The sequence below is a fragment of the Streptomyces sp. genome, from assembly GCF_035645055.1.
Taxonomy (GTDB): Bacteria; Actinomycetota; Actinomycetes; order Streptomycetales; family Streptomycetaceae; genus Streptomyces.
Genome location: NZ_DASQNH010000086.1, coordinates 55,828 through 113,498 on the forward strand (window position 1 = coordinate 55,828; position 57,671 = coordinate 113,498).

The following is a 57,671-nucleotide window of genomic DNA, read 5'->3' on the forward strand; positions in this document are numbered from 1 at the left end:
GAAGCGCGCCGCCTTCAGATACTGCGGGTTCGGGTCCAGCGCGGCCGCCAGCCGGAAGTGGCGTTTGGCCTGGTCGGGGCGGCCCTGGCGCTCATAGGTGCGGGCGAGCGCGAAGTGCGCGAACGCGTTGTCCGGTTCACGCTCCAGCACGATGGTGAACTCCAGCTCCGCCGGGCGCAGTTGCGCGGCCGCGAAGAAGGCGCGGGCGCGCAGCAGGCGGGCGGCGGTGTTCTCGGGATGCGCGGCGATGACTCCGTCGAGCAGCTTCACCGCACCCCGCGGGTCCCGCGCGGCGAGCAACTGCTCGGCGGCGCGGAAATCGATGACGTGCGTCTCCGGAGTACGTCCGGTCGAACCGCTGGTCTCGGGCACGGCACATTCCTTCCCTGGCTGCACCCTTTCAACGCGGCGGCGCGGTGCGGCTATTCCCGGGCCGGGTCCTTCGGCGCGCGGGCGCGGCGGACCAATTCGGCCCACACGTCCTTCACCCGCCGTTCCAGCTCCGCCAGCGGTACGTCGTTGTCGATCACGATGTCCGCGATCTCCCGGCGCTTCTCCCGGGTCGCCTGCGCCGCCATACGGGCACGGGCGTCCTCCTCGGTCATGCCGCGCAGCCGGACCAGCCGGTCGAGCTGGGTCTCCGGGGCGGCGTCGACGACGATCACCACGTCGTACAGCGGCGCCAGGCCGTTCTCCGTGAGCAGCGGCACGTCGTGGACCACGACGGCGTCCTCCGCCGCGGCGGCCTCCAGCTCGCGGGAGCGGGCTCCGACCAGGGGGTGCACGATCGAGTTCAGGACGGCCAGCTTCCCGGGGTCGGCGAAGACGATCGAGCCGAGCCCGGGCCGGTCCAGGCTGCCGTCCGGGGCCAGCACCTCCTCGCCGAAGGCCTCGACGACCGCGGCGAGCCCGGGGGTCCCCGGCGCCACGACCTCGCGCGCGATGCGATCGGCGTCGATCAGCACCGCTCCGCACTCCACGAGCAGCCGCGACACCTCGCTCTTGCCGGCGCCGATCCCGCCGGTCAGGCCCACAGTCAGCATGAGCGGAAGCTTAGGCCCTGCCGGTGACGGGACGCCCCGGCGGGGGCCGCCCGGCGCACGGCGCGAGCCCACTCAGCCCTGGATCGCCCGCGGCGCGGACCAGCCGGAACGCACGCCGCGCCGCTTCCCCGCGTCAGCCGTCCCCCTCCCGCTCCGCCAGGAACCGCTCGAACTCCTGCCCGATCTCGTCCGCCGACGGAATCTCCACGGGCTCGGCGAGCATGTTGCCGCGCGTCTCCGCGCCGGCCACCGCGTCGTACTGGTGCTCCAGTCCCTGGACGAGCGCCGTCAGTTCCTCGTCCCCCTCCCGGATCTGCCGCTCGATCTCCGTCTGCGTGCGGTACGCGTCCGTGCGCAGCGCGTGGGCGATGCCCGGCAGGACCAGTCCGGTGGCCGCGGTGATGGCCTCCAGGACGGTCAGGGCGGCGTCGGGGTACGGCGAGCGGGCGATGTAGTGCGGGACGTGCGCGGCGACGCCCAGGACGTCGTGCCCCGCCTCCATCAGGCGGTACTCGACCAGCGACTCGGCGCTGCCGGGCACCTGCGCCTCCTCGAAGGGGCTGCGGTGTCCGGGGACCAGCTCGGTCCGGTTGCCGTGCGGGGTGAGGCCCACGGGGCGGGTGTGCGGGACGCCCATGGGGATGCCGTGGAAGTTCACCGCGAGGCGTACGCCCAGGCGCTCCACGATCTGCTCGACGGCCGCCGCGAAGCGCTCCCACTCCACGTCCGGCTCCGGGCCCGAAAGCAGCAGGAAGGGCGCGCCAGTGGCGTCCTGGACGATACGGACGGCGAGCGTGGGCTCCTCGTACCCGGTCCACCGGTCGCGCCGGAAGGTCAGCAGCGGACGGCGGGCGCGGTAGTCCACGAGCCGGTCGTGGTCGAAGCGGGCCACGACCTGGTGGGGCAGCGAGTCGAGGAGCCGGTCGACGATCTGGTCGCCGGTCTCGCCCGCGTCGATGTATCCGTCGAAGTGGTAGAGCATGACAAGACCGGCCGACTCCTGGGCGAGCGCCATGTCGACGACGGCCAGGCCCTTCGGCTCCCACGTGTACAAACCCTGCGGATCAAGCACTGTCACCGCTCCTCCTCGTGTTCGTACAGGACAACGCGGCACAGGTGGGGGGCATTCCCGAACTCGCCTTGTTCCGTGACGTCTTGTCGCACGGTGTGACAGGGCCGCGAGGGGGGGAGGAGCCCGCGCGTGAGGGAGGAGCGCGCGCCCGGAGCGGCCGGGGAGCCGGACAGGCCGAGGGCCCGCACCCCTGGTGGGGTGCGGGCCCTCGGACCGTTATCGGCTAACCCTCAGCGGGCTGCGCTCAGCTCTGGCCGCCGGCCAGCTTCTCGCGCAGCGCGGCCAGCGCCTCGTCCGACGCCAGGGCGCCGGAGTTGTCGCCGCCCTCGGACGAGTACGAACCGCCACCGGAAGCGGCCGGAGCGGCGGCCTCGCCACCCTCGGCAGCGGCCTGGGCGTCCGCCTCGCGGGACTTGATGACCTGCTGCTGGTGCTGCTCGAAGCGGGACTGCGCCTCGGCGTACTGGCGCTCCCACTCCTCGCGCTGCTTCTCGTAGCCCTCGAGCCAGTCGTTGGTCTCGGGGTCGAAGCCCTCGGGGTAGATGTAGTTGCCCTGGTCGTCGTAGGACACGGCCATGCCGTACAGGGTCGGGTCGAACTCGACCGCGGACGGGTCGGCACCGAAGGACTCGTTGGCCTGCTTCAGCGAGAGGCTGATGCGACGGCGCTCGAGGTCGATGTCGATGACCTTGACGAAGATCTCGTCGTTGACCTGGACGACCTGCTCCGGGATCTCCACGTGGCGCTCGGCCAGCTCGGAGATGTGGACCAGACCCTCGATGCCCTCGTCCACGCGGACGAACGCACCGAACGGAACCAGCTTCGTGACCTTGCCGGGCACGACCTGGCCGATCTGGTGGGTGCGGGCGAACTGCTGCCACGGGTCTTCCTGGGTCGCCTTCAGCGACAGGGAGACGCGCTCGCGGTCCATGTCCACGTCGAGGACCTCGACGGTGACTTCCTGGCCGACCTCGACAACCTCGGACGGGTGGTCGATGTGCTTCCAGGACAGCTCGGAGACGTGGACCAGACCGTCGACGCCACCCAGGTCCACGAAGGCACCGAAGTTGACGATCGAGGAGACGACGCCGGAACGGACCTGACCCTTCTGGAGGGTGGTGAGGAACGTCTGGCGGACCTCGGACTGGGTCTGCTCCAGCCAGGCACGGCGGGACAGGACCACGTTGTTGCGGTTCTTGTCCAGCTCGATGATCTTGGCCTCGAGCTCCTTGCCCACGTAGGGCTGGAGGTCGCGAACGCGGCGCATCTCGACCAGGGAGGCCGGGAGGAAGCCACGGAGGCCGATGTCGAGGATGAGACCACCCTTGACGACCTCGATGACGGTACCGGTGACGATCCCGTCCTCTTCCTTGATCTTCTCGATGGTGCCCCAGGCACGCTCGTACTGGGCGCGCTTCTTCGAGAGGATCAGGCGGCCTTCCTTGTCCTCCTTCTGGAGAACAAGGGCTTCGATCTCGTCACCGACGGCGACGACCTCGTTCGGGTCGACGTCGTGCTTGATCGAGAGCTCGCGGCTCGGGATAACGCCTTCGGTCTTGTAACCGATGTCGAGCAGGACCTCGTCCCGGTCGACCTTCACGATGACGCCGTCGACGATGTCGCCGTCGTTGAAGTACTTGATCGTCTCGTCGATCGCGGCGAGGAAGGCTTCCTCGTTACCGATGTCGTTGACCGCTACCTGCGGGGTGGTGGCGGTGGTCTCGGTGCTGCTCGTCATGTGGGAAAGGGCTCCGGTACGGACATTGAAGTCGTAGGTACTGCTACGCCGGGAGCCCGTTTCGCTCTGCAGAAGCCGGACAGCCAAGGAAGCGCCTCACCAGCGAAAACCGATGTTGGCGCCTCGACAACCGAGGGGACATACAACAGATGCGAGCGCAGCCTGCTAGGTCTGAGGTGCGCAGGCCCGCAGCGCAACTTGTAGCATACGGGGGCAGCCGGGCAGGGTCAATGCGCGAAGGCGCACACCCGGGGCGGATCGCCGCATTCCCGGCAGAATCCCGTGCGGCGGCAGCCGCAAACCGGACACGCCCTGAGGCCACGCGGGCCCGAGGCGCCCCTTTGACGACACCGCCGGGACGGGCTGGACGGAAGAGTACGACGAGGGAGCCGATCATCCAAGAGCCCGAATCCGCCGAGACCACGGCCGAGCCGGAGGCCACCCGGCGTGACGCCGGGACCGCCGAGAGCGCCCGGGCCAACCGGGGCTGGTGGGACCGCAACGCGGACGAGTACCAGATCGAGCACGGCACGTTCCTCGGTGACGACCGGTTCGTGTGGGGCCCCGAGGGCCTGGACGAGGTGGAGGCCGAGCTGCTCGGGCCGTCGGCGGGGCTGAACGGCAAGGACGTCCTGGAGATCGGCGCGGGCGCCGCGCAGTGCGCGCGCTGGCTGGCCGGCCAGGGGGCCCGCCCGGTCGCCCTCGACGTCTCCCACCGCCAGCTCCAGCACGCCCTGCGCATCGGCGGCTCCTTCCCGCTGGTGTGCGCCGACGCGAGCGCGCTGCCGTTCGCGGACGGTTCCTTCGACCTGGCCTGCTCGGCGTACGGGGCGCTGCCGTTCGTGGCGGACCCGCGGCTGGTGCTGCGCGAGGTGCGCCGGGTGCTGCGGCCGGGCGGCCGTTTCGTCTTCTCGGTGACCCATCCGATCCGCTGGGCCTTCCCGGACGAGCCGGGCCCGGAGGGGCTGTCCGTCTCCGGCTCCTACTTCGACCGCACGCCGTACGTCGAGCAGGACGAGGAGGGCCGCGCGGTCTACGTCGAGCACCACCGGACGCTCGGCGACCGCGTCCGGGACATCGTGGCCTCGGGCTTCCGGCTGGTGGACCTGGTCGAGCCGGAGTGGCCCGTGTGGAACACCTCCGAGTGGGGCGGCTGGTCGCCGCTGCGCGGGAACCTCATCCCGGGGACGGCGATCTTCGTCTGCGAGCGGGACTGAGCCGTGCCCCCGAAGCCGCACCTGCCGCAGCGGCGGCACAGGTGAGGAGCACGCGCGCGTGGGACCGTTCTCCCCGTCGTACGACACTGGGGGCGTGATCCGTTACGACGCTCTGGACGCCCTGCCCGTACGCGGTGCCCTGCCCGCGCTGCGCGACGCCCTGGAGGGGCCCGGCGCCGCCGTGCTGGTGGCGCCGCCGGGCACCGGCAAGACGACGCTGGTGCCGCTCGCGCTGGCGGGGCTGCTGGGCGACGGGCCCGAGCGGCGGGTGGTGGTCGCCGAGCCGCGGCGGATCGCCGCGCGGGCGGCGGCCCGGCGGATGGCCTGGCTGCTCGGCGAGAAGGCCGGCGGCAGCGTCGGCTACACCGTGCGCGGGGAGCGGGTGGCCGGGCGGCACACGCGCGTGGAGGTCGTCACGACCGGTGTGCTGCTCCAGCGGCTCCAGCGCGACCAGGAGCTGACCGGGATCGACGTGGTGGTGCTCGACGAGTGCCACGAGCGGCATCTGGACGCGGACACGACGGCGGCGTTCCTGTGGGACGTGCGCGAGGCGCTGCGGCCGGAGCTGCGGCTGGTCGCCGCCTCCGCGACGACGGACGCCGAGGGGTGGGCGCGGCTGCTGGGCGGGGCGCCGGTGGTCGAGGCCCGGGGCGTCTCCCATCCGGTGGAGATCGTCTGGGCCCCGCCGTCCCGTCCGGTGCGGCCGCCGCACGGGTTGCGGGTGGATCCGGCGCTGCTGGCGCATGTGGCGTCGGTGGTGCGCCGGGCGCTGGCCGAGCGGCCGGGGGACGTGCTGTGCTTCCTGCCCGGTGTCGGGGAGATCGCCCGGGTCGCCGGGCAGCTGGGGGATCTCGGGGACGTCGAGGTGCTCCAGGTCCACGGGCGGGCGCCGGCGGCGGTGCAGGACGCGGTGCTGGTGCCGGGGGCGCGCCGCCGGGTGGTCCTGGCGACGTCGGTGGCGGAGTCCTCGCTGACCGTCCCGGGGGTGCGGGTGGTCGTCGACTCGGGGCTGGCCCGGGAGCCGCGCGTGGACCACGCGCGCGGGCTGAGCGCGCTGACGACGGTACGGGCCTCGCAGGCGGCGGGGCGGCAGCGGGCGGGCCGTGCCGGGCGGGAGGCCCCGGGCGCGGTGTACCGCTGCTGGGCGGAGGCCGAGGAGGCGCGGCTGCCGCGTTTCCCGGCGCCGGAGATCCAGGTGGCCGACCTGACGGCGTTCGCCCTCCAGGCCGCCTGCTGGGGCGATCCGGAGGCGAGCGGGCTGGCACTGCTGGATCCGCCGCCGGGCGGCGCGATGGCGGCGGCGCGGCGCGTGCTGTCGGCGATCGGCGCGGTGGACTCCGCCGGCCGGGCCACGGAGCGGGGCGTCCGGCTGTCCCGGCTCGGTCTGCACCCGCGGCTGGGGCGCGCCCTGCTGGACGCCGCCCCGCTCGTGGGCGCGGGCCGTGCCGCCGAGGTGGTGGCCCTGCTGAGCGAGGAGCCTCCGCGCGAGTACGGCGACGACCTGGCGGGGGCGCTGCGCGCCGCCCGGCGCGGCGGCGACGCCTACGCCGGACGGTGGCGGACGGAGGTACGGCGCTTGCGCGCCCTGGTGGACGAGACCGGCTCGGACCTGCCGGGCGGTGTCGACCGGCAGGTCGCGCGGGGAGCGGCGGACGATCGGACGGCCGTGCGAGGCACCACGAACGAGCGGACGAGCACAGCCCCGTCCCCCGGTGATCGACCGAACGCGGGAGAGGACCGGCTCGTCGGGCTCGTCGCCGCGTTCGCCTACCCGGAGCGGGTCGCCCGGGTGGACGGCGGGTCGTATCTGATGGTGTCCGGGACGCGGGCCGAGGCCGGCGAGGGCACAGCCCTGCGCGGGGCGCCGTGGATCGCCGTCGCGGTGGCCGACCGGCCCGTCGGCCGGGGGCACGCGCGGGTGCGGCTCGCGGCGGTCGTCGACGAGGACATCGCGCGGCGTGCGGCGGGGGCGCTGCTGGCCGAGGCGGACGAGATCCGCTGGGCGGACGGGGACGTCGTCGCGCGCCGCGTGGAGCGGCTCGGGGCGGTCGAGCTGGCCGTACGGCCGCTTCGGGAGCCCGCGCCCGGCCTCGTGCGGGAGGCCCTGCTCGACGGGCTGCGGCGGGAGGGATTCGGTCTGCTGCGCTGGTCCCGGGAGGCGGAGGCGCTGCGGCGGCGGCTGGCGTTTCTGCGGCTGCGGCTGGGCGAGCCGTGGCCGGACGTGTCCGACGAAGCGCTGCACGCGCGCGTGGCGGAGTGGCTGGAGCCGGAGCTGGGCCGGGCCCGGCGGCGGGCGGATCTGGCGCGGATCGACGCCGGGCAGTGTCTGACCCGGCTCCTGCCGTGGGCGTCCGGGGAAGCCTCGCGGCTGGACGAGCTGGCCCCGGAGCGGATCACCGTGCCGAGCGGGTCGGCCGTACGGGTCGACTACACGGATCCCGAGCGGCCGGTGCTGGCGGTGAAGCTGCAGGAGATGTTCGGGCTCCGGGAGTCGCCGCGGGTCGCCGGTGTGCCGCTGCTGGTGCACCTCCTCTCCCCCGCCGGCCGCCCGGCCGCCGTCACCGCCGATCTCGCCTCCTTCTGGAAGGACGGCTACCGGGGTGTCCGCGCGGAGCTGCGCGGCCGGTATCCGAAGCATCCGTGGCCGGAGGACCCGGCCGCCGCGGAGCCGACCCGGCACACCAACGCGCGGCTCAGACGCTGACCGGGCCTCCAGCCAGAGCGCGCGAGGGCGCCCGTCCGCCGTGGCGGAGGGGCGCCCTCGGGCGAGGCGTGGTGCGGTTACGTTCCGGCCGGGGCCGACTCGCTCACCGACGGGCTCGGCGAGGCCGCCGGCGCCGTCACCGTCAGCTCCACGGTGAGCGTGGCGCCGCCGGTGGTGGTCAGGCGCAGCAGGAACGTGCCGGTGGTGTCGTCCGCGTACAGCTCCGGCAGGGTCAGCAGGCCGCCGGCGCCGGTCGTCAGGCCCGTGAGGGTGCGTACGGCCTTGCCGTCGGCGTCCTTGAAGTAGGGGCCCTTGTCGTTGACCGCCGGGTCGTCCGCCGACGTGACGAGCGTCGCGGTGGCCGCGACGCCGTCCGCGACATCGCCCTGGTACGTCGCCCTCACCTGCACCCGCTCGGCGAACTCGCCGCCCGCGACACAGGTCAGCTCGGTGCTGGTGGTGCGGACGAGGGTGTCGGCGGCCCGCGCGGTGACCGTCGCGGAGTAGCCGACGCCGGGGAGGGAACGGCCGACGACGGTGGCGCGCACGGTGAACGAGCCGGTCTTCTCCCCCGCTTGGAGCGCGGGCGCGACGGCCACACCTGCACTGCCGGTGACGACCGTGGCCACGGTCTCCCCGCCGGTGAAGGTGGTGTCCGTGGCGCCGACGATGGTGAAGCGGACCCGGACCCTGCCCACGCCCTCGCCGGACTTGGTCTCCGCACGGGTGCTGATCCGCTCGGTGAACACGTCGCCCGCCATGGCGGTGAGTTTCGCGGTGCCCGCGTCCTCCAGGTGGTGCACCGTGTCCGTCGGGGTCTGCGGCGCGGTGGGCGGCGTGGTGGGCGGCGGAGTGGTGGGGGGCGTGGTGGGCGGCGGGGTCGTGTCCGGCGGGGTGGCCGGCGGGCTGGTCGGCTTCTGGGAGCCGCCGGAGGCCGGCGGCGTGGGATTCGGCTTCACCGGCGGCCTGGACGTCGCGGGCGGCGTCGGCGTCGGGCTCGCCCCGGCGGGGGTGTCGCTGCGGCCGGAGGGCAGCTGGCCGGTGCCGTCCGGGACCTCGTGGGTGCCCTTGCGGTAGTACTCCAGCCACGACAGGACCGTGTTCAGGTAGTCCGTCGAGTTGTTGTAGCTGAGGATCGCGCTGCGCAGATCGCTCGCGGTGGACAGGTCCCAGCCGAAGCGGCACAGGTAGTGCCCGGCCGCCAGGGCGGCGTCGTAGATGTTGTTGGGGTTCTTCACGCCGTCGCCGTTGCCGTCCCGGCCCGCCCACGCCCAGGTGGACGGGATGAACTGCATGGGGCCCACGGCACGGTCGTAGGAGGCGTCCCCGTCGTAGGCGCCGCCGTCCGTGTCGCTGATGTTGGCGAAGCCGACGCCGTTGAGCTGCGGGCCGAGGATCGGGCTGGTCGTGGTGCCGTCGGCGGACACCTGGCCGCCGCGCGCCTGACCCGACTCCACCTTGCCGATGGCGGCGAGGAGTTCCCACGGCAGATTGCAGCCGGGCTTCTTCTCGCGCAGCGTGGCCTCGGCCTTCTTGTAGGCGTCGAGCACGGTCGCCGGTATGCCCGCCGAGGCGTCGCCGGTGACGACCGGGGTGCCGGTGGAGCCGCTGGAGGGCGACGGGGTGGGGCTGTTCAGCGGCGGCAGGTCCGTGTAGTACGGCGAGTTGCCGGTCGCGCTGTCGCCGGCGGGCGCGTCGGGCGAGGGGGTCCCGGAAGAGGTCTGTCCGCCGGCGCCGTCGGTCGTCACATCCGGAGCCTGGGACGCGGCCAGGGCCGCGACCGCGACCGCGGCCACGGCGGTGTTCGCCGCCCCCTTGCGCAGCCTCCTGCCGAATTGCGCCGCCATGAAGTGAACCCCTCCCAACGGACGTCTCAGCGTCCGCGTCTGCCCGGTCTGTTGGCGTTGTTCTGCTTTTGTGGTTTTGTTGATCGGTTCGGCGCGCTCCCCGCGCGTCGGCCCTCGCGACCCTACGACAACTTCTTGTGCCCGGGCACCGGTTGGGGCCCGATTTTCCCTACTTGGCACGCGTCGGCCACCCGGACGGTTCCCCAGGTCACACGATCGGAACGCATACTGGGCGTCATTGTCCGTCCCAGGGGGCTCCGTTGCCGTTCACACTCAGCCACGCCGCGGCGGTGCTGCCCGCCGTGCGCGCCGACGGAACCGGGCGGGCGGGCCTGGCACCGGCCGTGCTCGTCGCGGGGTCGTTCGCGCCCGACATGACGTACTACGCGGCGAGTGTCCTGCCCGAGGCGATGGAGTTCGGCGAGGTCACCCATTCCTTCCCGGGCGTGCTCACGGTCGATGTGGCGGTGGCGTGGGCACTGGCCGGGCTCTGGCTGCTGATCCGGGAGCCGCTGGTGGCGCTGCTGCCCCGCGCCCGGCAGCACCGCGCGGCCTCGTTGCTGCGGTGCGGGGCGCCACGCGCGCGCGTGACGGCCGGCCTGGCCCTGCGCTGGTACGCCTCCGCGGCGCTCGGGGCGCTGACGCATGTGGTGTGGGACGCGTTCACCCACCTGGACCGGTGGGGCATGCGGCTGTTCCCGGTGCTCGGCCGGGAGATCGCGGGCTCGCCGCTGTACTGGTATCTCCAGTACGGCGGTTCCGCGGTCGCCGCGGCCGTGATCGCCGTGTTCGCCGCCCGGGCGCTCCGGCGCGCCCCCGCGGCCGAGCCGTCGGGGGTGCCGGTGCTGTCGTCACGGGACCGCTGGTGGGCCGTGGCCCTGATCGGCGGCTGTGCCGTGGTCGCGGCGGTATCGCGGGCGGTGCGGTGGTGGGAGTACTGGGGGGCCGCCGCCAAGCCCTACGAGCTGATCCCCACGGTGTGTTTCGGCGCGGGGGCCGGTCTGGTGCCGGGCGTGCTGCTGTACACCGCGGGCGTCAGGGTGTGGCGCCCGGCTTCGGTGTCCGGCGGCGGCGCGGACGACGCGGGCGACCGGGACGACGGGGGCGGCGGGCGTGACGGGGAGCGGCCCCGGAGCCGTTCGGCGGTGCGCTGAGGTCGCGCACCGTCGCGGTGAACACGGTGACGGTGTACGCCGGCCGGGGCCGTGGCATCACGGCGAGGCAGAGCGCCAGATAGCCGCGGGCCAGATCGACCCACGGTCGCCAGGCCTCGAAGGTGTCGTACAGGCGTACGAAGGATGGCGTACGGCGGCCGATCCGGTGCCGGAGGTCCACGGCGGTGTGCCGCAGGGCCGTCGCGGGGCCGGCGAGGACACGGGCGGTGCTTGCGCCGGCCGAGAGGGCCGGGACCGACCGGAGCGGGGAGGCCGCCAGGCGGTGGTTGAGCATGCGTATACCCATGGCGGCATCTTGACGGGAGCGGGGCGGGGTGTGCGTTTTCGCGGGGGCCACGCGAGTGAAGCGGCCCTCCCGAAGTGCGTGGGGCTGGTTTCCTGAGCGTCTGCCGGTCGGGGTCGTCCTGGGGCCGCGGGTTGGGGGCGCCCGGCCGGGCCGGTCCCCTCGCCCCTGCGAGGCGCGCGCATGCGCGCGCCTCGGTGCCGGGGCGGTCGGGGCCCGGCCCGGCACCGGGGTGGGCTTTCCGGTGGGGCTAGTGAGCCGCCGACTCCCAGTCCGGGCCGACGCCCACCGAGACGTCCAGGGGGGCCCTGAGCTGGACCGCGCCCGCCATTTCGCGGCGGACGATCCGCTCCACGGCCTCCCGCTCGCCCGGGGCGATCTCCAGCACGATCTCGTCGTGGACCTGGAGCAGCATGCGGGAGGTCAGGCCGGCCTCCCGGAGGGCGCGGTCGACGTTCAGCATGGCGATCTTGACGATGTCCGCCGCGGTGCCCTGGATCGGCGCGTTCAGCGCCATGCGCTCGGCCATCTCGCGGCGCTGACGGTTGTCGCTGTTGAGGTCGGGGAGGTACCGGCGGCGGCCGAACAGGGTTTCGGTGTAGCCGGTCGCCCGGGCCTCGTCGACCACCCGGCGCAGATAGTCACGCACCCCGCCGAAGCGTTCGAAGTACGTGTCCATCAGGGCACGGGCCTCCGCCGCCTCGATGTTCAGCTGCTGGGAGAGGCCGAACGCGGACAGGCCGTACGCCAGGCCGTAGGACATCGCCTTGATCTTGCGGCGCATCTCCGCGTCCACGGCGTCCCGCTCGACCGAGAACACCTGCGAGGCGACCGTGGTGTGCAGGTCCTCTCCGGAGGTGAAGGCCTGGAGCAGGCCCTCGTCCTCGGACAGGTGGGCCATCACGCGCAGCTCGATCTGGCTGTAGTCCGCGGTCATCAGGGACTCGAAGCCCTCGCCGACCACGAAGCCGCGCCGGATCGCCCGGCCCTCGTCGGTGCGGACCGGGATGTTCTGCAGGTTCGGGTCCGTGGAGGACAGGCGGCCGGTGGCGGCGACGGTCTGGTTGAACGTCGTGTGGATCCGGCCGTCCGTCGCGATCGTCTTGATCAGACCCTCGACCGTGACCCGGAGCTTGGCCTGCTCGCGGTGGCGGAGCATGATCACCGGCAGCTCGTTGTCGGTCTGGCCGGCGAGCCAGGCCAGGGCGTCGGCGTCGGTGGTGTAGCCGGTCTTGGTCTTCTTGGTCTTCGGCAGGCCCAGCTCGCCGAAGAGGACCTCCTGGAGCTGCTTGGGCGAGCCCAGGTTGAACTCGTGCCCGACCGCCGCGTGGGCCTCCTTCACGGCCTGCTGGACCGCTCCGGCGAACATCTGCTCCATGGCTTCCAGGTGCGCCCGGTCCGCCGCGATGCCGTGCCGCTCCATCCGGGCCAGCAGCGCGGAGGTGGGCAGCTCCATGTCCCGGAGCAGGTCGGCCGAGCCGACCTCCTTCAGCCGCTCCTCGAAGGCCTCGCCGAGGTCGAGGACGGCACGGGCCTGGATCATCAGCGCCTCGGCCTCGGCGCCGTCGTCCGTACCGAAGGCCAGCTGGCCGTCGGCCGCGGCGGCGGGGGCCAGCTCGCGGTGCAGGTACTCCAGGGACAGCGCGTCCAGGTCGAAGGAGCGACGGCCCGGCTTGACCAGGTAGGCGGCGAGCGCGGTGTCCATGGTGACCCCGGCGACGGTCCAGCCGTGCTCGGCGAACACCCGCATGGCGCCCTTGGCGTTGTGCAGCACCTTGGGCCGGTCCGCGTCGGCCAGCCAGGCGGCGAACGCCGTCTCGTCGGCCTCGTCGAGCTGGGTGGGGTCGAACCAGGCGGCCGGTCCGGCGGCGGTGGCCAGGGCGATCTCGGCCACCGAGCCGGTGCCGAGCGCCCAGGTGTCGACGGTGGCGACGCCGAGCGGGCCGGTGCCGTGCCCGGCGAGCCAGCCGGCCAGCTCGCCGGTGCCGAGGATCGTGCCGTCCAGCTCCACGCCGTCCGCGACGACCGGGGTGGTCTCGGCCTCCTGGGCGCCGGGATCGACGGCGAGCAGCCGCTCGCGCAGCGACGGGTTGCGGATCTCCAGGGTGTCCAGCACCATCGCGACGCCCTTGCGGTCGTACGGGGCGCGCTCGAGGTCGGTGACCGTCCTGTCGAGCGGCACCTGCCGCTCCAGCTCGGTCAGCCGGCGGTTGAGCTTGACGGCCTCCAGGTGGTCGCGCAGGTTCTGCCCGGCCTTGCCCTTGACCTCCTCGACGCGCTCGACCAGCTCCGCGAAGGACCCGAACTGGTTGATCCACTTCGCCGCGGTCTTCTCGCCGACGCCCGGGATGCCCGGGAGGTTGTCGGACGGGTCGCCGCGCAGGGCGGCGAAGTCGGGATACTGCGCGGGCGTCAGCCCGTACTTCTCGAAGACCTTCTCCGGGGTGAAGCGGGTCAGCTCCGAGACGCCCTTCGTCGGGTAGAGCACCGTGGTGTGGTCGCTCACCAGCTGGAAGGAGTCGCGGTCGCCGGTGACGATCAGCACCTCGAAGCCCTCGGCCTCGGCCTGGGTGGCGAGGGTGGCGATTACGTCGTCCGCCTCGAACCCGTCGACCGCGAAACGGGAGACGTGCATCGCGTCGAGCAGTTCGCCGATCAGCTCGACCTGGCCCTTGAACTCGTCGGGGGTCTTGGAGCGGTTAGCCTTGTACTCGGTGAACTCCGCCGAGCGCCACGTCTTGCGGGAGACGTCGAAGGCCACCGCGAAGTGCGTGGGCTCCTCGTCACGCAGGGTGTTGGCCAGCATCGACGCGAAGCCGTAGATCGCGTTGGTCGGCTGGCCGGTCGCGGTCGTGAAGTTCTCCGCGGGCAGCGCGAAGAACGCGCGGTAGGCCAGGGAGTGCCCGTCCATGAGCATCAGCCGGGGACGGCTCCCGCCGGAGGGGTTGTCGGTCTTCTTCGATGCTGTCTCTGCCACGTCCCCGATCCTGCCACGCCCCACTGACAGTCGGCCCCCACGCCGAGGCGGCGCCGTGCCGGGGCGGCGGGCGCGAACCGGGAAGGCGCGCTCAAGCATCGCCTCCGCCGCCCGTCCGCCCGGGGGCCGTCGCTGTCGGTGCCACGTGCGAGGATCGGAGACGTACCTCACACAAGCGAGGCGGAGCGCGAGCCCCCGCGGCCGGCGCCCAGCCCGCGCCCGCGGTCGAAGGAGAGCGTGCGATGGCAAGGAAGCCGCCCAAGGCTGATCCGGTTCAGGACGCGCCGCAGGTCGCCGAGCCGAAGCACGCGGCGGCGGGGCTGCCCGCCATCGGGCACACCCTGCGCGTCGCCCAGCGGCAGATGGGTCTCAAGCGCACCGCGCTGACCCTGCTCAGCGTCAATCAGAAGGACGGCTTCGACTGCCCGGGCTGCGCCTGGCCCGAGCCGGACCACCGGCACGCCGCGGAGTTCTGCGAGAACGGCGCGAAGGCGGTGGCGGAGGAGGCGACGCTGCGCCGGGTCACCCCCGAGTTCTTCGCCGCCCACCCGGTCGCCGGCCTGGCCCGCCGCAGCGGCTACTGGCTCGGCCAGCAGGGCCGCCTCACACACCCCATGTACCTGCCGGAGGGCGGCGAGCACTACGAGCCGGTGACCTGGGAACGCGCCTTCGACATCGTCGCGGAGGAGATCGCCGCCCTCTCGTCGCCGGACGAGGCGGTCTTCTACACCTCGGGCCGCACCAGCAACGAGGCCGCGTTCCTCTACCAGCTCTTCGCCCGCGAGCTGGGCACGAACAACCTGCCGGACTGCTCCAACATGTGCCACGAGTCGTCGGGCTCGGCGCTGACCGAGACCATCGGCATCGGCAAGGGCAGCGTCCTGCTGGACGACCTGCACAAGGCGGACCTGATCATCGTCGCGGGCCAGAACCCGGGCACGAACCATCCGCGCATGCTCTCCGCCCTGGAGAAGGCGAAGGCGGGCGGCGCGCGGATCATCAGTGTGAACCCGCTGCCCGAGGCGGGCCTGGAGCGCTTCAAGAACCCGCAGACCCGGCAGGGCATGCTCAAGGGCGCCGCCCTCACCGATCTCTTCCTCCAGATCCGCATCGGCGGCGACCAGGCCCTCTTCCGCCTGCTCAACAAGCTGATCATCGAAACCGAGGGCGCGGTGGACGAGGAGTTCGTCCGCGAGCACACCCATGGCTACGCGGAGTTCGCCGGGGCCGCCCGCGCGGCCGACTGGGACGAGACGCTCGCCGCGACCGGCCTGACCCGGGAGGAGATCGAGCGGGCCCTCGACATGGTCCTCGCCTCGCGGCGCACCATCGTCTGCTGGGCGATGGGCCTGACCCAGCACAAGCACTCGGTGCCGACCATCCGCGAGGTGGTCAACTTCCTGCTGCTGCGCGGGAACATCGGCCGCCCGGGCGCGGGTGTGTGCCCGGTGCGCGGTCACTCGAATGTGCAGGGCGACCGCACCATGGGCATCTTCGAGCGCCCCGCGCCCGCCTTCCTGGACGCCCTGGAGAAGGAGTTCGGCTTCGCTCCCCCGCGCGAGCACGGCTATGACGTGGTCCGGGCCATCCGCGCGCTGCGCGACGGTGCGGCGAAGGTCTTCTTCGCCATGGGCGGCAACTTCGTCTCCGCGTCTCCGGACACGGAGGTGACGGAGGCGGCGATGCGGCGGGCCCGGCTCACCGTGCACGTGTCGACGAAGCTGAACCGCTCGCACGCCGTCACGGGCGCGCGTGCGCTCATCCTGCCGACCCTCGGCCGCACCGAGCGCGATGTGCAGGGGGGCGGCGAGCAGTTCGTGACGGTCGAGGACTCCATGGGCATGGTGCACGCCTCGCGCGGCCGCCTGGAGCCGGCGAGCCCGCAGCTGCTGTCGGAGCCGGCCATCGTGTGCCGTCTCGCCCGCCGGGTGCTCGGCGAGGACAGCAAGGTGCCGTGGGAGGAGTTCGAGAAGGACTACGCGACGATCCGCGACCGCATCGCGCGGGTCATCCCCGGCTTCGAGGACTTCAACGCGCGCGTGGCCCGCCCCGGCGGCTTCGCCCTGCCGCACGCCCCGCGCGACGAGCGCCGCTTCCCCACGGCGACCGGCAAGGCCAACTTCACGGCCGCGCCGGTGGAGTATCCCGCACTGCCCGAGGGCCGCCTGCTGTTGCAGACGCTGCGCTCGCACGACCAGTACAACACCACGATCTACGGCCTGGACGACCGCTACCGGGGGATCCGCAACGGTCGCCGGGTGGTGCTGGTCAACCCCGAGGACGCCGCCGCCCTCCGGCTCGCGGACGGGGCGTACGTCGATCTGGTGAGCGAGTGGAAGGACGGCGTGGAGCGGCGGGCGCCGGGCTTCCGGGTGGTGCACTACCCGACCGCGCGGGGCTGCGCCGCCGCCTACTACCCGGAGACCAACGTCCTGGTGCCGCTGGACGCCACCGCGGACACCAGCAACACCCCGGCCAGCAAGTCCGTCGTCGTCCGTCTGGAACAATCGGCGGCCGACTGAGCGTTTGCTCAGCCAGCACGACGACGGATGAACGGAGCCGGGCCGATGGGTGAGCAGCACACCGTGAAGTTCCCACAAGAGGTCATCGACGAGTACGCCTCGCTCGGTGTCGACCTGCCCGCCCTGTTCTCGGCCGGGCACCTCGGCACGCGGATGGGCGTGCAGATCCTGGAGGCCTCGCCGGACCGCGTCGTCGGCACCATGCCGGTCGAGGGCAACACCCAGCCGTACGGGCTGCTGCACGGCGGCGCCTCGGCGGTGCTGGCGGAGACGCTGGGCTCGGTGGGCTCGATGCTGCACGGCGGCGCCTCGAGGATCGCCGTCGGCGTGGACCTGAACTGCACGCACCACCGCGGGGTGCGCTCCGGCCTGGTCACCGGCGTGGCCACGCCGCTGCACCGGGGGCGGTCGACGGCGACGTACGAGATCGCGATCAGCGACGAGCAGGGCCGTCGGGTGTGCAGCGCGCGGCTGACCTGTGTGCTGCGCGAGGTGACTCCGGACGAAGGGAAGCGGATGGCCTCCCTGGGCTGACCCTGCGTCACCCGCGCCAACAGCCGCCGCGCTGCGGTCCGTTGCTCCGGACCGGCACGCGGCGGCTTTTTGGTGCAACGCCCACGCATTTCCGTAACGGCTATTTCACCCCTCTTTCCGGACGAAGAGCGAGCGAAGAGCGGATTTCGCCGCAGGATCGCCACCCTCGGGAAATGATCGATCAGGCGAAAGTGCCACGGAACCCCGGGCTCCCTTTTTCGGGCGTAACTCTTCGTAATGCGCGCGCAATACCGGAGGCGGCTTTACGTGCGCGCCGGGACCCCGCCCACCCAGTCTCCCCGGCCCCACCAGTGGCCCGGAGCAACGATTCCGCGACATCAGCAAAATGCAAGAACACTGCTGATAAGAGCCAGTCGGGGCCTGCGAGTCTCACGATATGGACCGGGCGAATCGGCCAGAATTCCGCGCTTCCACCCGGCAAGTACCGCTCTGCATTACGTCGTGTCATAACAAGAGCGTCACAGCCTTGGACAGACTCTCCTCCACGTATCCCACACACGCTTAGAGTCACGCCCAGTCACCGCGCCAACGGATTCGAAGTCCCTTCGGTCCCGCGCTCGACTCGACGTGCTCCACCGGGAGCCGCCGTGCCAGGGAAAGGACCTGATTCGTGCGTCAACGTTCGCTCCTCGCCATCACCGCCGCTTTGGCGGCGGGATCGCTCACCCTCACCGCATGCGGGTCGCGCGACGACAGCAGCAACGGCAGCGGTGGGGGCGACAAGACCACCGTTGTGATCGGCGTCGACGCCCCCTTCACGGGTGACCTCTCCGCTCTCGGTCTCGGTATCCGCAACTCCGCCGAGCTGGCTGTGAAGACGGCCAACAAGGAGGAGTACGTCAAGGGCATCGAGTTCAAGCTGGAGCCGCTGGACGACCAGGCCCAGCCCTCCGTCGGCCAGCAGAACGCCCAGAAGTACATCAGCAACAAGGACGTCCTCGGCGTCGTCGGCCCGCTGAACTCCAGCGTGTCGCAGCAGATGCAGAAGCCGTTCAACGACGCCGGCCTGGTGCAGGTCTCCCCGGCCAACACCGGTACGGAGCTGACCCAGGGCGACGGCTGGAAGACCGGCAACTCGGTCCGCCAGTTCAAGACGTTCTTCCGTACGGCCACCACGGACGAGGTGCAGGGCGCCTTCGCCGCCGAGTACCTCTACAACAAGGCCGGCATCAAGAAGGTCTACCTGATCGACGACCAGAAGACCTACGGCGCGGGTCTCGCGGCCTCCTTCAAGACGAACTTCACCAAGCTCGGTGGCAAGATCGTCGGCAGCGACCACGTGAACCCCGACGACCGTGACTTCAACTCCGTCGTCGCCAAGATCAAGAAGACCGGCGCCCAGGCCCTCTACTACGGCGGCGAGTACCCGGCCGCCGCGCCCCTGAGCCAGCAGCTCAAGGACAGCGGCCAGAAGATCCCGCTGATGGGCGGCGACGGCATCGTCTCCGGCGACTACCCGAAGCTGAACAAGAAGGCCGAAGGCGACCTCGGCACCTCGGTCGGCAAGCCCGTCGAGCAGCTGGACTCCGCCAAGAAGTTCATCGCGGACTACAAGGCCGCGGGCTACGAGGACCCGTACGAGGTCTACGGCGGTCTCACCTACGACGCCACCTGGTCGATCATCGAGGCCGTCAAGCTGGCGGTCGAGGGCAACGACGGCGAGCTGCCGTCGGACGGCCGCAAGGCCGTGCTGGACGCCATGAGCAAGGTCAAGTTCGACGGCGTCACCGGCACCATCTCCTTCGACGAGTTCGGTGACACCACCAACACGCTGATGACCGCCTACAAGATCAAGAACAGCGCGTGGGCGCCCGAGTTCAGCGGCTCCCCCAAGCTGGACTGAGCAGAGGACGAGTAACCGGCTCCACAGCGACACACATTGATCCAGGCCGCGCGGGCGCGCCCACCAGCGCACCCGCGCGGCGCCATATCCGAACCCATCCCACGGAGGCCCTGCGGTGAACGAACTGCCGCAACAGCTGGCCAATGGACTCATCCTCGGCGCGATGTACGGACTCATCGCGATCGGCTACACGATGGTCTACGGCATCGTCCAGCTCATCAACTTCGCCCACGGCGAGATCTTCATGGTCGGGGGCTTCGGAGCCCTGACCATCTGGCTCATACTTCCCGACGGCTTCGCCCTCGGCGCGGCCGTCCCGCTGATGATCATCGGCGGCATCATCGTCTCGGTGGCGGTCGCCACCGCGGCGGAACGGTTCGCCTACCGGCCGCTGCGCACCGCGCCACGGCTGGCCCCCCTGATCACCGCGATCGGTCTGTCCATCGTCCTCCAGCAGGTCGTGTGGATGTGGTACCCGGACGCGAAGAAGGACCACCCCTTCCCGCAGTTCGACGGCGAGGCCATCGACATCCTCGGCGCGAGCATCCAGCGCGGTGACCTCTTCGTGCTGATCGCCGCCCCGCTGTGCATGCTCGCCCTCGGCCTCTTCGTGACGAAGACGCGCTCCGGCCGCGGTATGCAGGCCACCGCCCAGGACCCGGACACGGCCAAGCTGATGGGCATCAACACCGACCGCATCATCGTGATGGCCTTCGCCATCGGTGCCGCGTTCGCCGCCATCGCCGCGGTCGCCTACGGCCTGAAGAACGGCCAGGTCGGCTTCCGCATGGGCTTCCTGATGGGCCTGAAGGCCTTCACCGCGGCCGTGCTCGGCGGCATCGGCAACATCTACGGCGCCATGCTCGGCGGACTCGTGCTCGGCGTCGCCGAGTCCCTGGCCACCGGCTACGTCGGCGACATCCCCGGTATGGAACTGTTCGGCGGCGGCGCCTGGAAGGACGTGTGGGCGTTCTCGCTGCTCATCCTCGTCCTGCTCCTCAGGCCACAGGGCCTGCTCGGCGAACGCGTCGCGGATCGGGCGTGATACCCATGACGAAGACCACCGCCACCCCCGTCGACACCACCAAGGTGTCCACCGCCCCGGCCACCCCGATCGTCCCGCTGCCACAGGCCGCGGCCCGCGCGATCACCGTCGCCGGCTCCGCCGTCGCCCTCGTCGGCACCTTCCTCGCCTGGACCTGGACCGAGGAGTTCCCCGGCAACCTGACGGTCACCGGCTACCCCGGCGGCCTCCAGGTGCTCACCCTCGTGGGCTCCCTGCTCACCCTGCTGTTCGCCGTCTCCGGCTACGGCGTCAGGGGCCTGCGCTGGCTCACCCCCGGCGGCACCAACAGCCCGGTCCTGCTGAGCGCCCTCGGCGTCCTCGGCACCACCGGCTACGCCCTCGGCGCGATCTCCTACGAGCTGGGCGGCCTGGTCAACCTGGAGCCCGGCGTCTATGTCTCCGGCGCCGGCGCGCTGCTCGCGGTGATCGGCGCCCTCGGCCTCCCGGTCGACCAGCCGTACGACCCGAGCGACCCGAACCCCCGCCTGTGGGGCCGGCTCCGGCACGCGCTGACCGCTCCCGAGCCCGCCCAGGCCAAGGAGCTGCCCTCCTGGGCCGAGATCCTGATCATCGCCGCGGGCTTCGGCGTCGGCCTGTACGTCTTCGCGTACGGCATCGGCACCGAGTACTCCGAGCTGTTCGTCGGCTTCCTGATCGTCACCGGGTTCGGTTTCACCGCCGTCACCCGCGCCGGTCTGCTGAAGCGTCTGTCGGCGCTGACCGCCAAGCACCGCAACGTCGCCATGGCGGCGGCGTTCGTCGCGGCGATCTGCTTCCCGTTCACCCAGTCGAACGACCAGTACGCGCTGATCGGCGCGAACATCCTGATCTTCGCCACGGTCGCCCTGGGCCTGAACGTGGTCGTCGGCCTCGCCGGTCTGCTCGACCTCGGTTACGTCGCCTTCCTCGGCGTCGGCGCCTACGCCGCCGCCCTGGTCTCCGGCTCCCCGCAGTCCACCATCGGCGTGGAGTTCCCGTTCTGGGCGGCCGTCCTCACCGGTGCCCTCGCCTCGCTGGTCTTCGGCGTGGTGATCGGCGCTCCGACCCTGCGGCTGCGCGGCGACTACCTCGCCATCGTGACGCTCGGCTTCGGTGAGATCTTCCGCATCACCATGAACAACCTGAACGGCAACAGCGGCCCGGACGTCACCAACGGCTCCAACGGCATCCCGAACATCCCCGACCTGGAGCTCTTCGGGTTCAACCTGGGCCTGCCGCACGACGTGCTGGGCCACGAGCTGACCCGTTCGGGCAACTACTACCTGCTGATGCTGGTGTTCACGGCCGTCGTGGTGCTGGTCTTCCGCCGTTCCGCGGAGTCCCGCATCGGCCGCGCCTGGGTCGCCATCCGCGAGGACGAGACCGCCGCCACCGCGATGGGCATCAACGGCTTCCGGCTCAAGCTCCTCGCGTTCGCGCTCGGCGCGTGCCTCGCCGGTCTGGCCGGCACCGTCCAGGCGCACGTGTCGTACAGCGTCACCCCCGAGCAGTACCAGTTCGCCGGTTCCGTGCCGCCGAACTCGGCCTTCCTGCTCGCCGCCGTCATCCTCGGCGGCATGGGCACCATCAGCGGCCCGCTGATCGGCGCCGCGCTGCTCTACCTGATTCCGGCCAAGCTCCAGTTCATGGCCGAGTACCAGCTGCTGCTCTTCGGTGTCGCGCTGATGCTGCTGATGCGCTTCCGCCCGGAGGGCCTGGTCGCCGACCGCAGGAAGCAGCTCGAATTCCACGAGACCGGACAGCTCGACGTACCGGAGGACAAGTCGCTGCCCGACGGCGCGACCGGCGTCGCCAAGGCAGGGGCGTGACCGCCATGACCACCACCACGACCGCACCCACCAGCACCGCGGTGCTCGACGCCAGCGGCGTCACCATGCGCTTCGGCGGCCTGACCGCCGTCCGCGGCGTCGACCTCACCGTGAACACCGGGGAGATCGTCGGCCTCATCGGCCCCAACGGCGCCGGGAAGACGACCTTCTTCAACTGCCTCACCGGCCTGTACGTGCCGACCGAGGGCAAGGTCGCCTACAAGGGCACCGTCCTGCCGCCCAAGCCGCACCTGGTCACCCAGGCCGGCATCGCCCGTACGTTCCAGAACATCCGGCTCTTCGCCAACATGACCGTTCTGGAGAACGTGCTGGTCGGACGGCACACCCGCACCAAGGAAGGGCTCTGGTCGGCCCTGCTGCGGCTGCCCGGCTTCAAGAAGGCCGAGCAGAAGTCGCGCGAACGGGCCATGGAACTCCTGGAGTTCACCGGCCTCGCCGCCAAGGCCGACCACCTCGCCCGCAATCTGCCCTACGGCGAGCAGCGCAAGCTGGAGATCGCCCGGGCGCTGGCGAGCGAGCCGGGTCTGCTCCTGCTCGACGAGCCGACCGCCGGCATGAACCCGCAGGAGACCCGGGCCGCCGAGGAGCTGATCTTCGCGATCCGGGACCAGGGCATCGCCGTCCTCGTCATCGAGCACGACATCCGGTTCATCATGAACCTCTGCGACCGGGTCGCCGTGCTGGTCCAGGGCGAGAAGATCGTCGAAGGCCCCGCCGAGGTCGTCCAGGCCGACGAGCGCGTCATCGCCGCCTACCTCGGTGAGCCCTTCGAGGGCGCGCCGGGCAGGGAGGAGGCCGCCGAGGTCGAAGCCGCGGAGGCCGAGGCGCACAGCACCACGGAAGGGGACGACAAGTGACCGCTCTGCTGGAGGTCGAGGACCTCAGGGTCGCCTACGGCAAGATCGAGGCCGTCAAGGGCATCTCGTTCAAGGTGGACGCGGGCGAGGTCGTCACCCTCATCGGCACCAACGGCGCCGGCAAGACCACCACGCTGCGGACGCTGTCCGGGCTGCTGACGCCGGTGTCCGGCGACATCCGGTTCGACGGCAAGTCGCTGAAGAAGGTCCCCGCGCACAAGGTCGTCTCGCTGGGCCTCGCCCACTCCCCCGAGGGGCGGCACATCTTCCCCCGGATGACGATCGAGGACAACCTCCGGCTCGGCGCGTTCCTGCGCAGCGACAAGGAGGGCATCGAGAAGGACATCCAGCGCGCCTACGACCTGTTCCCCATCCTCGGGGAGCGGCGCAAGCAGGCCGCGGGCACCCTCTCCGGCGGTGAGCAGCAGATGCTCGCCATGGGCAGGGCGCTGATGTCCCGGCCGAAGCTGCTCATGCTCGACGAGCCCTCCATGGGTCTGTCGCCGATCATGATGCAGAAGATCATGGCGACCATTCGGGAGCTGAAGTCCCAGGGCACCACGATTCTGCTGATCGAGCAGAACGCCCAGGCCGCGCTCTCGCTGGCCGACCACGGCCACGTCATGGAGGTCGGCAAGATCGTGCTCTCCGGGTCCGGCCAGGACCTGCTGCACGACGAGTCGGTGCGCAAGGCGTACCTGGGCGAGGACTAGGTCCCCGCCCACTCGACCGACCGCCGCTTCCCCCGGGGGAAGCGGCGGTCTTTTCTCCTGCCCGTGCGCCTGGCCTGCTCGAGTTCCCCGGCATGTCCTCGGTGAGGACCTCGCTCAGCATCGAGTGGATCTCGTCGGCGTTCGCGAACGTGAGCTTCTCGGCGAACTCCCGGACGGCGTCCCGGTCCTGCCGGCTCGACGGGTGGTCAGCTGAGCCGGTAGGTGGGGAGCCGGCAGTCCCCGCGGCACCGAGGCGTACTCCACGCGCTGCCCGGCGCTCGGCCATCCGCTCGGCGAGTGCCGTCCGTGACTCGGCGCGCGGTGACGTCGGGCGTGGGCGCGGGGAACTCAGCCCTTGGCGGCCTTCTTCTCCTCGGCGTCCTGGATGACGGCCTCGGCGACCTGCTGCATGGACATGCGGCGGTCCATGGAGGTCTTCTGGATCCACCGGAAGGCGGCGGGCTCGGTCAGGCCGTACTCCGTCTGGAGGATCGACTTGGCGCGGTCGACCAGCTTGCGGGTCTCCAGCCGCTGGGAGAGGTCGGCGACCTCCTTCTCCAGCTCCTTGAGCTGCGTGTACCGCGAGACGGCCATCTCGATCGCCGGGACGACGTCGCTCTTGCTGAAGGGCTTCACCAGGTACGCCATGGCGCCGGCGTCGCGGGCCCGCTCGACCAGGTCGCGCTGGGAGAAGGCGGTGAGCATCAGCACCGGGGCGATGGACTCCTCGGTGATCTTCTCGGCCGCGGAGATACCGTCCAGCTTGGGCATCTTCACATCGAGGATCACCAGGTCGGGCCGGTGCTCGCGGGCCAGCTCCACGGCCTGCTCGCCGTCACCGGCCTCGCCGACGACCGCGTAGCCCTCTTCCTCCAGCATTTCTTTGAGGTCGAGCCGGATCAGGGCCTCGTCCTCGGCGATGACGACTCGGGTCGTCAGCGGAGGCACGTGCGACTTGTCGTCGTCGGGCGCGTCTACGGGCTGGGGCGACTCGGCGGTCACGAAGGGCTCCTTGTTCAAGGCAGGGGTACTGCTGACAAGAGCCTACCCAGCTACGGTAAGGTGGGGACACGGCGGGTAGCCGCCGACCTTCTTTTCGAAGGGCGCCCCGGTAGCCCAGCGGTAGAGGCAATGGTCTCAAACACCATCCAGCGTCGGTTCGAATCCGACCCGGGGTACTTTTCCTTAGACTTCAAGGTCACGCAAAAGCGGATGTTCACACTCTGGGTGAACATCCGCTTTCTCTATTCCCTGGTGCTCTCAGGTGCTCTTATCGCCTGCCGCGCTCCTCGCCGATGTGGTGCACATGCACGAGATTGGTCGTGCCGGAGACGCCGGGAGGCGAGCCGGCCGTGATCACGACGGTGTCGCCCTTTTCGCAGCGGCCGTACTGGGTGAGCAGTTCGTCGACCTGGTCGACCATGGCGTCGGTGGACTCCACGCGCGGACCGAGGAAGGTCTCCACCCCCCAGGTCAGGCTGAGCTGGGAGCGGGTGGCCGGGTCGGGGGTGAAGGCGAGCAGCGGGATCGGGGAGCGGTAGCGGGACAGCCGGCGCGCGGTGTCGCCGGACTGGGTGAACGCGACGAGGAATCGCGCGCCCAGGAAGTCGCCCATCTCCGCCGCCGCGCGGGCCACGGCTCCGCCCTGGGTGCGCGGCTTGCTGCGTTCGGTCAGCGGCGGCAGCCCCTTGGCGAGGATGTCCTCCTCGGCCGCCTCGACGATCCGGGCCATCGTCCGGACCGTCTCCACCGGGTACTTGCCCACGCTGGTCTCGCCGGACAGCATCACCGCGTCCGTGCCGTCGATCACCGCGTTGGCGACGTCGCTCGCCTCGGCCCGGGTGGGCCGGGAGTTCTCGATCATCGAGTCCAGCATCTGGGTGGCGACGATGACCGGCTTGGCGTTGCGCCTGGCCAGCTTGATCGCGCGCTTCTGGACGATCGGCACCTGCTCCAGCGGCATCTCCACACCGAGGTCGCCCCGGGCGACCATGATGCCGTCGAAGGCGGCCACGATGTCGTCGATGTTCTCCACCGCCTGCGGCTTCTCGACCTTGGCGATCACCGGGAGGCGGCGGCCCTCCTCGTCCATGATGCGGTGCACGTCCTCGACGTCCCGGCCGCTGCGCACGAACGACAGTGCGATGACGTCGAAGCCGGCGTGCAGGGCCCAGCGCAGGTCCGCCTCGTCCTTCTCGGAGAGGGCGGGGACCGAGACGGCGACGCCGGGGAGGTTCAGGCCCTTGTGGTCGGAGACCATGCCGCCCTCGACGACCCTGGTGCGGACGCGGGGCCCGTCGACCCCGGTGACCTCCAGGGTGACCTTGCCGTCGTCGACGAGGATGCGCTCGCCGGGGGTGACGTCGCCGGGGAGCCCCTTGTACGTCGTCCCGCAGGACTGCCGGTCGCCCTCGGCGCCGTCCTCGGCGGTGATGATGAAGGTGTCGCCGCGTTCAAGGAGTACGGGCCCTTCGGCGAAACGGCCGAGCCGGATCTTCGGGCCCTGAAGGTCGGCGAGGATCCCGACGCTGCGGCCGGTCTCGTCGGCGGCCTTGCGGACCCGCCGGTAACGCTCCTCGTGCTCGGCGTGGCCGCCGTGGCTGAGGTTGAATCGGGCCACGTCCATTCCCGCGTCGACCAGGGCTTTGATCTGGTCGTACGAGTCGGTGGCGGGCCCAAGGGTACAGACGATCTTTGCTCGGCGCATGAGGCGAGCCTAGGGCTTACCGGCGGGTAGACAATTGGCCGGGCGTGACGACGCAACAACCTTTGCATGAAGGGGTGTTGACAAGCGCCGAATTGTGCGGGGGGCCGCTCTGATGAGCAATTCCACAACTCCTTTCCCGGGCGGCCCTTTTCCGAGCGGAATTTCCTACAGGCGGGGCGGCGCCATCGTAAAGCGAGCGTTGACCGCGGCGAACACCTGCTGGCGCTGCGGCTCCAGGTCGAGCGCCGGGGCCGCCTCCGCCGCGCCCGCCAGGGCCGGGGCCGCTCCCCGGGTCCGCCCCGGAGCCGCCGGATAGGCCGGGACCGCGGGCCCTTCCGCGCCGATGTCGGCGAGTTCGACGAGGGCCGCGAGGGTGGTGTCCAGCGCCTCGGCGTACTCGCGGGCACGCCGCACCGCCTCCCGGACCGCCTGCCGGCGGGCCTCGCGGTGGGCGGGCGAGTTCCGGCGCAGGGACCACCAGGGGCCGTCGACCCGGGTCAGCTCCAGGTCGGCCAGCCGGGTGGTGAGTTCGCCGAGCGCGGTGAAGTCGGACAGCTCGGCGGTGACCCGGACGCCCCCGTGGTAGGTGCGGACGCGTTCGCCCTTGCCGTGCTTGCTGAGTTCCGGCGTGAGGGAGAAGGCGCCGGTCTCCAGCCGCTCCACCGCGTCCCCGTAGGACTTCACCAGTTCCAGGACGGCCGCGTTGCGGCGGGTGAGGTCCTCCAGGGCGGTGCGCCGGTCACGGCCGCGGGCGCTGACGGTGATCCCGATCCGGGCGATCTCCGGGTCGACTTCGAGTCGGGCCTCGCCGCGCACGGCGATCCGCGGCGCCTCGGGGGTCCCGTAGGGGACGGCGGGCTGGGATCCGGCTGCGGCAGGGGTGCTCATACACCTCACTCTGTCACCCCTGCCCGGGGCCGTCCCGGGAATTGACCGGGCGGGGTCACCAGATCGCAACCTCGCGGACCTGTTGCCGTCGGTCATGCCCGGGTCAGAATCTACGCGCGTCCGTCTACGCGCGTCATCGGACGGCGTCATCGACCGTGGCACCGAGGAGAGCACGACATGCCGTTGAACCGCCGGAAGTTCCTGAAGAAGTCCGCCGTGACCGGTGCCGGGGTGGCCGTCGCCGGCGCGGCGACGCCGTCGGCGACGGCCGCGGAGACGGCGAAGGGTGCCGGGCCGGCCAAGCGGTACTCGCTCACCGTGATGGGCACCACCGACCTGCACGGCAACATCTTCAACTGGGACTACTTCAAGGACGCCGAGTACACCGACGCCAAGGGCAACGCCAAGGGCCTGGCCCGGATCGCCACGCTGGTGGAGCAGGTCCGCGAGGAGAAGGGCCGCCGCAACACCCTGCTCCTCGACGCCGGTGACACCATCCAGGGCACCCCGCTGACCTACTACTACGCCAAGGTCGACCCCATCACCGCCGAGGGCGGCCCGGTGCACCCGATGGCGCAGGCGATGAACGCCATCGGCTACGACGCCGTGGCGCTCGGCAACCACGAGTTCAACTACGGCATCGAGACCCTGCGCAAGTTCGAGGAGCAGTGCGACTTCCCGCTGCTCGGCGCGAACGCGGTGGACGCGAAGACGCTGCGGCCGGCCTTCCCGCCGTACTTCATGAAGACGTTCAAGGTGCCGGGCCTGCCGCCGGTCAAGGTCGCCGTGCTCGGTCTGACCAACCCCGGGATCGCGATCTGGGACAAGGCGTACGTCCAGGGCAAGCTGGCCTTCCCCGGTCTGGAGGAGCAGGCCGCGAAGTGGGTGCCGAAACTGCGCTCGATGGGCGCGGACGTGGTCGTCGTCTCCGCGCACAGCGGCTCCTCCGGCACCTCCTCCTACGGCGACCAGCTGCCGTACGTGGAGAACGCCGCGGCCAACGTGGCGAAGCAGGTGCCCGGCATCGACGCGATCCTCGTCGGCCACGCGCACGTGGAGATCGAGGAGCTGCTGGTCACCAACGAGAAGACCGGCAGGACCGTCGTGCTGTCCGAGCCGCTGTGCTACGCCGAGCGGCTCACCCTGTTCGACTTCGAGCTGGTCTTCCGCAAGGGCCGCTGGCACGTCGAGTCGGTCAAGGCCTCGCTGCGCAACTCCAACACGGTCGAGGACCACCCGTACATCGGCAAGCTGCTCGACGACGAGCACGCCAAGGTCGTGGCGTACGTCAACCAGGTCGTCGGCACCGCCACCGAGGCCCTGACGACGGTCGACGCCCGCTACCGGGACGCCCCGATCATCGACCTGATCACCAAGGTCCAGGAGGACGTGGTCAAGGCGGCCCTGGCGGGCACCGAGCACGCCGCGCTGCCCGTGCTCGCGCAGGCCTCGCCGTTCTCGCGGACCAGTGAGATCCCGGCGGGCGACGTCACCATCCGGGACCTGTCCAGCCTCTACGTCTACGACAACACGCTGGTCGCCAAGCTGATGACGGGCGCGCAGCTGCGGGCGTACCTGGAGTACTCGGCGGAGTACTTCGTCCAGACCGCGGCCGACGCGCCGGTCGACGTGAACAAGCTGACCAACGCCAACGGCCGCCCGGACTACAACTACGACTATGTCTCCGGCCTGACGTACGACATCGACATCGCCCAGCCGGCCGGTTCCCGGATCAGGAACCTCGGCTACGCCGGCGCCCCGCTGGACGACGCCCAGCGGTTCGTGCTCGCGGTGAACAACTACCGGGCCAACGGCGGCGGCGCCTTCCCGCACGTCGCCTCGGCCCCCGAGCTGTGGGCGGAGTCGACGGAGATCCGCACCCGGATCGCCGAGTGGGTGACGGCCAAGGGCGTGCTGGACCCGAAGGACTTCGCCTCGGTCGGCTGGAAGCTGACCCGGAACGGCACGCCGGTGTTCTAGAACCCGTCCATGAGTGAACGGCCTCGGATCCCGTCCGCGAGGGGGGTCAGCGCCTTCGGGCGCCGCGCGGACGGGATCCGGGGCTGTCGCTGTTCCAGGCCGAACGTGGTGAACGCGGTGCGGTCCGGCAGCGGGTACGGCTGCTTGCCGGTGAGCGAGTTCAGGATGGAGGCGCTGCGCCAGGCGGCGAGGCCGAGGTCCGGGGCACCGACGCCGTGCGCGTACAGCCCGGCGTTCTGCACGTACACCGAGCCCGTGACCGACGGGTCGAGGACGAGCCGGAACTCCTCGTCCACCCTCGGGCGTTCCCGGCTGTCGCGGCGCACGTAGGGGTCGAGTCCGGCGAGGAGCCGGTTCAGGGGGCGCTCCCGGTAACCGGTGGCGACCATCACGGCGTCGGTGGTGAGGCGGGAACGGGTGCCCTGCTGGATGTGCTCCAGGTGCAGCTCCACCTGGGTGGTGGCGATCCGGCCGGCGGTGCGGACACGGACGCCCGGGGTGAGCACGGCGTCGGGCCAGCCGCCGTGCAGGGTGCGGCGGTACAGCTCGTCGTGGATGGCCGCGATGGTGCCGGCGTCGATGCCCTTGTGGAGCTGCCACTGGGCGGTGACGAGTCCGTCGCGGACGGGCTCGGCGAGGGCGTGGAAGTAGCGGGCGTAGTCGGGGGTGAAGTGCTCCAGGCCGAGCTTGGAGTACTCCATCGGAGCGAACGCCTCGCTGCGGCCGAGCCAGTGCAGCTTCTCCCGGCCGGCCGGGCGGTTGCGGAGCAGGTCGAGGAAGATCTCGGCGCCGGACTGCCCGGCTCCGATGACGGTGACGTGCCCGGCGGCGAGGAAGGCCTCGCGGTGGTCGAGGTAGTCGGCGGCGTGCACGACGGGCACGCCGGGCAGGTCGACGAGGGGCCGCAGCGGGTCGGGGACGTACGGCTCGCTGCCGATGCCGAGGACGACGTTGCGGGTGTACGTCCGGCCCAGGGCCTCCGCCTCGCCGTCCGCGTCGAGCTGGGTGAAGTCGACCTCGAAGACATCGCGTTCCGGGTTCCAGCGCACGGCGTCGACCTGGTGGCGGAAGCGCAGCCCGGGCAGGCTCCCGGAGACCCAGCGGCAGTAGGCGTCGTACTCGGCGCGGCGGATGTGGAAGCGCTCGGCGAAGTAGAAGGGGAAGAGCCGGTCGCGGGTCTTGAGGTAGTTGAGGAAGGACCAGGGGCTGGCGGGGTCGGCGAGGGTCACCAGATCGGCCAGGAACGGCACCTGGATGGTGGCGTCGTCGATGAGCAGGCCCGGGTGCCAGCCGAAGGCGGGCCGCTGCTCGTAGAAGACGGCGTCGAGTTCGGCGAGCGGGTGGGCGAGGGCGGCGAGGGAGAGGTTGAACGGTCCGATGCCGATGCCGACGATGTCGCGCGGTGCTTCGGTGTGCTCGGTCCGGGAATCGTGGGGAGTGGGGGCCGGGGTCATCGGGGGGTGTGTCCTTCCACCAGTTCCAGGAGCGCGGCCAGGTCGGCGGGCCGGGCGTGCGGGTTGAGCAGGGTGGCCTTCAGCCAGAGGCGGCCGTCGGGGCGGGCGCGGCCGAGGACGGCCCGGCCGTCGGCGAGCAGGGTGCGGCGTACGGCGGCCACGGCGTCGTCGGGGGCGCCGGCGGGCCGGAACAGGACCGTGCTGATCGCGGGCCGGTCGTACAGCTCGAATCCGGGGTGCGCGGCGATCAGGCCGGCGAACTCCCGGGCGTGGTCGCAGACCTGGTCGACGAGGGTGCCGAGCCCTGTGCGACCGAGGGTCTTGAGGGTGACGGCGATCTTCAGGACGTCGGGGCGGCGGGTGGTGCGCGGGGAACGCCCGAGCAGGTCGGGCAGGCCGGCCTCGGTGTCGTCGTCGGCGTTGAGGTAGTCGGCGCGCTGGTGCAGGGCGGTGACATCGCGGGCGTCGCGCACCGCGAGCAGTCCGGCGGCGACCGGCTGCCAGCCGAGTTTGTGCAGGTCCAGGGTGACGGTGTCGGCGGCGTCGAGTCCGGCGAGCCGGGTCCGGTGCCGGTCGCTGAAGAGGAGCCCGCCGCCGTAGGCGGCGTCGATGTGCAGCCGGGCGCCGTGGGCCCGGCAGCGGGCGGCGATCTCGGGCAGCGGGTCGATCCGCCCGGTGTCGGTGGTCCCGGCGGTGGCGGCGACGAGCAGCGGGCCGGACAGCCCGGACAGGGCGGCGTCGAGGGCGGCCGGGTCGAGGACCCCGGCGGGCGTCGGGACGACGACGGGTCCGGGCAGGCCGAGCAGCCAGGCGGCGCGGCCGAGCGAGTGGTGCGCGTGGGCGCCCGCCACCAGCCGCACCCGCCCGCCGCGCGCCTCCCGGGCGAGCAGCAGGGCGAGCTGGTTGGACTCGGTGCCGCCGGTGGTGACCAGGCAGTCGGGGGCGGGCTGGCGTGGGTAGACCTCGGTGGCCAGCGCGCCGGTCACCAGCGCCTCCAGCTCGGACGCCGACGGCGCCTGGTCCCAGGAGTCCAGGGACGGGTTGAGCGCGCTCGCGGCGAGGTCGGCGGCGGTGGCGACGGCGAGCGGCGGGCAGTGCAGGTGGGCGGCGCAGAGCGGGTCGGCGGGATCGGCGGCGCCCTCGGCGAGGGCCTGGACGAGCCGCCGCAGGGCGTCCGGGTCGCCCTCCTCCGGGAGGACGTCCCCCACCGCGGTCCGCATCCGCGCGGCCACCGCCGCGGGCCCGCCGCCGGGCAGCGGGCCGCCCCTCGTCCGGCCGCCGGCCTCCAGCGCGTCGAGGACCGTGCCGAGCAACGGCCGTAGCGCGCCGGGGCCTTCGGGGCCGGAGGCGAGAGACGGCATGTTCATGCGGTCAGCTTGGCGGCGGGTGCGGCGCCGCGCCCGAAAAGCGGGGCATCAGCACCCGAAAGGGGGTACCGCCGGTTTCAGCCCCGGAAGTCCGCCGCGTGGTCCTCGGCCCACTCGGTGAACGTGCGGGCGGGGCTGCCGGTGATCTTCTCCACGGTCGGAGTGATCTCGGGTTCGGTGCCGGCCGGGTCCCCGATCGTCTTCGGGAAGCGCTCCAGCATGCCCTGCGGGACGTGCGGGAAGAGGTCCGGGCCCGCCTCGTGCGGCGGGACCTCGACGAAGCGCAGGTCGCGGCCGAGGGCCCGGCCGATCGCGGCGACCTGCTCCGCGTGGGTGACCGCCTCGGGGCCGGTGAGCCGGTGCACGGCGCCGTCGTGGCCGTCGTGGAGCAGGGTCCGTTCGGCGACGGCGACGATGTCGTCCTCGTGGATCGGCGCGGTGGACGCGTCCGCGAAGACGCCGCGCACCGTGTCGCCGGAGCGGATCTGCGGGAGCCACTGGAAGGCGTTGGTGGCGAAGGCGTTGGGGCGCAGGAAGGTCCAGCCGAGACCGCTGTCGCGGACCTGCTGTTCGACGGTGGCGTGCATGACGTGGATCGGGTGGGTCTCGTCGGCGCCCTCCTGGATGATCCCGGAGGAGAGCAGCACGACGTGCCGGACCCCGGCCTCCGCGCGGCGGCGAGGAAGGCGCCGGTGCGCTCCCCGGCGCCCTGGGCGTACAGGAACAGTCGGGTGGCCCCCGTGAACAGCGCGGCCGGGTCGTCGAGAGCCAGCCGCACCACCTCGGCTCCCTCCGGCAGTCCCGCCCGCGCCGGGTCCCGGGTCAGGGCCCGGACGGGGTGCTGCCGTGCGACGAGTCGTCCGACGAGGGCGCGGCCGACGTTGCCGGTGGCTCCGGTCACCACGATCACGGGTTGCCTCCTGGGGCTCGGGCTGATCGGTCCCGGCCCCATCGAGCCCGGGAAGACCGGTCAGCCTCCCGCGTCGGCCGCCGGAACCACCCGCGCCTCCGTCCCCGGTCCTAGGCCTCGGCCGCTTCCCGGACCCGCAACGCGCGGGCGAGGTCGTCGAGTTGGTCGACGAGCTTGCGGCGCAGGGCGGGGATGGGGCCGGCGTCGCGCAGGCACTGCTCGCCGAGGGCCAGGGTCTCGGTGTCGACGGCGTGCGCGGGGAACGCCCAGCGGCCGGCGGCCTCGGCGATGGCGGGGCCGCGCCGGGCGGCGACGGCGACGGCGTCGGCGTAGAAACGCGGCACGTACTGCCGTACGAGGCCGGCCTGTTCCGGTTGCCAGAAGCCCTGGGCGGTAGCGGTGAAGAGGTAGTTGGAGAGGTCGTCGCCGGTGAACATGGCCTCCCAGGCGCGCTGCTTGGCCTCCGGGTCGGGCAGCGCGGCGCGGCAGCGGGCGGCGCCCTCCTGGCCGGTGGCGCTGGGGTCGCGGTCCAGTTCGGCGGCGATGGCGGCCTCGTCGGTGGCGCCGAGGACGGCGAGCCGGCCGAGGATGCGCCAGCGCAGTTCGGGATCGAGTTCGGGGCCGCCGGGCACGGTGCCGTCGGCGAGCCAGGCGGCGATGGCGTGCGGGTGGGCGGCGACGTCGATGAAGTGCCGTACGGCGATCAGCCGCAGGCCGGGGTGGTCGCCGTCCTCGGTGCGGCGCAGCAGGTCGCGGCAGAGGTCGGCGAGGGTGGCGAGGGCCCGCGGGCGGGCCTCGGGGGCCAGATAGCGGTCGGCGATCTGGCCGGTCGCGAAGCCGAGGACGCCTTGGACGAGGGCGAGGTCGGTCTCGTGCGGGAGATGGGTGCGGGCGGCCTCCAGATAGGCGGCGGCCGGGAGTTCGCCGTCGCGGACGGCGTCCCGCAGCGCGTTCCACACCACCGCGCGGGAGAGCGGCTCGGGCAGCCCGGACAGGTGGGAGCGGACCGCGTCGAACGATTCGGGGTCGAAGCGGACCTTGGCGTAGGTGAGGTCGCCGTCGTTGGGCAGCAGCAGGGTGGGCCGCTTGCCGATGGGCTGCGGGGAGGTCTGCGGGACGTCGAGTTCGAGGCGTTCGCGCAGGGTGAGACGGCCCTCGTCGGTGAGGTCCAGGTCGTACAGGCCGACGGCGACGCGGTGCGGGCGGCTGCCCGCGTGGTCGACGGTGAGGGCGCAGGTGCCGTCGGCGGCGGGGGTGAGGCGCGGGATGAGGGTGTCGACTCCGGTGGTGCGCAGCCAGGCGTCCGCCCAGGCGGGCACGTCGCGCTCGGTGGCGGAGGCCAGGGAGTCGATGAAGTCGGCGAGGGTGGCGTTGGCGAACCGGTGCCGGGCGAAGTGGGTGTTGATACCGGCGAGGAAGTCCTTCTCGCCGAGCCAGGTGACGAGCTGGCGCAGCGCGGAGGCGCCCTTGGCGTAGGAGATGCCGTCGAAGTTGAGCAGTGCTGAGGCGGTGTCCTCGACGGCCTCGGGGGCGACGGGGTGGGTGGAGGGGCGCTGGTCGGCGTCGTAGCCCCAGGCCTTGCGGACGACGCCGAAGTCGGTCCAGGTGTCGGTGAAGCGGGTCGCCTCGATGAGGGTCTGGTAGCCCATGTACTCGGCGAAGGACTCGTTCAGCCAGATGTCGTCCCACCACTTGAGGGTGACGAGGTCGCCGAACCACATGTGGGCCATCTCGTGGGCGATGACCATCGCGCGGGTCTGCCGCTCGGTGTCGGTGACGGCGGAGCGGTAGACGAACTCGTCACGGAAGGTGACAAGGCCCGGGTTCTCCATAGCGCCCGCGTTGAACTCGGGGACGAAGGCCTGGTCGTAGGAGTCGAAGGGGTACGGCTCCTCGAACTTCTCGTGGTAGCGGTCGTAGCACTGCTGGGTGATCTCCAGGATCTCCTCGGCGTCCGCGTCCAGGTAGGGGGCGAGGGAGCGGCGGCAGTGGATACCGAAGGGCAGGCCGCGGTGCTCGGTGCGCACCGAGTGCCAGGGGCCGGCCGCGACGGCGACGAGGTAGGTGGAGATCAGCGGGGTCGGCGCCGCCTTCCACACCCCGTCGCTGTGCTCGGTGACGCCGTTGGCGAGCACGGTCCAGCTCTCGGGCGCCCTCACCGACAGCTCGAAGACGGACTTGAGGTCGGGCTGGTCGAAGGCGGCGAAGACGCGCTGGACGTCGTCCATGAACAGCTGGGTGTAGACGTATGTCTCGCCGTCGGTGGGGTCGGTGAAGCGGTGCATGCCCTCGCCGGTGCGGGAGTAGCGCATCGTCGCGTCGACCCGCAGCTCGTGCGCGCCGGCCGTGAGGTTCTTCAGCGGCAGGCGGTTCTCGTCCAGGGTCTCCGGGTCGAGGGGCTGTCCGTCGAGGGTGACGGAGCGCAGCTCGGCGGGCTTGAGCTCGACGAAGGTGTCCGCGTCCGTGCGGGCGGTGAACCGGATGACGGTACGGGAGCCGAAGGTCTCGTCCCCGGTCGTCAGATCGAGGTCGATCGTGTACCGGTGGACGTCGAGGAGCTGGGCACGGGTCTGCGCTTCGTCGCGCGTGAGTACGGACATGCAGCACATGCTGCCTGATGGCACCGGCACGGGACAGAGGCGGTGGGGGGAGGTGCGGAGGCGGAGCGGGCTACGTCCGGGGCACGTCCCGCGCTGTCGTGGGCTCGCGCGGATCGCGCTGGGCGGGGAGGCGGGGGCGCGGGGGCAGGGGGTTCTGAAGCGAGGGGTTACGGGGCGAGGGGTTCCAGGGCGGGCGGGGACGGTGAGGGGGTGCGGGGGCGGGCGCCGGGGGCGGGGCGGGAGAGGCGGTGGCGGAGGCCGGGGCGGGCGAGGACGGGGTGGCTGACGCCGGGTGGCGGACGCCGGGGTGGCGGCGGTCAGCCGGGCGAGCAGTTCGCGGATCTCGTGCGCAGGGCCAGGTGGCGCCGGTGCGCGTCGTGGAGAGAGCGGGCCTTGGTGCGCAGCGCCCAGGGGTCCGCGGGTTTGCGGACCAGGCCGGCGACGCCCGGGCCGAAGGCGGCGGCGGTCAGTTCCCGGTCCGGACCGAAGCCGGTGAGCAGGACGACGGGGATGTGCTGGGTCTGCTCCAGGCGGCGCAGACAGCGCACCACGCCGAGGTCGGCGTCGTCGGGCAGAGACTGGGGCCGGGCGCTGACAGCGCGTACCGGACGCCTGACAGGACGTGCGCGGCTGGGCACGCCCGCGGCGGGCCGGGTGTTCCGGCCCGGGCGAGTCCCCCCAGGTCAACCGGCCACCGGGGGCTGGTCCTTCACCGCGCCCTCGGCGATGCGCTCGTGGTGGCGGATCACCTCGGCGATGATGAAATTGAGCAGTTTCTCAGCGAACGCGGGGTCCAGTTTGGCGCTCTCCGCGAGCGACCGCAGCCGGGCGATCTGCCGGGCCTCGCGCGCGGGGTCGGCGGGCGGCAGGTGGTGCACGGCCTTGAGCCGGCCGACCTGCTGGGTGCACTTGAAGCGCTCGGCGAGCATGTGGACGACGGCCGCGTCGATGTTGTCGATGCTGTCCCGCAGCCTGGCGAGCTCGTCGTGGACGGCGGGGTCGACGTCGCCGGTACTGGTGTTGCTGGTGCTCATGGGGGTCCACCCTACGGGGCGGCGCTCCGGCCGATCACTCACCGATCACTGTCCGGTCATGCGCCGATCGTCTTGTGGAAGGACACGTCCGCGTGACCTCCGGGGACGCCAGGGGTACGGCCCGTCTCGCGGAAGCCCAGCTTCCGGTAGAACTCGGGGGCCTGGAAGGTGTACGTCGAGACGGTCATGTCGGTGCAGCCGCGCCGGACGCCCTCCTCCTCGGCGGCCCGCATCAGCCGGCTCCCCCACCCGGCGCCCCGCAGGTCCTCGCGCACCCACAGCAGGCCGACGGCGCAGAGCCCGCCCCAGACCCACCCGGTGAGTCCGCCGGCCGGCTCACCGGCGGCGTCCTCGACACGGACACTGAACTCCTCCGGGGTCCCCGCTCCGCAGGCCGCGCCGTTGTAGGCGGTGAGTTCCTCGTCGAGGAGCTTTTCCAGAGCGTCGTCCTGCCCACCGGTCCGCAGGGACAGCCGGGCGGCGGCATCGGGGTTCTCAGGGTGATCGGCGTGATCGGCGTGATCGGCGTGATCGAGGTGCTGCTGTTCGGCGGTCACGGCCCGGATTCTGCCAGGAGCCGGGAACGGGGCCGAACGGTTTTCGACAGGCCCGGGACGCGGACCCACGACGCGGACCGGCCATGCCGACGGCATACGGCGGAGCCGCACCCCGGGGGCGACTCCGCCGTACCGTCTCGCGTCGGGCGGACTACAGCGCCGACGCGGCCTTCGCTATGTCCTTGGCGAAGGTGCTGACCTCCGTGTAGATGCCGGGCACGCCGGAGCGGGCGCAGCCGTCACCCCAGCTGACGATGCCGACCTGGATCCACTTGCCCGCGTCGTCCTTGCGGAACATGGGGCCGCCCGAGTCGCCCTGGCAGGTGTCGATGCCGCCGCTGGCGTAACCGGCGCACAGCTCCTGCTTGGGCACCAGGCGGTTGCCGTAGTGCCACTTGCACGCGCGGTCGCTGACGAACGGCACGTTCGCCTTCTGGAGCTTGGTCGTGCCGGTGCCGGCGCCCTCCCGGACGTCGCCCCAGCCCGCGATCGTGAAGGTGCCGCGGTTGTACCGCGTGGTGGTGGCGATCTTCAGCGTGGGCCGGTCGATCGGCTTGGCGAGCTTGATCAGCGCCCAGTCCTTGCCGACCCCGTCGTAGCCGGGGGCCACCTTGACCTTGGTCGACTTGACCTTGATCGCGGCGGAGGAGTTCAGGTCGGCGGCACCCGCGGTGACGGTGATGCGGGTGTTGTTGCCGGAGCCGTCCATGCAGTGGGCGGCGGTCAGGACGATGTCCTTCTTGTAGAGCGCCCCGCCGCAGCCCATGGAGAGATGGACCATGAAGGGGAACTCGTTCTGCGCGGCGGGCTTTCCGCCGATGACGCGCGCGTCGGCGGCGTTCGCGGCGCTGACCGGCTGGAGGCTGGCGACCGCGAGAGCGACGGCACCGGCCGCGGCGGCCTTCTTCGCCAGCGCCAGGCCGCCTCTCTTGGCAGCGATGGTCGTGGTATGGGTCAACGTACGTCCTTTCGTGGGGGGTTGGGCGGCTCGCAGTATGTGATCAGTCGGCGTGCATGACAAGGACGGATCTCACGCCTCCCGGAGGGAACCCCTCGGGCGAAAATCCGCTCCCCTGCTCGTAGAGTGGAAAGCGGGTTCGAGACGTCCTGGGGGTCGGCGTGGCGAACGGCGGACCGGTCGAGCACGGCTACCCACACCTGGAGACGGTGCGGGCCGCCGTCACCGCGCTGTACAAGCGCCTCTCGTACGACACCGTGCGTACCTTCGCGACCAGCGTGGCCCCGGCCGACGTGGCCTTCTGCGACACGGACGACCTCTATCTCGGCGCTCAGCGGGTGGCCCGCGAACTGGTACGGCACTACCGGCTGCCGGACGCCCGGCTCATCGTGAGCTTCCGCGAGATGTCGCACGCCGCCAACGTCGAACTCGCGGCGGGCCCCGAGTACTTCGTGGAGCTGAACGACCGCTTCCGCACGCATCGGCGGGACATCGGCGCGGCCCTCGCCCACGAGGTGGCCCACGTCTATCTGCACCGGCTGGACCTGGCGTTCCCCGGCACCCGCGACAACGAGATCCTGACGGACACGACGACGACCTACCTGGGCGCCGGCTGGCTGCTGCTGGACGCCTACCGGGAGGACGCGGCGTCCAGCCAGAAGCTCGGGTATCTGACCCCCGAGGAGTTCGGCTACGTGCTCGCCAAGCGCGCGCTGGTCTTCGGTGAGGACCCGTCGGTGTGGTTCACCAGCCCGCAGGCGTACACGGCGTACACCAAGGGGCTGGCCCTGGCCCGCCGGGACGGGCAGCAGCCGCCGCTGACGGCGGCCGGCTGGGCGGGCCGCCGTCGTTACGCCCGCGACCGGCGGCACGCCCAGGACCGGCAGACCGTGGTGACCGCGCCGGACACGCCCTACACGTTCACGCCCGACGCCCAGGGGCCACTGCGGGTGTCGTTCCCCTGCCCGACCTGCCACCAGCGGATCAGGGTGCCGGTGCGGGGGCGGGTACGGGCGCGGTGCGCGCTGTGCCGGACGGTGCTGGAGTGCGACACGTAGGGGCCTGCCGCCTCGGCCCAGGGTGACCACCGCAGTGGCCGACCACACCGCCGAGCGCGGCATCGCGCTCGTGCCGTGCTTCCCGGTCGTCCGGTGCGAGTTCGCGGCGGGCGGCACCCCGGTCGCCGAGGTGGCGCGGGAGCTGGGCGGTACCCGGACGCAGACCATGCCGGCCCGGCTGCCGCACCGCGCCCCCGCACGTGCTGCCCATCCCGGGCGGCTCCGCGCCGGACCACCTGGCGGAGAACCTGGCCGCCCTGGAACTCCCCCTCACCGAGCAGCGGTTCAGGCGGATGCCGTGACCGGCAGGATGCCCGCGGCGCGTGCGGCCGTCAGCCACGCCGGGAACTCGCTCAGGAGACGGTCGTACAACTCGGCGTCGGACACCTTCGACGGGTCCTGTCCGGCGTGGAAGAACCCGGCGTTGTCCACCACCCGCCGGCCCGGCACCGGCAGTTCGTCCAGCTTGCGCAGGAACTCGAACTGCCGGCTGCCCGGATCGCCGAAGCCGATGAACTGCCAGAACAGCGGCAGCCGGGCGGCCTTGCACAGGAACCGCTCGGCGGCGAGCCTGCTGATCGGCCCGCCGTCGGTCTGGAACACGACCAGCGCGGGATCGGTGGCACCGCTGTCCACGTAGTGGTCGATGACGGCGTCCATGGCCAGGTGGTAACTGGTCTGGCCCATGTGCCCGAGCCCGGCCACGATCCGCTCGACTCCGCCCCGGTGGTCGGCGAGCGTGATATCGGTGACGGCGTCGACGTCCGTCGAGAAGAACACCACCGGCACCCGGCCGTCGTCGTCGAGATGGGCGGAGAGCCCGAGCACCCGCTCGGCGAGCGCCTGCACACTGCCGTCCTTGTAGTACGGCCTCATGGAGCCGGAGTAGTCGACCACCAGGTAGACGGCGGCACGCTGCCCGTCCAGCCCGTGCCTGACGAGCGACGCCCCGGCGCTCTTGTAGAGGTTCACCAGGGCGGGCGCGGTCTCCCGCACCTTGTCGAGACTGATCGCCGCCATGTCCGTTCCCCCTTGATCACCGCTCCGCCGGCCGCCGAGCGTACGGCACCCGGCGGCCTCCGGGGCCCCACCGTCCCCTCCCCTCACCGGCATTCGTTATTTTGTTCGCCGCCGACCCCACCGGCTCGCCCGTCACCAGCCCTATCGAGGAGCCGGCCCTGGAACCCGAGTCCACCCTCACGACCTGCTACCGCCACCCCAAGGTCGAGTGCCGCGTCCGGTGTGTGCGCTGCGACCGCTACATCTGCCCGGACTGCATGCGCGAGGCCTCGGTCGGCCACCAGTGCCCGGCATGCGTCCGGGAGGGCGCGCGGTCGGTCCGGCCCGCCCGGACGATCGTCGGCGGCAGGGTCTCCGGCACCCCCGTGGTGACGTACGCCCTGATCGCGCTGAACGTGCTGGCCTACCTCGTCCAGCTGGTCTTCCCGGGCTTCCAGGACCGGTTCGAGATGGTCGGCGCCCGGCTGGTGGATCCGGACGGTGTCGCCTACGTCTACGAGGGCGCGTACTTCGGCTACTTCCACTCCGAGGGCCTGGTCGCCGGCGAGTGGGAGCGGCTGATCACCGGCGGCTTCCTGCATCTGCTGCCCACCCAGGGCACCTTCGGGCTCGCCCACATCGTGATGAACATGCTCGCGCTGTGGCACCTGGGCCGGATGCTGGAGACCCAGCTCGGCCGGGCCCGCTTCGTCGCCCTCTATCTGCTGGCGATCCTCGGCGGTTCGGTCGCCGAACTGCTCCTCGCCGAGCCGTCCGCCGCCTTCGTCGGCGCCTCCGGCGGACTCTTCGGCCTCGGCGCCGCCCACTACGTCATGGCCCGGCGCTTGGGTGGCGACATGGCGGCCGTCAACCGGTCCACCGCGCTGCTGCTGGTGTGGCTGCTGGTCTCCGCGGGCCTCACCTCCTGGCAGGGCCACCTCGGCGGCTTCCTGGCGGGCGGCGCGGTGACCGCGGCGTTCGCGTTCGTGCCCCCGGGGCCGCGCCGGGCCCCGGTCCAGGCCGCCGCCTGCGCGGGGCTGCTGGCGCTGCTCCTGCTGCTGACCTACGGAAAGGTGTCCCAGCTGACCGGCGGGACGGTGTGACATGAAAAGAACCAATTATCTGCTCTTCGCGGCCGTGCCCGTGCTCGTCACGGCGGCGGCCTACTTCCTCGTCCCGGCCGGGTCCTCCGAGGCGCCCGGCGGCACGGACCGGGCCGCCGCCTCCCAGCAGGCCCGGGAGGACGCCAAGGCGAAGGCCGAACGGGCCGCGGCGGCCGAACGCGCCGCCGACGACAAGGTCATCGCGAGCCTGCCGCCCGGCCTCGCCGCCCCCGCGAAGCGGGAACTGGCGCACCGGATCCTCTCCACCTCCGCCGCCTCCACACTGAACTGGCGCGGCTCCTACGGCTCCATCGAGGACCACGGCGACGGCCTGGGCTACACCGCCGGCATCGCCGGGTTCTGCACCGGCACCCACGACCTGCTCGCCCTGGTGGAGCGCTACACCGCGGACCACCCGGACAACGGCCTCGCCCGCTATCTGCCCGCCCTGCGCGAGGTCGACGGCACGGACTCCCACGAGGGCCTGGACCCCGGCTTCACCGCCGCCTGGAAGGCCGAGGCGAAGGTCCCCGCCTTCCGGCGCGCCCAGGAGAGGGAGCGCGACCGCGTCTACTTCGACCCGGCGGTCCGCCTCGCCAAGCTCGACGGCCTCGGCACGCTCGGCCAGTTCGTCTATTACGACGCCATGGTCTTCCACGGGCCCGACACCGGCCCGGACGGCTTCTACGGCATGCGCGAGCGGGCGCTGAGCAAGGCCGGCACGCCGGCCATGGGCGGCGACGAGAGGGCGTACCTCGACGCCTTCCTCGACATCCGCCGCACCGCCATGCGCGCCAAGAAGGCGACCGCCGACACCTCCCGCATCGACACCGCCCAGCGCCGCTGGCTGAACGCGGGGAACCTGGGGCTGAGCACCCCGCTGGAGTGGGCGATGTACGGGGAGACGTACAAGGTGCCGTAGGTCCCGCGGGAACAAAGCGGCGGCGCCTGCCCCATCGTCCGGTCGGGGACCAAGGGCAGGCGCCGTCTGTGTTCCGTACGCCTTTGTACGGGACGTATGCGGGTGACCCTCGGGTCACCGTTGGGGCCGTCAGACCGTCAGGGCACGGTCCGTCGGGCGGATCGGGGCCGGCAGCTCGCTGGCACCGGTCAGGAAGCGGTCCACGCCGCGGGCGGCCGAGCGGCCCTCGGCGATCGCCCACACGATGAGCGACTGGCCGCGGCCCGCGTCACCGGCGACGAAGACGCCCGGAACGTTCGTCTGGAAGTCGGCGTCACGGGCGATGTTACCCCGCTCGTCGAGTTCCAGGCCGAACTGGTCGACCAGGCCGTTCTCCCGGTCGGTGCCGGTGAAGCCCATGGCGAGGGTGACCAGCTGGGCGGGGATCTTGCGCTCCGTGCCCGGCTTCTGGGTCAGCTTGCCGTCGACGAACTCCACCTCGACCAGGTGCAGCCACTGGACGTTGCCGTCCTCGTCGCCCTCGAAGTGGGTGGTGGAGACGGAGTAGACCCGCTCGCCGCCCTCCTCGTGCGCCGAGGTGACCTTGTAGAGCATCGGGAAGGTCGGCCACGGCTGGTGCGGCGCCCGGTCCTCGCCGGGCTTCGGCATGATCTCCAGCTGCGTCACCGAGGCCGCGCCCTGGCGGTGGGCGGTACCCACGCAGTCCGCGCCGGTGTCGCCGCCGCCGATGACCACGACGTGCTTGCCCTCGGCCGTGATGGGGGGCGCCACGAAGTCGCCCTCCTGGACCTTGTTGGCCAGCGGCAGGTACTCCATGGCCTGGTGGATGCCCTTGAGCTCCCGGCCCGGTACCGGCAGGTCGCGCGCGGTCGTCGCGCCGACGGCCAGGACCACCGCGTCGTACCGCTTCTTCAGGTCGGTCGCCTTGAGGTCGCGGCCGATCTCGACGCCGGTGCGGAACCGGGTGCCCTCCGCGCGCATCTGCTCGATACGGCGGTTGATGTGCCGCTTCTCCATCTTGAACTCGGGGATGCCGTACCGCAGCAGGCCGCCGACGCGGTCGGCGCGCTCGTAGACGGCGACCGTGTGTCCGGCCCGGGTCAGCTGCTGGGCGGCGGCCAGACCCGCGGGGCCGGAGCCGACGACCGCGACGGTCTTGCCCGACAGGCGCTCCGGGATCTGCGGGGCGACATCCCCGGTCTCCCACGCCTTGTCGATGATCGAGACCTCGACGTTCTTGATGGTGACCGGCGGCTGGTTGATACCGAGCACGCACGCCGACTCGCAGGGAGCCGGGCACAGACGGCCGGTGAACTCCGGGAAGTTGTTGGTGGCGTGCAGGCGCTCCTGCGCGGCCGGCCAGTCCTCACGGTAGGCGTAGTCGTTCCACTCGGGGATCAGGTTCCCCAGCGGACAGCCGTTGTGGCAGAACGGGATGCCGCAGTCCATGCACCGGCTGGCCTGCTTGCTGATGATCGGCAGCAGCGAGCCGGGGACGTAGACCTCGTTCCAGTCCCGGACACGCTCCTCGACCGGGCGGGACTTGGCGACCTCGCGGCCGTGGTTCAGAAAGCCCTTCGGGTCAGCCATTGATCGCCGCCTCCATCATCTTCTCGGTGATCTCGGACTCGGAGAGACCGGCTCGCTCGGCGGCGTCCTTGGCGGCGAGCACTGCCTTGTACGTGCGGGGGATGATCTTGCTGAAGCGCTCGGCGGCGGAGTCCCAGTCCGCGAGCAGCTTCTCGGCGACGGTCGAGGCCGTCTCCTCGTGGTGGCGGCGCACCACGTCGTGCAGCCACTGCTTGTCCGCCTCGTCCAGCGCCTCGACGGAGTCCAGGTTGCCGACGTTGACGTTGTCGCGGTCCAGGTCGATGACGTAGGCGACACCGCCGGACATGCCGGCCGCGAAGTTGCGGCCCGTCTCGCCGAGGACCACCGCGTGACCGCCGGTCATGTACTCGCAGCCGTGGTCGCCCACGCCCTCGGAGACGACCAGCGCGCCGGAGTTGCGGACGCAGAAGCGCTCGCCGACCTTGCCGCGCAGGAACATCTCGCCGCCGGTGGCGCCGTAGCCGATGGTGTTGCCGGCGATGACGCTGTACTCGGCGAGGTGGTCGGCGCCGCGGTCCGGGCGGACCACGATCCGGCCGCCGGAGAGGCCCTTGCCGACGTAGTCGTTGGCGTCGCCCTCCAGGCGCAGCGTGACACCGCGCGGCACGAAGGCGCCGAAGGACTGGCCGGCGGAGCCGGTGAAGGTGATGTCGATGGTGTCGTCGGGCAGGCCCGCGCCGCCGAACTTCTTCGTCACCTCGTGGCCGAGCATGGTGCCGACCGTGCGGTTGATGTTGCGGATGGCGACCTGGGCGCGCACCGGCTGGGCCTCGGTGGCGTCGTTCGCGGCGAGCGCGTCGGCGGCCAGCTTGATCAGCTCGTTGTCCAGCGCCTTCTCCAGGCCGTGGTCCTGGGCGACCAGGGCGTGGCGGACCGCGCCCTCGGGCAGCTCCGGCACGTGGAACAGCGGCTCCAGGTCCAGGCCCTGTGCCTTCCAGTGGTCGACCGCGCGCTCGACGTCCAGCACCTCGGCGTGGCCGACGGCCTCCTCGATGGAGCGGAAGCCCAGCTCGGCGAGCAGCTCGCGGACCTCTTCGGCGATGAACCGGAAGAAGTTGACGACGTACTCGGCCTTGCCGGTGAAGCGGTCGCGCAGGACCGGGTTCTGGGTGGCGATGCCGACCGGGCAGGTGTCCAGGTGGCAGACGCGCATCATGACGCAGCCGGAGACGACGAGCGGCGCGGTCGCGAAACCGAACTCCTCGGCGCCGAGCAGCGCGGCGATGATCACGTCGCGGCCGGTCTTCAGCTGGCCGTCGGTCTGCACCACGATCCGGTCGCGCAGGCCGTTGAGCAGCAGGGTCTGCTGGGTCTCGGCCAGGCCCAGCTCCCAGGGGCCGCCCGCGTGCTTCAGGCTCGTCAGAGGCGAGGCACCCGTACCGCCGTCGTGGCCGGAGATGAGCACGACGTCCGCGTGCGCCTTGGACACCCCCGCCGCGACCGTGCCGACGCCGACCTCGGAGACCAGCTTGACGTGGATCCGCGCCTGCGGGTTCGCGTTCTTCAGGTCGTGGATCAGCTGGGCCAGGTCCTCGATGGAGTAGATGTCGTGGTGCGGCGGCGGGGAGATCAGGCCGACACCCGGCGTCGAGTGACGGGTCCTGGCCACCCACGGGTAGACCTTGTGGCCGGGCAGCTGGCCGCCCTCGCCGGGCTTGGCGCCCTGGGCCATCTTGATCTGGATGTCGTCGGCGTTGACCAGGTACTCGGAGGTGACGCCGAAGCGGCCGGAGGCCACCTGCTTGATGCTGGACCGGCGCGCCGGGTCGTACAGGCGCTCCGGGTCCTCGCCGCCCTCACCGGTGTTGGACTTGGCGCCCAGCTGGTTCATGGCGATGGCGAGGGTCTCGTGCGCCTCCTTGGAGATGGAGCCGTACGACATGGCACCCGTCGAGAAGCGCTTGACGATCTCGGAGACCGGTTCGACCTCCTCGACCGGGATCGGCTTGCGGTCCGACTTGAAGCCGAACAGGCCGCGCAGCGTCATCAGCCGCTCGGACTGCTCGTTCACGCGCTCGGTGTACTTCTTGAAGATGTCGTAGCGGCCGGCGCGGGTGGAGTGCTGGAGGCGGAAGACCGTCTCCGGGTCGAACAGGTGCGGCTCGCCCTCGCGGCGCCACTGGTACTCGCCGCCGATGTCCAGCGCGCGGTGCGCGGGAGCGATGCCGGAGGCCGGGTAGGCCTTGGCGTGGCGGGCGGCGACCTCCTTGGCGACGACGTCGATGCCGACGCCGCCGATCTTGGTGGCGGTGCCGTTGAAGTACCGCTCGACGAAGGCCTGGTCGAGGCCGACGGCCTCGAAGACCTGGGCGCCGCGGTAGGAGGCGACGGTCGAGATGCCCATCTTGGACATGACCTTCAGCACGCCCTTGCCGAGCGCGTAGATCAGGTTGCGGATGGCCTGCTCGGGTTCGATCCCGGGCAGGAAGGTGCCAGCGCGGACCAGGTCCTCGACGGACTCCATCGCCAGGTACGGGTTGACCGCGGCGGCGCCGTAGCCGATGAGCAGGGCGACGTGGTGGACCTCGCGGACGTCGCCGGCCTCCACCAGCAGGCCCACCTGGGTGCGCTGCTTGGTGCGGATGAGGTGGTGGTGGACGGCCGAGGTGAGCAGCAGCGACGGAATCGGCGCGTGCTCGGCGTCCGAGTGCCGGTCCGACAGGACGATCAGCCGGGCGCCGTTCTCGATCGCGGCGTCGGCCTCGGCGCAGATCTCCTCGATGCGCGCGGCGAGCGCGTCACCGCCGCCGGAGACCCGGTAGAGGCCGGAGAGGGTCGCGGCCTTCATGCCGGGCATGTCGCCGTCGGCGTTGATGTGGATGAGCTTGGCCAGCTCGTCGTTGTCGATCACCGGGAAGGGCAGCACGACGGACCGGCAGGACGCGGCGGTCGGCTCCAGCAGGTTGCCCTCCGGGCCCAGCGACGAGCGCAGGGAGGTGACCAGCTCCTCGCGGATCGCGTCCAGCGGCGGGTTGGTGACCTGCGCGAACAGCTGGGTGAAGTAGTCGAAGAGCAGCCGGGGGCGCTCGGAGAGGGCGGCGATCGGCGAGTCGGTGCCCATCGAGCCGATCGGCTCGGCGCCGCTCTTGGCCATGGGGGCCAGGATGACGCGCAGCTCCTCCTCGGTGTAGCCGAAGGTCTGCTGGCGGCGGGTGACCGAGGCGTGGCTGTGCACGATGTGCTCGCGCTCGGGCAGGTCGCTCAGCTCGATCTCGCCGGCCTCCAGCCACTCGGCGTACGGCGCCTCGGCGGCCAGCTGGGCCTTGATCTCGTCGTCCTCGATGATGCGGTGCTCGGCGGTGTCGACGAGGAACATCCTGCCGGGCTGGAGACGGCCCTTGCGGACGACCTTGGCCGGGTCGATGTCGAGGACGCCGACCTCGGAACCGAGGACGACGAGGCCGTCGTCGGTGACCCAGTAGCGGCCGGGGCGCAGACCGTTGCGGTCGAGCACGGCGCCGACCTGGGTGCCGTCGGTGAAGGTGACGCAGGCGGGGCCGTCCCAGGGCTCCATCATCGTGGAGTGGTACTGGTAGAAGGCGCGCCGGGCCGGGTCCATGGAGTCGTGGTTCTCCCACGCCTCCGGGATCATCATCAGCACGGAGTGCGGCAGTGAACGGCCGCCCAGGTGCAGCAGTTCCAGCACCTCGTCGAAGGACGCGGAGTCGGAGGCGTCCGGGGTGCACACCGGGAAGATGCGGTCCAGCTCGCGCTGGCCGAACAGCTCGGAGACCAGCTGGGATTCGCGGGCGCGCATCCAGTTGCGGTTGCCCTTGACGGTGTTGATCTCACCGTTGTGCGCGACGAACCGGTAGGGGTGCGCGAGCGGCCAGGACGGGAAGGTGTTCGTGGAGAACCGGGAGTGCACGAGCGCGATCGCGGAGGCGAAGCGGCGGTCGGACAGGTCCGGGAAGAAGGGCTCCAGCTGACCGGTGGTCAGCATGCCCTTGTAGACGATGGTCCGCGCGGACAGCGACGGGAAGTAGACGCCGGCCTCGCGCTCGGCGCGCTTGCGCAGCACGAACGCCTTGCGGTCCAGGACGATGTCCGTGGACTGCCCGTCGGCGACGAAGAGCTGCCGGAAGACCGGCATGGTCGAACGGGCGGTCGCGCCGAGCAGCTCGGGGGCGACCGGGACCTCGCGCCAGCCGAGGACGTCGAGGCCCTCGTCACCGGCGATCGTCTCGATACGTGAGACGGCGTCGGCGGTGCCGTCCTCCGGCAGGAAGGCGATGCCGACGGCGTAGGCGCCGGCCTCGGGGAGCTGGAATCCGGCCACCTCGCGGAGGAAGGCGTCCGGGACCTGGGAGAGGATGCCCGCGCCGTCGCCGGAGTCCGGCTCGGAGCCGGTGGCACCGCGGTGCTCCAGGTTGCGCAGGACGGTGAGGGCCTGCTCGACCAGGGTGTGGGACGCCTCGCCGGTGAGGGTGGCGACGAAGCCGACGCCGCAGGCGTCGTGCTCGTTGCGGGGGTCGTACATACCCTGCGCAGCAGGGCGAGCATCCATGAACGACCAGTTCTGGCCATTCGCGGAATGCTGGGACGGCTGGCGCGGCGTACGCATCGGCTCTCCCGTCGTCGTCATCTGGCTGGTGGTACCTCCCAGGCCCGTAGGGCGCTGGGGGAGCTGCCGAGGGACGACGTTGGCCCTCTGCGGATCTGCGATGAGATCAAAATTTCGTGCAGGTTACATGATGGAGCGGTTCCCGGGAACCGGATACTCCGTTCCAGCATGCGGACGCCGCGGTGGCGACAGGTGCCGCGTTCGGCGGCGGAGGTATGGGGGACCGATGCGGACAGAGCGATGTCCGACGGCCCGATGGCGGGGAAGCAGCGTCGCTCACCCCGCGGGTGCGCCGCGGGCGTCATTGCCCGCAGCGCTTACGGCTCATGCCCATTGGTCACGCGTGCGAAACCAACGAGTAACGGCTACCTATGCGGCCCATCGCATAAGTTCCAGTCGCGTCATCCTACGGCCACACCGAACGCCATGCCCAGGACGTACGTCACACCGGCCGCGGCACCACCCAGGGCAAGCTGCCGCACACCGCTGAACCACCAGGTCCGCGCGGTCACCTTGGCCACCACCGCACCGCACAGGAAGAGCCCGAGCAGCGCCAGCAGCACGGCCGGCCACAGCGCACTCGCCCCCAGCAGATACGGCAGCACGGGCAGCAGGGCGCCCAGCGCGAACGAGCCGAAGCTCGACACCGCGGCGACCAGCGGGGACGGCAGATCACCGGGGTCGATGCCCAGCTCCTCGCGGGCATGGATCTCCAGGGCCTGCTCGGGATCCTTCGACAGCTGCCGCGCCACGTCCCGCGCCAGATCGGGGTCGACACCCCGTGACACGTACAGCGCGGCCAGCTCCGCCTCCTCGTCCTTGGGGTGCCGGCGCAGCTCGCTCCGCTCCACGTCCAGCTCGGCCTCGACCAGCTCACGCTGGGAGGCCACGGAGGTGTACTCGCCGGCCGCCATGGAGAAGGCGCCGGCGGCGAGCCCCGCGAGCCCGCTGATGACGACGGTGTGCTGACTGGCGGTGCCGCCGGCGACACCGGTCATCAGGGCGAGGTTGGAGACCAGGCCGTCCATCGCGCCGAAGACGGCGGGGCGCAGCCAGCCGCCGTTCACATCCCGGTGCGTGTGGTTGTCGCGGTGCGCCTCGTGCAGTGGCGCCTCGGTCTCGATGATGGCCATGACGGTCCCCCAAGCCAGCTTGTTTGGACAGCTTCTACTTTTCGACAACAGCCAGATTACGCCTCCACTTTCCCGCCCGCCAGCAAGGAAAGGCTGGGCTAACCTGCGCGTTTACTCTTTTGCGCTCATCAGTGCGACAGTCCGCACACATGTCGACCGGGTGATGCTGAGGCCCCTGAGGCTGCGCGGCCCACCACGCCGGGGGACAGTTCCGCAAAGGGCTCCGCGCCGCCCTCGGCGCGCCTGAGAGGAGAAGCCCGCATGGCAACGACCGCCTGCATCCCCTCGGTCCCGGCGCCCGCGAACGCCGCCGAACTCCGCGCACGAGCACGCGGCGCGCTGCTCGGCCTCGCGGTCGGAGACGCACTGGGCGCCCCCGCCGAAAACCTCAAGCCCTCGGAGATCCGCGCCCGCTGGGGCCGCATCACGGGCTACGTCACCGACACCCCGGCCGGCACCGACGACACCGAGTACGCGATCTTCTCCGGCCTGCTGCTCGCCCGGCACGGCTCCGCGCTCACCCCGGCCCACGTGGAGGCCGCCTGGCACGAGTGGATCGCCGACCGCGCCGAGGGCCCCTTCCGGGGTGCGGGCTTCAGCGAGCGCGGCACCCTGGAGAACCTGCGCCGGGGCCTCGCCGCCCCCATCTCCGCCCAGCACCGGCACGCCTGGAGCGACGGCCTCGCCATGCGGGCGGCCCCGCACGGCGTCTTCGCCGCGGGCCGCCCCGCGGAGGCCGCCCGCCTGGTCGCGATCGACGGCTCGGTCAGCCACGACGGCGAGGGCATCTACGGCGGCCAGGCGGTCGCGGCGGGCGTGGCGGCGGCGATGGCGGGCGCCGAGCCCATCGCGGTCGTCGCCTCCGCCCTCGCCGTGGTCCCCGACGACTCCTGGACGGCCCGCTCCCTGCGGCGCGCGGTGACCGCGGCCCACCGCGGCGAACGCGCGGTCCGCTCCGCCGTCGTCATCGGCGGCTACCCCTGGACCGACCTCGCCCCCGAGGCGGTCGCCCTGGCCTTCGGCGCCTACGCCGCCGCCGACGGCGACTTCAAGGAGGCGGTCCTGACCGCCGTCAACATGGGCCGCGACGCCGACACCACGGCCGCCGTCGCGGGCGCCCTCGCGGGCGCGACCCAGGGCATGTCCGCCATCCCTCCGGACTGGGCGACGGCCATCGGCCCGGCCCGCGGCAGCTGCCTCCCCGCGATGGCGGGCCACCACGTCCTGGACGTGGCGGACCTGCTGACCCCGGAGGTGCCGTCATGACCCCTCCGGCACCGTGGGACGAGGCGACAACGCTGAAGGACCCTCCGGAACCACCGACCCCCGACACCGGCACGAGCCTGCTGGAGCCCCCGGCACCCGGCACCGGAACAACCCTGCCGGAGCCACCAGCCCCCAGCACCGGAACAACCCTGCTGGAACCACCGTCCCCCGGCGACGAACACCCCCCGCAGGCGCCACCCGCACCCGACCACGAACCCCGCACAACCCCACCCGCACCCGACGGCGAGAGCGGCACGGGTGGTGCGGGTGGGAACCGCCACCCGGCCGAAGGCGCGGCCGAGGCGGGGACACCCCGCACGGCGACCCGCCGAGCAACGCACCGCCGCACCAGCCACCGCGTCGAGGGGCTCCTCCTGGGCCTGGCCGCAGGCGACGCCGCCGGCTGGCCCGCGGCACGGCACCGCGCCGCCCGGATGCCCGACTGGACCCGCCGCCTCACCCGCGAACTGGACACCTTCGCCGAGCACAACGCCACGACGACCCTCCCCGTCCCCATCGCCCTGAACCAGCCCCCGGAACCCCTGCGCCTCGGCCCGTCCGACGACGCCGAGTGGGCGGTGTTCGCCGCGGAGGCGGTACTGCGGGCCGGTGACGACACCGTCCTCGGCGACCTGAGCCGGGACCGCCGGATGCGCGCCGCGATCGACCTCACCTGGAACGCGGTCGCGAGCGAGGTCGCCGCGGCGGCCGAGCGCGCCCCAGAGGTGGAGTCCGCCGTACTCCCCCTGCGCGCCCGCATCTCGGTGCGCGCGGGCCTCGGCAACCTGGCGGCCGGCCTGCGCCCGCCCGCCACCGGCCACGACAACCCGCACTACTTCGACGACGCGGCCTGCGTCCGCGCCTGCGTCCTCGCGGTGGCCCACCCCGGCGATCCGAAGGGCGCCGCCGCCCTCGCCGAGTTCGACGCCCGCTACACCCAGGACGGCGACGGCGTGCACGGCGCCCGGGCGATGGCCGCCGCGGTGGCGCTCGCGCTGTCCGGCGCCGATGCGCGGGCCTGCGCGACGGCCGCGCTCGCCGAACTGCCGGAGGAGACGGAGATCGGCCGCAACGCCCGCCACGCCCTGCGCCTGGCGGCGGACGCGGACAGCGCGTTCGCCCTGATCCCGCTCCTTGAGCACCAGATCGTCGACCACGTCTACAGCTACGGCATCGCCGCCGCCGAGACCGTCCCGGTGGCCCTCGCGCTCGCGGTCGCCGCGCACGGCCGTATCGCGGAGGCGATCCCGGCCGCGGCCTGCCTCTCGCGGGTCGCCGACTCGGCCCCGGCCCTCGCGGGCGCCCTCACGGGCGCGCTGGGCGGCGGCGCGGCGGTCCCCGCGTCCTGGCGGGACGCCTGCCGCACGTTGCCGGGCTGTGTGCTGCCCCGGCTCACCGGCACCGATCTGGTGGAACTCGCCGAACTCCTGGAAGCCACACAACCGGCCCCGCCAGGAGGATGATTCGGGGCATGACCCCCAAAAGAGAAGAAAGCCGGGGAGAAGGAAGCCGAGCGGAGTCCCTGGCCGAGCGGATCACCGGCGCACTGGTCGGCGCCGCCGTCGGTGACGCCCTCGGCGGCCCCGTGGAGGGCTACTCCCCCGACCAGATCCTCGAACGCCACGGCGGCCGGGTGCACGGCGTCGTCGGCCCCTGGAACGGTGACGCCTGGCGCACCGCCCGCCCCATCGCCCCCTACCACAAGGGCGACGGCCACGTCACCGACGACACCTTGCTGACCCACGCCCTGGTCCGGGTGTACGCGACGGTCCGCGACCACCTGGACGCGTACGCGATCGCCGACCACTTGGTGCCGGACCTGATGACGACTCCGCGCTGGATCCCCGAACTCGAAGCCGAGGCACTGCCGTTGCACCGTGTCTTCCTGGCGGAGAAGTGGCTCGTCGCGCGGATCCACTACGGGCACGTCGACCCCCGCGAGGCGGGTGCCGGCAACATCGTCAACTGCGGTGCGGCGATGTACATGGCCCCGGTCGGCCTGGTCAACGCGGCCCATCCGGCGGGCGCGTACGCCGAGGCGCTGGACGTCGCGGGCGCCCACCAGTCGTCGTACGGCCGGGAGGCGGCCGGGGTGTTCGCGGCGGCGGTGGCCGCGGCCTGCGCCCCCGGCGCGACTCCGGACGCGGTGGTGGCCGCCTGTCTGTCCCTGGCGAAGGACGGCACCCGCGCGGCGATCGAGCGGGTCTGCGAGACGGCCGCCCGGTACACCGACTTCGAGTCGGCGCTGGGCCCGCTGCGCGAGGCGGTGGCCCCGTACGACACGGTCGGCCCCGACTACCGCGTCCCGTCCCTGGGCGCCCGCCGCCCCTCCCGGCTGCACGCGATCGAGGAACTGCCGGTCGCCCTGGGCATGCTGCTGGTGGCGGGCGGCGACTACCGGCACGCGGTGCTCGGCTCGGTCAACTACGGCCGCGACTGCGACTCCATCGCCACCATGGCCGGCGCGCTGGCCGGCGCCCTCGGCTCGCCGGTCCCCCAGGAGTGGGCGAAGACCGTCGCCGAGGCCAGCCGCCTCGACCTGCACGAACCGGCCCGCGTCCTCACCGAGGTGACCCGGGAGATCTTCGCCCGTGACGTACGGCGCCGCCGCGCCCACGAGGAGGCGTTCGCCGCGCTGGGAGGCACCGGATGCTCCGACTGACCTGGGTCCAGCCCGAGGACCTGCTCGGCCACGAACTCCGCCAGGCCGCCCAGGACGGCCGCGAACCGTCGGCGGTCGCCGAGCGCTGGAAGGCGGCGGGCGGCTGCGAGGCCCCCGCCCGGGCCGGCGCCTCCCCCCAGCCGTGCTCCCGCTATCTGCGCCTGCTCGCGGAGGATCTGCTGGACGAACTGGCGGATCTGCCCAGCAGCCTGGCCGACGCGGAACCGACGGGCCTGGACCGGATCGTCTCCCTGTGCCCGCACTGGCCGTCCGCCCCGTCCGCCCCGTCCGCCGCTCCCCCGGCGGACCTCCTGCCCCGGCTGCACGCCGCCTGGCTGGGCCGGGCCGTCGGCTGCCTGCTCGGCAAGCCCGTGGAGAAGCTTCCCCTCGACGGCATCCGCCAGCTGGCCCGCGCCACCGGCAACTGGCCCCTCACCGCCTACTTCACGGCCCGCGGCCTGCCCGCCGATCTCGCCGCCAAGTACCCCTGGAACCGCCGCTCGGCCGCCACCTCCCTCGCCGAGAACATCGACGGCATGCCCGAGGACGACGACCTCAACTACCCCCTGCTCAACCTGCTCCTGCTGCGACGCCACGGCCGGGACTTCGGCACCGACGACGTCGCCGCCCTCTGGCTCGACCGGCTCCCCGCGGGCCGTGCCTTCACCGCCGAACGCGTCGCCTACCGCAACCTGCTCTGCGGCCTGGAGCCCCCGCGCACCGCCCGCCACCGCAACCCGTTCCGCGAGTGGATCGGCGCGCTGATCCGCGCCGACGTGCACGGCTGGACCAACCCCGGCGACCCGGCCCGCGCCGCCGCCCAGGCCCACCGCGACGCCACCCTCACCCACACCGCGAACGGCGTCTACGCGGCGATGTTCACGGCCGCCGTCATCGCCTGCGCCGCCAGCGGGACGTACGACGTCCACGCCTGCCTGCGCACCGGCCTCACCGTGGTCCCGCCCGGCTCCCGGCTGGCCCGGGCGGTCCGGCAGGCGATCGAACTCGCCACCACGCACGACGACTTCGACACGGTCGTGGACGAACTCCACGCCACCCACAGGACCGCCCACTGGGTGCACGCCGTCCCCAACACCGCCCTGATCGCCGCCGCCCTCACCCACGCCGACGGCGACTTCCCCGGCTCGATCTGCCGCGCGGTGTCCGGCGGCTGGGACACCGACTCCAACGGCGCCACGGCCGGCAGCGTCGCCGCCCTCCTCGCCGGCACCCCGGACGCCCTGCCCGACCGCTGGACGGCCCCGCTGAAGAACCGCCTGGCCACCTCCCTCGCCGGTTTCGACGGCACCGGGTTCGACGCCCTGGCCCAGCTCACCCTCCAGGAGGCGATCCGCCCATGACGCACACCGAGGGGTTCACCCCATGACCCAGGCACCGCCTCCCCCGGCATCCCCGCTCACCGGCCTGCGCGTCCTCGACCTCGCCACCCTGTTCGCCGGGCCGCTCGCCGCCACCCTGCTCGGCGACTTCGGCGCGGACGTCGTCAAGGTCGAGCACCCCGCCCGGCCCGACCCGTCCCGCGGCCACGGCCCGTCGAAGGACGGCGTGGGCCTGTGGTGGAAGCTGCTCGGCCGCAACAAGCGCACCATCACCCTCGACCTGTCCACGCCCGGCGGCCGCGCCACCCTGCTGCGCCTCGCCGCCGGCGCCGACGTGATCATCGAGAACTTCCGCCCCGGCACGCTGGAGAAATGGAACCTCGGCTGGCCGGAACTGTCCGCCGCCAACCCCCGGCTGGTGCTGGCCCGGGTCACCGGCTTCGGCCAGTTCGGCCCGTACGCCCACCGCCCCGGCTTCGGCACCCTCGCCGAGGCGATGAGCGGCTTCGCCGCGATCACCGGCGAGCCGGACGCGCCGCCGACCCTCCCGCCGTTCGGGCTCGCCGACTCCATCGCGGGCCTGGCGACGGCGTACGCCGTGCTGACCGCGCTCGCCGCCCGCGACCGCACCGGCGCCGGCCAGGTCGTCGACCTGGCGCTGATCGAGCCGATCCTCACCGTCCTCGGCCCGCATCCGCTCTGGTACGACCAGCTGGGCCACGTCCAGCCGCGCACCGGCAACCGCTCCCAGAACAACGCCCCGCGCAACACCTACCGCACCGCCGACGGCACCTGGGTCGCCGTCTCCACCTCCGCCCAGTCGGTCGCCGAACGTGTGATGCGCCTGGTCGGCCGCCCCGAGCTGATCGACGAGCCCTGGTTCGCGACGGGCGCCGACCGCGCCCGTCACACCGACGTGCTCGACGAGGCGGTCGGCGCCTGGATCGCCCGGCACACCCGCGCCGATGTCCTGGCCGCCTTCGAGAAGGCGGAGGCGGCCGTCGCGCCCGTCCAGGACGTACGGGACGTGATGACCGACCCCCAGTACGCGGCCCTCGACACCATCACCACCGTCGACGACCCCGAACTGGGCCCGCTGCGCATGCAGAACGTCCTCTTCCGGCTTTCGGCGACGCCCGGCGCGATCCGCTGGGCCGGCCGCCCGCACGGCGCGGACACCGAGGCGGTCCTCACCGAGGCGGGCCTCACCCCGGACGAGCTGGCCACACTGCGCGCGGAGGGCGCGCTGTGATCCCGCTGACCTGGCTGTACGCCCCGGGCGACCATCCGCGGACGGTCGCCAAGGCGCTCACCAGCGGCGCCGACGTGGTGATCGTCGACCTGGAGGACGCGGTCGCCCCGGACCGCAAGGAGTACGCCCGCGCGGCCACCGCCGACCTGCTCGCCGAGGCCCAGCCGGTCCCCGTCCACGTCCGCGTCAACGCCCTCGACACGCCGCTCGCCGCGGCGGACCTGCGCGCGCTGGCGGGTCTGCCCGGGGTGTCCGGCCTGCGCCTGCCGAAGGTGACCGGCCCGGAGCAGATCGTCCGGATCGCCGCGCGCACCGCTCCCGCCGGGAACGGCGCCCCCGCCCTGTACGCCCTGCTGGAGTCGGCTGTCGGCATCGAGCGCGCCCACGCCATCGCCACCGCCCACCCGGCCCTGCGCGGTATCGCGCTCGGCGAGGCCGACCTCCGGGCCGACCTCGGCGTGCGGGAGGACGCGGGCCTGGAGTGGCCGCGCTCGCGGGTGGTCGTCGCCGCCCGCGCGGCCGGGCTGCCGCCCCCGGCCCAGTCGGTCCACCCCGACACCCGGGACCTGAAGGGCCTGGCCGCCTCCTGCGCCCGCGGCCGCGCCCTCGGCTTCCTCGGCCGCGCCGCCATCCACCCCCGCCAACTGCCCATCATCGAGCGGGCCTACCTCCCCACCCCGGAGGAGATCGAGCAGGCGGAGACGGTGGTCAAGGCGGCGGCCCGGGAGCGGGGCGCGCAGGCCCTGGAGGACGGCACCTTCATCGACGCGGCGGTGGTGGCGGCGGCGCAGCGGACGCTGTCCCTGGCCCGCCGCCGCTGAACCGCGCACACGCCGAGGGCGCCCGGAAGATCTCCGGGCGCCCTCGGTGACGTGGGAAACGCCGTCAGCCCTTCTTCGCCGACTCGGCCTCGCCCTCGGCGTCCTGGTCCCGGACGTTCCGGTCCCGGACGCCCTGGTCCTCGACGTCCCGGTCCCCGGCCTTCTCGTCCTTGCCTGCCGTCTCGGCCCTGTCCGCATTCTCGGCCGTCCCGGCCGTCCCGGCCGTCTCCGCGTCGGGCTCGTCCCCGGCCTCCCCGGCCCTGTTCTCCGTGCCGCCGCCGTCGGACGGCTGGGCCCCCGGCTCCACCACGCCCTCCCGGCCCGGACGCTTCTTCGCCGACACCACGATGTAGACCACGGCGAGCAGGAAGACGAACAGCGCGGTCCAGTTGTTCAGCCGCAGGCCCAGCATGTGGTGGGCGTCGTCGACGCGCATGTACTCGATCCAGAACCGGCCCGCGCAGTACGCGGCGACGTACAGCGCGAAGGCACGGCCATGGCCCAGCTTGAAGCGCCGGTCGGCCCAGATCACCAGCACCGCCACGCCCACGCACCACAGGGACTCGTACAGGAACGTCGGGTGGTAGTACCCGGGCAACCGGCCGTCGGCGGTGGAGGTGATGTGCAGCGCCCACGGCAGATCGGTCTCGCGCCCGTACAGCTCCTGGTTGAACCAGTTGCCCCAGCGGCCGATCGCCTGCGCGAAGGCGATGCCGGGGGCGACGGCGTCGGCGTAGGCGGGCAACGGGATGCCGCGGCGGCGGCAGCCGATCCACGCGCCGAGCGCGCCGAACGCGATCGCGCCCCAGATGCCGAGACCGCCCTCCCAGATCTTGAAGGCGTCCACCCAGTCACGGCCCTCGCTGAAGTACAGCTGATAGTCCGTGATGACGTGGTACAGCCGACCGCCGATCAGGCCGAACGGCACCGCCCAGACAGCGATGTCGGCGACCGTGCCGGCCCTCCCGCCGCGGGCGATCCATCGCTTGTTGCCGAGCCAGACGGCAACGAAGACACCGATGATGATGCAGAACGCGTAGCCGC

General features: G+C 72.2%; 42 protein-coding genes, 1 tRNA gene and 1 pseudogene (2 of these 44 only partly in view). 21 read left to right on the top strand and 23 right to left on the bottom strand.

Annotated elements, in window-relative coordinates:
• The 4 genes from VE614_RS28065 to rpsA all read right to left on the bottom strand — a co-directional run.
• On the bottom strand, positions 1 to 372 hold the 5' portion of the coding sequence (locus tag VE614_RS28065) for a tetratricopeptide repeat protein (RefSeq protein ID WP_324943100.1). The gene continues 6 nt to the left of window position 1, outside the view; only the first 372 of its 378 coding nucleotides appear in the window; its start codon is at positions 370 to 372; its stop codon lies off the left edge, out of view.
• 50 nt (positions 373 to 422) lie between these two features.
• Positions 423 to 1,043 (bottom strand): dephospho-CoA kinase, encoded by a 621-nt coding sequence (gene coaE / locus VE614_RS28070; RefSeq protein WP_324943104.1) that lies wholly within the window; start codon positions 1,041 to 1,043, stop codon positions 423 to 425.
• A 133-nt stretch (positions 1,044 to 1,176) separates the two neighbouring features.
• Positions 1,177 to 2,115: a PAC2 family protein gene (locus VE614_RS28075; protein ID WP_324943243.1), complete on the bottom strand. Its 939-nt coding sequence runs from the start codon at positions 2,113 to 2,115 to the stop codon at positions 1,177 to 1,179.
• 244 nt (positions 2,116 to 2,359) lie between these two features.
• Positions 2,360 to 3,853 carry a 30S ribosomal protein S1 gene (rpsA, locus tag VE614_RS28080; protein WP_324943107.1) on the bottom strand — a complete coding sequence of 498 codons (1,494 nt, stop codon included), beginning with the start codon at positions 3,851 to 3,853 and terminating at the stop codon, positions 2,360 to 2,362.
• Positions 3,854 to 4,083: 230 nt separating this feature from the next.
• Here rpsA and VE614_RS28085 point away from each other — a divergent pair, with 230 nt between their 5' ends.
• Together VE614_RS28085 and hrpB are read left to right on the top strand one after the other, a co-directional pair.
• The gene (locus tag VE614_RS28085) at positions 4,084 to 5,070 is read left to right on the top strand and encodes a class I SAM-dependent methyltransferase (protein WP_414719657.1); all 987 of its coding nucleotides are present in this window, start codon (positions 4,084 to 4,086) and stop codon (positions 5,068 to 5,070) included.
• A 94-nt stretch (positions 5,071 to 5,164) separates the two neighbouring features.
• Positions 5,165 to 7,774 (top strand): ATP-dependent helicase HrpB, encoded by a 2,610-nt coding sequence (gene hrpB, locus VE614_RS28090; RefSeq protein WP_324943115.1) that lies wholly within the window; start codon positions 5,165 to 5,167, stop codon positions 7,772 to 7,774.
• Between the two features lie 77 nt (positions 7,775 to 7,851).
• On the opposite strand, the gene VE614_RS28095 is transcribed toward hrpB, so the two are convergent.
• Positions 7,852 to 9,621, bottom strand: a complete 1,770-nt coding sequence (locus VE614_RS28095) for a lytic transglycosylase domain-containing protein (RefSeq protein ID WP_324943118.1) — start codon at positions 9,619 to 9,621, stop codon at positions 7,852 to 7,854.
• A 260-nt stretch (positions 9,622 to 9,881) separates the two neighbouring features.
• Between VE614_RS28095 and VE614_RS28100 the strand changes: the two genes are divergently transcribed.
• The gene (locus VE614_RS28100) at positions 9,882 to 10,775 is read left to right on the top strand and encodes a DUF4184 family protein (protein WP_324943121.1); all 894 of its coding nucleotides are present in this window, start codon (positions 9,882 to 9,884) and stop codon (positions 10,773 to 10,775) included.
• 554 nt (positions 10,776 to 11,329) lie between these two features.
• Here VE614_RS28100 and polA read toward each other — a convergent pair.
• Complete coding sequence (polA, locus tag VE614_RS28105; RefSeq protein ID WP_324943125.1) at positions 11,330 to 14,056, bottom strand: DNA polymerase I; 2,727 nt, start codon at positions 14,054 to 14,056, stop codon at positions 11,330 to 11,332.
• A gap of 242 nt (positions 14,057 to 14,298) precedes the next feature.
• Here polA and VE614_RS28110 point away from each other — a divergent pair, with 242 nt between their 5' ends.
• The 7 genes from VE614_RS28110 to VE614_RS28140 all read left to right on the top strand — a co-directional run bounded on the left by VE614_RS28110 (position 14,299) and on the right by VE614_RS28140 (position 23,441).
• The gene (locus VE614_RS28110; RefSeq protein WP_324943128.1) at positions 14,299 to 16,578 is read left to right on the top strand and encodes an FdhF/YdeP family oxidoreductase; all 2,280 of its coding nucleotides are present in this window, start codon (positions 14,299 to 14,301) and stop codon (positions 16,576 to 16,578) included.
• 45 nt (positions 16,579 to 16,623) lie between these two features.
• Entirely contained in the window at positions 16,624 to 17,112 is a 489-nt protein-coding gene (locus tag VE614_RS28115) for a hotdog fold thioesterase (protein ID WP_324943131.1), read from the top strand.
• A gap of 631 nt (positions 17,113 to 17,743) precedes the next feature.
• Positions 17,744 to 18,976, top strand: a complete 1,233-nt coding sequence (locus tag VE614_RS28120) for a branched-chain amino acid ABC transporter substrate-binding protein (protein ID WP_324943134.1) — start codon at positions 17,744 to 17,746, stop codon at positions 18,974 to 18,976.
• 115 nt (positions 18,977 to 19,091) lie between these two features.
• The gene (locus VE614_RS28125; protein ID WP_324943137.1) at positions 19,092 to 20,021 is read left to right on the top strand and encodes a branched-chain amino acid ABC transporter permease; all 930 of its coding nucleotides are present in this window, start codon (positions 19,092 to 19,094) and stop codon (positions 20,019 to 20,021) included.
• A gap of 5 nt (positions 20,022 to 20,026) precedes the next feature.
• The gene (locus VE614_RS28130; protein WP_324943140.1) at positions 20,027 to 21,850 is read left to right on the top strand and encodes a branched-chain amino acid ABC transporter permease; all 1,824 of its coding nucleotides are present in this window, start codon (positions 20,027 to 20,029) and stop codon (positions 21,848 to 21,850) included.
• 5 nt (positions 21,851 to 21,855) lie between these two features.
• Positions 21,856 to 22,728 carry an ABC transporter ATP-binding protein gene (locus tag VE614_RS28135; protein WP_324943143.1) on the top strand — a complete coding sequence of 291 codons (873 nt, stop codon included), beginning with the start codon at positions 21,856 to 21,858 and terminating at the stop codon, positions 22,726 to 22,728.
• Entirely contained in the window at positions 22,725 to 23,441 is a 717-nt protein-coding gene (locus VE614_RS28140; RefSeq protein ID WP_324943146.1) for an ABC transporter ATP-binding protein, read from the top strand. Before VE614_RS28135 ends, VE614_RS28140 begins: the two co-directional genes overlap by 4 nt.
• Positions 23,442 to 23,789: 348 nt before the next feature.
• Here the strand turns inward: VE614_RS28140 and VE614_RS28145 are convergent, their stop codons facing one another.
• Entirely contained in the window at positions 23,790 to 24,443 is a 654-nt protein-coding gene (locus tag VE614_RS28145) for an ANTAR domain-containing response regulator (RefSeq protein WP_324943149.1), read from the bottom strand.
• Between the two features lie 103 nt (positions 24,444 to 24,546).
• Here VE614_RS28145 and VE614_RS28150 point away from each other — a divergent pair.
• Positions 24,547 to 24,619: transfer RNA gene (locus VE614_RS28150), tRNA-Leu, on the top strand.
• A gap of 92 nt (positions 24,620 to 24,711) precedes the next feature.
• On the opposite strand, the gene pyk is transcribed toward VE614_RS28150, so the two are convergent.
• Both pyk and VE614_RS28160 read right to left on the bottom strand, forming a co-directional pair.
• Positions 24,712 to 26,148: a pyruvate kinase gene (gene pyk / locus VE614_RS28155; RefSeq protein WP_324943152.1), complete on the bottom strand. Its 1,437-nt coding sequence runs from the start codon at positions 26,146 to 26,148 to the stop codon at positions 24,712 to 24,714.
• 165 nt (positions 26,149 to 26,313) lie between these two features.
• Complete coding sequence (locus VE614_RS28160; protein WP_324943155.1) at positions 26,314 to 27,036, bottom strand: SIMPL domain-containing protein; 723 nt, start codon at positions 27,034 to 27,036, stop codon at positions 26,314 to 26,316.
• Positions 27,037 to 27,213: 177 nt separating this feature from the next.
• On the opposite strand from VE614_RS28160, the gene VE614_RS28165 reads away from it, so the two are divergent.
• Positions 27,214 to 29,016 carry a bifunctional metallophosphatase/5'-nucleotidase gene (locus VE614_RS28165; protein WP_324943158.1) on the top strand — a complete coding sequence of 601 codons (1,803 nt, stop codon included), beginning with the start codon at positions 27,214 to 27,216 and terminating at the stop codon, positions 29,014 to 29,016.
• On the opposite strand, the gene VE614_RS28170 is transcribed toward VE614_RS28165, so the two are convergent.
• From VE614_RS28170 to VE614_RS28210, 9 genes and pseudogenes are all read right to left on the bottom strand, one after another.
• A complete protein-coding gene (locus tag VE614_RS28170; RefSeq protein WP_324943161.1) occupies positions 29,013 to 30,470 on the bottom strand; it encodes a lysine N(6)-hydroxylase/L-ornithine N(5)-oxygenase family protein in 1,458 nt (485 codons plus the stop codon). The two genes, VE614_RS28165 and VE614_RS28170, sit on opposite strands and share 4 nt — an antisense overlap.
• Complete coding sequence (locus VE614_RS28175) at positions 30,467 to 31,837, bottom strand: pyridoxal phosphate-dependent decarboxylase family protein (RefSeq protein ID WP_324943164.1); 1,371 nt, start codon at positions 31,835 to 31,837, stop codon at positions 30,467 to 30,469. The genes VE614_RS28170 and VE614_RS28175 overlap by 4 nt, the downstream gene beginning before the upstream one ends.
• Before the next feature lie 77 nt (positions 31,838 to 31,914).
• Positions 31,915 to 32,484 carry an NmrA family NAD(P)-binding protein gene (locus VE614_RS28180; RefSeq protein ID WP_324943167.1) on the bottom strand — a complete coding sequence of 190 codons (570 nt, stop codon included), beginning with the start codon at positions 32,482 to 32,484 and terminating at the stop codon, positions 31,915 to 31,917.
• 158 nt (positions 32,485 to 32,642) lie between these two features.
• Positions 32,643 to 32,789: pseudogene (locus VE614_RS28185) on the bottom strand (NmrA family NAD(P)-binding protein); the annotation flags it as partial.
• 68 nt (positions 32,790 to 32,857) lie between these two features.
• Positions 32,858 to 35,347 (bottom strand): aminopeptidase N, encoded by a 2,490-nt coding sequence (gene pepN, locus VE614_RS28190; RefSeq protein WP_324943246.1) that lies wholly within the window; start codon positions 35,345 to 35,347, stop codon positions 32,858 to 32,860.
• Between the two features lie 317 nt (positions 35,348 to 35,664).
• Positions 35,665 to 35,985, bottom strand: coding sequence for a hypothetical protein (locus VE614_RS28195; protein WP_414719658.1), 321 nt, complete (start codon positions 35,983 to 35,985; stop codon positions 35,665 to 35,667).
• A gap of 45 nt (positions 35,986 to 36,030) precedes the next feature.
• Positions 36,031 to 36,381 carry a chorismate mutase gene (locus VE614_RS28200; RefSeq protein ID WP_324943170.1) on the bottom strand — a complete coding sequence of 117 codons (351 nt, stop codon included), beginning with the start codon at positions 36,379 to 36,381 and terminating at the stop codon, positions 36,031 to 36,033.
• 56 nt (positions 36,382 to 36,437) lie between these two features.
• Positions 36,438 to 36,938, bottom strand: coding sequence for a GNAT family N-acetyltransferase (locus tag VE614_RS28205; RefSeq protein WP_324943173.1), 501 nt, complete (start codon positions 36,936 to 36,938; stop codon positions 36,438 to 36,440).
• Between the two features lie 151 nt (positions 36,939 to 37,089).
• Positions 37,090 to 37,857 (bottom strand): serine protease, encoded by a 768-nt coding sequence (locus tag VE614_RS28210; protein WP_324943250.1) that lies wholly within the window; start codon positions 37,855 to 37,857, stop codon positions 37,090 to 37,092.
• Between the two features lie 200 nt (positions 37,858 to 38,057).
• Here VE614_RS28210 and VE614_RS28215 point away from each other — a divergent pair, with 200 nt between their 5' ends.
• Positions 38,058 to 38,954: a hypothetical protein gene (locus VE614_RS28215; RefSeq protein WP_324943176.1), complete on the top strand. Its 897-nt coding sequence runs from the start codon at positions 38,058 to 38,060 to the stop codon at positions 38,952 to 38,954.
• A 285-nt stretch (positions 38,955 to 39,239) separates the two neighbouring features.
• Here the strand turns inward: VE614_RS28215 and VE614_RS28220 are convergent, their stop codons facing one another.
• Positions 39,240 to 39,974 carry a VWA domain-containing protein gene (locus tag VE614_RS28220; RefSeq protein ID WP_324943179.1) on the bottom strand — a complete coding sequence of 245 codons (735 nt, stop codon included), beginning with the start codon at positions 39,972 to 39,974 and terminating at the stop codon, positions 39,240 to 39,242.
• A gap of 158 nt (positions 39,975 to 40,132) precedes the next feature.
• Between VE614_RS28220 and VE614_RS28225 the strand changes: the two genes are divergently transcribed.
• Positions 40,133 to 41,056 (top strand): rhomboid family intramembrane serine protease, encoded by a 924-nt coding sequence (locus tag VE614_RS28225; protein WP_324943253.1) that lies wholly within the window; start codon positions 40,133 to 40,135, stop codon positions 41,054 to 41,056.
• 1 nt (position 41,057) lies between these two features.
• The gene (locus VE614_RS28230) at positions 41,058 to 41,978 is read left to right on the top strand and encodes a chitosanase (RefSeq protein ID WP_324943182.1); all 921 of its coding nucleotides are present in this window, start codon (positions 41,058 to 41,060) and stop codon (positions 41,976 to 41,978) included.
• 129 nt (positions 41,979 to 42,107) lie between these two features.
• Here the strand turns inward: VE614_RS28230 and VE614_RS28235 are convergent, their stop codons facing one another.
• The 3 genes from VE614_RS28235 to VE614_RS28245 all read right to left on the bottom strand — a co-directional run bounded on the left by VE614_RS28235 (position 42,108) and on the right by VE614_RS28245 (position 49,286).
• A complete protein-coding gene (locus tag VE614_RS28235; protein WP_324943185.1) occupies positions 42,108 to 43,568 on the bottom strand; it encodes a glutamate synthase subunit beta in 1,461 nt (486 codons plus the stop codon).
• A complete protein-coding gene (gene gltB, locus VE614_RS28240) occupies positions 43,561 to 48,153 on the bottom strand; it encodes a glutamate synthase large subunit (protein ID WP_324943256.1) in 4,593 nt (1,530 codons plus the stop codon). The genes VE614_RS28235 and gltB overlap by 8 nt, the downstream gene beginning before the upstream one ends.
• Before the next feature lie 401 nt (positions 48,154 to 48,554).
• A complete protein-coding gene (locus VE614_RS28245) occupies positions 48,555 to 49,286 on the bottom strand; it encodes a VIT1/CCC1 transporter family protein (protein ID WP_324943188.1) in 732 nt (243 codons plus the stop codon).
• 261 nt (positions 49,287 to 49,547) lie between these two features.
• On the opposite strand from VE614_RS28245, the gene VE614_RS28250 reads away from it, so the two are divergent.
• From VE614_RS28250 to VE614_RS28275, 6 genes are read left to right on the top strand one after another with little or no spacing between them, the layout of a single operon-like run.
• Complete coding sequence (locus VE614_RS28250) at positions 49,548 to 50,552, top strand: ADP-ribosylglycohydrolase family protein (protein WP_324943192.1); 1,005 nt, start codon at positions 49,548 to 49,550, stop codon at positions 50,550 to 50,552.
• Complete coding sequence (locus VE614_RS28255; protein ID WP_324943195.1) at positions 50,549 to 52,015, top strand: ADP-ribosylglycohydrolase family protein; 1,467 nt, start codon at positions 50,549 to 50,551, stop codon at positions 52,013 to 52,015. Before VE614_RS28250 ends, VE614_RS28255 begins: the two co-directional genes overlap by 4 nt.
• Positions 52,016 to 52,023: 8 nt before the next feature.
• On the top strand, positions 52,024 to 53,214 hold the full coding sequence (locus tag VE614_RS28260) for an ADP-ribosylglycohydrolase family protein (protein ID WP_324943198.1): 1,191 nt from the start codon (positions 52,024 to 52,026) through the stop codon (positions 53,212 to 53,214).
• Positions 53,202 to 54,575 carry an ADP-ribosylglycohydrolase family protein gene (locus tag VE614_RS28265; RefSeq protein WP_324943201.1) on the top strand — a complete coding sequence of 458 codons (1,374 nt, stop codon included), beginning with the start codon at positions 53,202 to 53,204 and terminating at the stop codon, positions 54,573 to 54,575. Before VE614_RS28260 ends, VE614_RS28265 begins: the two co-directional genes overlap by 13 nt.
• Before the next feature lie 22 nt (positions 54,576 to 54,597).
• On the top strand, positions 54,598 to 55,806 hold the full coding sequence (locus VE614_RS28270; RefSeq protein WP_324943204.1) for a CoA transferase: 1,209 nt from the start codon (positions 54,598 to 54,600) through the stop codon (positions 55,804 to 55,806).
• Complete coding sequence (locus VE614_RS28275; protein WP_324943207.1) at positions 55,803 to 56,627, top strand: CoA ester lyase; 825 nt, start codon at positions 55,803 to 55,805, stop codon at positions 56,625 to 56,627. Before VE614_RS28270 ends, VE614_RS28275 begins: the two co-directional genes overlap by 4 nt.
• A 64-nt stretch (positions 56,628 to 56,691) precedes the next feature.
• Here the strand turns inward: VE614_RS28275 and lgt are convergent, their stop codons facing one another.
• Positions 56,692 to 57,671, bottom strand: partial view of a prolipoprotein diacylglyceryl transferase gene (gene lgt, locus VE614_RS28280; RefSeq protein WP_324943211.1) — the 3' portion only. It continues 64 nt past the right edge of the window; the window shows 980 of its 1,044 coding nt (coding positions 65-1,044); its start codon lies beyond the right edge, outside the window; its stop codon occupies positions 56,692 to 56,694.

Coding starts and splice junctions, on each gene's coding strand:
- coaE (WP_324943104.1), bottom strand. CDS start 1,043: ATGCTGACTGTGGGCCTGACCGGCGGGATCGGCGCCGGCAAGAGCGAG.
- rpsA (WP_324943107.1), bottom strand. CDS start 3,853: ATGACGAGCAGCACCGAGACCACCGCCACCACCCCGCAGGTAGCGGTC.
- VE614_RS28085 (WP_414719657.1), top strand. CDS start 4,084: ATGCGCGAAGGCGCACACCCGGGGCGGATCGCCGCATTCCCGGCAGAA.
- VE614_RS28095 (WP_324943118.1), bottom strand. CDS start 9,621: ATGGCGGCGCAATTCGGCAGGAGGCTGCGCAAGGGGGCGGCGAACACC.
- VE614_RS28110 (WP_324943128.1), top strand. CDS start 14,299: ATGGCAAGGAAGCCGCCCAAGGCTGATCCGGTTCAGGACGCGCCGCAG.
- VE614_RS28115 (WP_324943131.1), top strand. CDS start 16,624: ATGGGTGAGCAGCACACCGTGAAGTTCCCACAAGAGGTCATCGACGAG.
- VE614_RS28130 (WP_324943140.1), top strand. CDS start 20,027: ATGACGAAGACCACCGCCACCCCCGTCGACACCACCAAGGTGTCCACC.
- VE614_RS28135 (WP_324943143.1), top strand. CDS start 21,856: ATGACCACCACCACGACCGCACCCACCAGCACCGCGGTGCTCGACGCC.
- pyk (WP_324943152.1), bottom strand. CDS start 26,148: ATGCGCCGAGCAAAGATCGTCTGTACCCTTGGGCCCGCCACCGACTCG.
- VE614_RS28160 (WP_324943155.1), bottom strand. CDS start 27,036: ATGAGCACCCCTGCCGCAGCCGGATCCCAGCCCGCCGTCCCCTACGGG.
- VE614_RS28165 (WP_324943158.1), top strand. CDS start 27,214: ATGCCGTTGAACCGCCGGAAGTTCCTGAAGAAGTCCGCCGTGACCGGT.
- VE614_RS28170 (WP_324943161.1), bottom strand. CDS start 30,470: ATGACCCCGGCCCCCACTCCCCACGATTCCCGGACCGAGCACACCGAA.
- VE614_RS28175 (WP_324943164.1), bottom strand. CDS start 31,837: ATGAACATGCCGTCTCTCGCCTCCGGCCCCGAAGGCCCCGGCGCGCTA.
- pepN (WP_324943246.1), bottom strand. CDS start 35,347: ATGTCCGTACTCACGCGCGACGAAGCGCAGACCCGTGCCCAGCTCCTC.
- VE614_RS28200 (WP_324943170.1), bottom strand. CDS start 36,381: ATGAGCACCAGCAACACCAGTACCGGCGACGTCGACCCCGCCGTCCAC.
- VE614_RS28220 (WP_324943179.1), bottom strand. CDS start 39,974: ATGGCGGCGATCAGTCTCGACAAGGTGCGGGAGACCGCGCCCGCCCTG.
- VE614_RS28230 (WP_324943182.1), top strand. CDS start 41,058: ATGAAAAGAACCAATTATCTGCTCTTCGCGGCCGTGCCCGTGCTCGTC.
- VE614_RS28235 (WP_324943185.1), bottom strand. CDS start 43,568: ATGGCTGACCCGAAGGGCTTTCTGAACCACGGCCGCGAGGTCGCCAAG.
- gltB (WP_324943256.1), bottom strand. CDS start 48,153: ATGCGTACGCCGCGCCAGCCGTCCCAGCATTCCGCGAATGGCCAGAAC.
- VE614_RS28245 (WP_324943188.1), bottom strand. CDS start 49,286: ATGGCCATCATCGAGACCGAGGCGCCACTGCACGAGGCGCACCGCGAC.
- VE614_RS28250 (WP_324943192.1), top strand. CDS start 49,548: ATGGCAACGACCGCCTGCATCCCCTCGGTCCCGGCGCCCGCGAACGCC.
- VE614_RS28255 (WP_324943195.1), top strand. CDS start 50,549: ATGACCCCTCCGGCACCGTGGGACGAGGCGACAACGCTGAAGGACCCT.
- VE614_RS28260 (WP_324943198.1), top strand. CDS start 52,024: ATGACCCCCAAAAGAGAAGAAAGCCGGGGAGAAGGAAGCCGAGCGGAG.
- VE614_RS28265 (WP_324943201.1), top strand. CDS start 53,202: ATGCTCCGACTGACCTGGGTCCAGCCCGAGGACCTGCTCGGCCACGAA.
- VE614_RS28270 (WP_324943204.1), top strand. CDS start 54,598: ATGACCCAGGCACCGCCTCCCCCGGCATCCCCGCTCACCGGCCTGCGC.